Source organism: Pseudomonas sp. 22072, assembly GCF_052046095.1.
Taxonomy (GTDB): Bacteria; Pseudomonadota; Gammaproteobacteria; order Pseudomonadales; family Pseudomonadaceae; genus Aquipseudomonas; species Aquipseudomonas paracarnis.
In genome coordinates, this window is the sequence record NZ_JBQEQE010000004.1 from 115,344 (window position 1) to 170,243 (window position 54,900).

Genomic DNA, 54,900 nt, shown 5'->3' on the forward strand with positions numbered 1-54,900 from the left:
TCCAGCGGCTGGTCGGTGCGCAGCACCAGGCTGGAAATACGGTCGACCGAAGGCGCTGCACTGACCGGGCGCAGGCTCATGCCGGCGTTGAGGTTGAAGCCGCGCACATCCAGCAATTCCGCCAGGTCAATCTTGCCGTGATCCACCACACGAATCGGCGCACGACGGTTGATGCGGGTGAGGCGCTGGCTGAGGGCGTCGAAGCTGGCGTCGTCTACCAGGTCGCGCTTGCTCACCAGCAGGCGGTCGGCAAAGCCGATCTGGGCCTGGGCAATAGTCTGGGTCAGATGATGCTCGGCGTGGGCCGCATCCACCAGGGTGATGATGCCGTCGAGGATATAGCGTTCGCGCAGCTCTTCGTCGATGAAGAAGGTCTGGGCCACCGGCGCAGGGTCGGCCAGGCCGGTGCATTCGATCACCAGCCTGTCGAAGGCGATCTCGCCGCTGTCCAGGCGTTCCAGCAACAGGTACAGGGCTTTGGTCAGGTCGGTGTGGATGGTGCAGCACACACAGCCGTTGGACAGGGTCATCACTTGCACCGGCTCGTCGCCCAAGAGCTGGGTGTCGATACCGGCGTCACTGAATTCGTTTTCGATCACAGCGATTTTCAAGCCGTGCTCGGCTTTGAGCAGGTGGCGCAGCAAGGTGGTCTTGCCGGCACCGAGGAAGCCGCTGAGGATGGTGACGGGGATGGGAGAGGACAAGAGATTCTCCTGAAATATGAGGGCGCAAAAACAACTGTAGGAGCGAGCTTGCTCGCGAAGAACGTCAACGATAACGCGTGCTGTCTGGATGCACGTGGTGTCCTTGGGTTTTTCGCGAGCAAGCTCGCTCCTACAGGTACAGCCGTTTTACCAACTTAGCAGCACTTGGGCCCACCCTTGCCGCCGTAACGGGCTTCCTGGCGTTCCCGGAAGAACGCCTTGTAGTCCATCACCGGCTTGTCCGGGTGTTTGGTTTGCATATGCTCGACGTAGGTGTCGTAGTCGGGCATGCCGACCATCAGGCGGGCGGCCTGACCGAGGTATTTACCGAGGCGACTGATGTCATTGAACATGTCTGCAATCCTCGTTATGCGTCCGGTACAGCCTGGAACGGGGCTTCTTTATCCGTACGCTCTTTGTTGCCCCAGGCGGCGACGCCGACTTTGAGCGCATAGAACAGGATGCTGAACACCACGAACAGGAACAGCGCCGTCAGCGTTGCGTTGGTGTAGGCGTTCCAGATCACGTGTTGCATCTGGTCGATGCTCTTGGCCGGGGCGAGGATCTGGCCGTTAGCCAGGGCATCGCTGTATTTCTTGGCCAGCGACAGGAAGCCGATCGCCGGGTTGGCGTCGAACAGCTTGATGAAGCCTGCGGTGGTGGTGCAGATCAGCAGCCAGACAGCCGGCAACATGGTCACCCAAATGTAGCGCTGGCGCTTCATCTTGATCAGCACAACGGTCGCCAGCATCAGCGCGATACCGGCCAGCATCTGGTTGGAGATACCGAACAGCGGCCACAAGGTATTGATGCCACCCAGCGGGTCGATCACGCCCTGGTACAGCAAGTAACCCCACATCGCCACGCAGCCTGCGGTAGCAATCAGGTTGGCAGTCCACGACTCGGTGCGTTTGAGCGCAGGCACGAAGGAACCGAGCAGGTCTTGCAGCATGAAACGACCGGCGCGGGTACCGGCATCCACTGCCGTAAGGATGAACAGCGCTTCGAACAGGATCGCAAAGTGGTACCAGAACGCCATGGTGTTTTCACCCGGCAGCACGCTGTGCAGGATCTGCGCGATACCTACCGCCAACGTCGGCGCACCGCCGGCACGGGCCAGGATGGTGGTTTCGCCGATATCGTGGGCAACGGCCGACAACGCCTCAGGGGTAATTGCAAAGCCCCAGCTGCTGACGGTTTGCGCCACGGTGACCACGTCGGTACCGACAATGGCAGCCGGGCTGTTCATGGCGAAGTACACGCCAGGCTCGATCACCGAAGCGGCAACCATCGCCATGATGGCCACGAACGACTCCATCAGCATGCCGCCGTAACCGATGTAACGGGCGTGGCTTTCACTGGCCAGCAGCTTGGGCGTGGTGCCCGAGGAGATCAGCGCATGGAAGCCCGAGACCGCGCCACAGGCAATGGTGATGAACAGGAACGGGAACAGGCCGCCCTTCCACACCGGGCCGGTGCCGTCGATGAACTGGGTGAGTGCCGGCATTTTCAGGTCAGGCATGGTGACCAGGATGCCAATCGCCAGGGCGATGATGGTGCCGATTTTCAGGAACGTCGACAGGTAGTCGCGGGGCGCCAGGATGAGCCACACCGGCAGCACAGCAGCCACGAAGCCGTAGCCGATCAGCATCCAGGTGATCTGGATACCGGTGAAGGTGAACGCCTTGGCCCACTCTGGATCAGCGGCAATCTGCCCGCCCAGCCAGATCGAACCCAGCAGCAACAGCACGCCGATGATCGAGATTTCCCCGATGCGGCCCGGGCGGATGTAGCGCATATAGATGCCCATGAACATCGCGATCGGGATGGTCGCCATCACCGTGAAAATGCCCCATGGGCTCTCGGCCAGGGCCTTGACCACGATCAGCGCCAGCACCGCGAGGATGATGATCATGATCAGGAAGCAGCCGAACAGCGCGATGGTCCCGGGAATGCGGCCCATCTCTTCGCGAACCATGTCCCCCAGGGAACGGCCATTGCGACGGGTGGACAGGAACAGGACCATGAAGTCTTGCACCGCACCGGCCAGCACCACCCCGGCAATCAGCCAGAGGGTACCGGGCAGATAGCCCATTTGCGCCGCCAGCACCGGGCCGACCAACGGGCCTGCACCGGCAATCGCCGCAAAGTGGTGACCGAAAAGAATGTGTTTGTTGGTTGGTACGTAGTCCAGACCATCGTTGTTGACCACCGCAGGGGTTGCCCGCCGTGGATCGAGTTGCATCACGTTGTTGGCGATGAACAGACTGTAGTAACGGTACGCAACCAGGTAGATGGCCACAGCAGCGACCACAATCCACAAGGCGTTGATCGCCTCGCCGCGGCGCAAGGCCACTACGCCCAGGGCGCACGCTCCTACAATTGCCAGCACCAGCCAGGGTAAGTGGCGTAGCAGGCTATTATTATTTTTCATTTTTATATTCCAGCCAGGGTGGACAGAAAGGACAGCCAGCCCGAGTTTAGCGCTACTGGCCTCAAAGACCAGCCCCCTACGTTGGTCTAGAGCCTTCAACCGCTAAAAAAAGCCGAAATAAACGCCCCTTGATGGCCCCGGGCTACACTCCTCCCATTCACAGAGGGCTTTACCATGACCGAGCATGCGTCCGAACGTCGCCGTTTTCGCCGGATCGCCTTTGATGCCACGGCCGAACTTCGGCAAAACGGCAGCGAATGGCCGGTAAAACTGGTGGATTTATCACTCAAGGGATTGCTGGTGGAACGGCCTGACAACTGGAAGGGAAATAAAGCGCTGCCCTTTGACGTCGACATACGCCTGGACCAGAAGACGCATATAAAGATGCAAGCGCGGCTGACCCATGAAGAGCAGGGTCAATTGGGCTTTGTGTGCAAACACATTGATCTGGATTCGATCAGCCATTTGCGTAGGTTCGTTGAGTTGAACCTGGGTGATGAGCAAGAACTGGAGCGCGAGCTGGGCGCCCTGCTGGAGTTCTAGCCGCCAACATGAATCAAGGATGGGAGCTGGCTTGCCTGCGATGGCGGTGTATCAGACAAGGATGGGTGAGCTGACCCGCCGCTATCGCAGGCAAGCCAGCTCCCACAGGGGTTCAGCAGTGTTGCGGATTATTCGAACAGGGCATCCAGCGCCTGCTCCAGCCGCGTCACAGCAATGATCTGTAACCCCGGCGGCGCCTCCTTCGGCGCATTGCCCTTGGGCACAATCGCCCGTTTGAAGCCATGCTTGGCCGCCTCTTTCAAGCGCTCCTGCCCACTCGGCACCGGGCGCACTTCGCCCGACAAACCCACCTCGCCAAACACCAGCAAGTCATGGGGCAACGGCCGATTACGCAGGCTGGACATCACCGCCGCCATCAGCGCCAGGTCGGACGCAGTCTCCAGCACCTTGACCCCACCCACCACGTTAAGGAACACATCCTGATCGTGGGTCGGAATGCCGCCATGTCGGTGCAGCACCGCCAGCAACATCGCCAGGCGGTTCTGGTCCAGGCCCAATGTGACCCGTCGTGGGTTGGCCAAATGGCTGTCATCCACCAGCGCCTGGACTTCCACCAGCATCGGCCGGGTGCCTTCCCACGTGGCCATCACCACACTGCCCGGAACTTCTTCCTGAGCGCGGGTGAGAAAAATCGCCGAGGGGTTCGAGACTTCTTTCAGCCCCCGATCGGTCATGGCGAACACGCCCAGTTCGTTGACGGCGCCAAAACGGTTCTTCACCGCCCGCAGCAGGCGCAGGCGACCGTCGGATTCCCCTTCGAAATACAGCACGGTGTCGACCATGTGTTCCAACACCCGTGGCCCGGCCAGTGCGCCTTCTTTGGTCACGTGGCCGACCAGGAAGATCGCCGTGCCACTCTGCTTGGCGTAACGCACCAACAGCGCCGCGCTTTCGCGCACCTGTGACACGCCGCCGGGTGCCGATTGCAGTTGTTCGGTGAAAATCGTCTGGATCGAGTCAATGACCATGACTTTGGGCTTTTCGATGCGCGCCGTGGCGATGATACTTTCGATGCAGGTTTCGGTCATCACCCGCAACTGGTCCTGTGGCAAGCCCAGGCGCCGGGCGCGCATCGCTACCTGCTGCTGGGACTCTTCGCCGGTGACATACAGCGCTGGCATGCGGCTGGCGATGCTGCACAGGGTTTGCAGCAGGATCGTGGACTTGCCGATGCCCGGATCACCGCCGATCAGCACCACCGAGCCGTCCACCAGGCCACCGCCCAAGACCCGGTCCAGTTCGCCGGAGGCGGTGGAAAAGCGCGGAATCTCTTCGACGCTGACTTCGGCCAGGGTCTTGATCTGCGCCTGTTGCCCAGTCCAGCCGGCACGGCCGGTGGGGGCCGCGGCACCGCCACTCTCGATCATGGTTTCAGTCAGGGTGTTCCACGCGCCGCATTCGGAGCACTGGCCCGCCCATTTGGGAAAGGTCGCGCCGCACTCCGTGCAGCCGTACATGCGCTTGGCCTTTGCCATGTGAGAACCTCCAACCGAAAAACCGCGATGATAGCTCAGCGCGACGCTGGGGTCCGGATTTCGCCCTTGGCTAAACGTGAAGCACTGTTACCCACGGGGTCCTCGGCGTTCAGGTCTGCGCCTTTGGCTTGCAGCGCGCCCAACAATTCGACGCGCTTGAACAACCCGGCGTACATGGCGGCGGTCTGCCCTGCGCCGTTGCGCTGGTCAGGGTTGCAGTCGGTGGCCAACAGGCGCTGGGCGATTTTCAGCTCGCCTTTGAAGATGGCGCCCATCAACGCCGTGTTACCGCGTTTATCCTGGACGCAGGCGTCGGCACCGGCATCGAGCAGACGCTCCACATACGGGCCCTGGCCGTGATAAGCAGCCAGGATCAACGCGGTGTAGCCCTTGTCATCCTGGGCATTGAGGCCGTAGCCGGACTCTATGAAGGTGTTGAGCATGTCGAGGTCGCCACGACGGGCGGCGTCGAAATAGTAGTCCTGCAACTGTGCCTTGAGCGCCACCGGGTCGGTGGACTCGGCATGAGCGGTAAAGGCCAGCATGGCCATCAGTAAGCCGATAGAGATACGCATAGGGTGTTCTCCTGCCAAAGGTCGACGCCCGTGAAGGCGCCGACCGCAACCAACAAATCAGTCAGTCAGTTTTTCCGCCAGCGCCTTTACGCGAGCCAGATCGCCTTTGGCGACCTTGGCTACGCCGGTGCCGTATTCCGGATCCGCCTTGTAGAGAAACGACAGGATGATGTGCTTGCTCTCGTCATCGGTGGTGGCCAATGAGCCGCCGAAGTTGTTGATCAAGTCCTCGCGCTCTTTCTTGGTGTAGGAACGGTATAGATCACCGGCCTGCTTGAAGTTCTGCTCACGCTGGATCTTGGCCTGCTGGGTGCTGCCCGACAGCGGCGACTGGCTGTAGCGTGCGGCTTGCGGCTCTTCGCGGGGCAACAGGCGGCTTGGCTGGTAGTTGACGCCGGTGGTGGTCTTGCCGACGTTCATCGCGCCGTCCTGGTTGCCGTTGTTGACGGTGACCCGTGGAGCGTTGATCGGCAACTGCAAGGCGTTCGCGCCCAGGCGGTACATTTGCGTATCGGCGTAGGAGAACACGCGCCCCTGCAGCAGGCGGTCTTCCGACGGCTCGATACCCGGTACCAGGTTGGCCGGGGCCATCGCGACTTGCTCGGTTTCCTGGAACACATTGGCCGGGTTGCGGTTCAGCACCATTTGCCCGACTTTGCGCTCGGGCACATTCGGCCAGATCTTGGTGGCATCCAGTGGGTCGAAATCAAACTTGGCCAGGTCTTCAGGCTTGAGCACCTGCACATACAGGTCCCATTTAGGGAAGTCGCCTTTGTTGATGTGCGTGACCAGATCATGGGTCATATGGCTGTAGTCACGCCCCTGCACCTCGGTAACTTGCTTGGGATCAAGGTTCTTGATGCCCTGCTGGCTCTTCCAGTGGAACTTGACGTAGTGCACTTCGCCTTTGGCGTTAATCAACTTGTAGGCATGTACGCCGTTGCCGTCCATTTCGCGGTAACTGGCAGGGGTGCCGGAGTCCGAGTACAACTCGGTCAGTGTACGAGTGGACTCTGGAACATGGGAGAAGAAGTCGAAACGGCGCGAGTCATCGTCCAGGTTAGTGCGTGGGTCCGGTTTAAAGGCATGGACCATGTCCGGGAACTTGATGGCATCCCGAATAAAGAACGTGGGGAAGTTGTTACCGACCAGGTCCCAGTTACCTTCGGCGGTATAGAACTTGGTGGCGAAGCCCCGTGGGTCCCGCAGGGTTTCCGGGGAGTGGTTGCCATGCACCACGGCCGAGAAGCGTACGAACACTGGCGTGGTTTCACCGGCGGCGAACACTTTGGCCTTGGTCAGGTCGCTGAGGTTGTCGGTCACGGTGAAGGTGCCATGGGCGCCCGTGCCGCGTGCGTGCACCACGCGCTCTGGGATGCGTTCGCGGTCGAAGCGTTGCAGTTTCTGGATCAGTTGCACATCTTGCAGCAGCACCGGGCCATTGGCACCGGCGGTTTGGGAGTTCTGGTTATCACCGACGTTAGCCCCGTTATCGCGGGTCAGGTTGGCGGCTTGTACGGAGAGGGAAAGCAGGCTGGCGGTCACCAGTGCCAGCGCGTGGCGCGCCGACACGGGCCTGCGGCTGATTGGAGTATTCATCGAGGTTTCCTCTGGTTTTTTTAATGCACATTCAGTTGTGCTTGCCAGAGGCTAGTGACCTGCGAGTCAGAAGATAAATAGAAAAACACCACAGGCCCGATTAAGAAAAAAATCTGGTAACCCGCTGAAATAGCGGCTAATTCGCGCGCGACTAGTGGCACTTTGCAAACTATTTGCGATTTGATGTGTCGATAAAAACCGACAGTGTTAACAGTTGTTTCGAGCAAGCGCTGTTCGACTGAATTACACTGACCTCCACCCTCCTCAACTGTAACAAGGAATAACCTATGGGCGTGATCAGTGAGTTCAAGGCCTTCGCGGTCAAAGGTAATGTGGTCGACATGGCCGTCGGTATCATCATCGGTGCTGCCTTCGGCAAGATTGTTTCCTCATTTGTAGGCGACGTGATAATGCCTCCCATCGGCCTGCTGATCGGTGGCGTGGACTTTGCCGATCTGGCCGTCACGCTCAAGGCAGCACAGGGTGATGTACCCGCTGTTGTGCTGGCCTACGGCAAGTTCATCCAGAGCATCATCGACTTTATAATCGTCGCGTTTGCAATCTTCATGGGTGTGAAGGCGATCAACCGTCTGAAGCGCGAAGAAGCCGTGGCCCCAAGCTTGCCGCCGACGCCAAGCAAGGAAGAAGTGCTGCTGGGCGAGATCCGCGATCTGCTCAAGGCACAGAACAACAAGCCGCTTTAACCTGCGGATGCAAAAAAGGCGCCTCGCAAGGCGCCTTTTTTCTACCAATAATTTTCTACCGCCACCTGGCCAGGTCGTCGGCTCAGGCTCAGTTGCATGTCCCGCTGCTTGAGCAACTGGCGCGTGTCATCGACCATCTGCGGGTTGCCGCAAATCAGTACACGCGAATCCTGTGCCGTCAGCTCCACGCCGGCAGCCCGCTCCAATTCGCCATTTTCGATCAAGGCCGTAATACGCCCATTCAACGCGCCCGGATGCTGCTCGCGGGTGACGATGGGAATGTAGGTGAGCTTGTGGGCGTACTCGGCCAGGTACTCGCGCTCACCCAGCGTGTCGATCAGAGACTGGTAGGCCAGTTCCTTGGCTTCCCGGGCGCTGTACACCAGGATGATGCGCTCGAATTTTTCCCACACTTCGAAGTCCTGCAGGATCGACAGGAACGGCGCGACGCCCGTTCCGGTTCCCAGCAACCACAAGTCACGCCCGTCGACAAAGCGGTTGAGGGTCAGAAACCCGGTGGCCTGGCGCTCGACCAGCAAGGTATCGCCCACCTTCAGGCGGCTCAGTTCACTGGTGAACTCACCACCGGGGACCACGATGGAAAAGAAATCCAGATGCTCGTCAAACGGCGAAGACACGATGGAATAGGCACGCCAGACGGTGCTGCCATCCGCCTTGGTAACGCCCAGGCGCACGAACTGGCCGGCGGTAAAACGAAAACCGGCATCGCGGGTGGTGCGCAGGGTGAACAGGCTGGGGGTCAGCGATTGCACATCGAGCAGGGTCTGGCGGGTAAATTTCTCAGCACTGGCCGTCATGGGGGGCTCCGTTTTGCACAGGCCGTTAGTGTCCCTCAAAACAGACCGCGCAAACACTGATGATTGGTACTGGCTTTGCCGTCACTCAAGGTTCACGCGGGTGGCCTGCGCGTTTTTTAACCAGTCCAACAGGTCAGCCATGGCTCCACGCTGGCACTAATTATTTGGCTATTAACGCGCCCTGAATACCTCACTAGATGAAGCGGTACTTAAAGCGACATCACTTTGACACTACCTTCAAGACATTAAAAGTATTGAAAAAAAGATACCTGCCTAGCGCTCTTATACAAAGCTCCAAGTCTTGTACAAAACCGGCCAACTAGACAAACCCTGCAAGTAAAATATTTTTCAAGCTCAGTTGTAGGACTTACCCTACACTTGTTTTCGAGCTGCAATGGGGGATCAGGACGTACCCAGGTCACATATACACGCATGGAGAGTCACCGATGGTCAATTGGCATAATGCCCGGCTGCCCAAGCTGGACGGCGAGAGTGAAATCACCAGTGTGTTTGAGATGGTGATAAACCACACTTATGAACTAGGTTTCGAATATTGCTCCTTTACCATGAGTTCCCAATCACAAAGCACTCAAACAAAACCAATTTTGTTTAATGACTATCCAAATGAATGGCTTAGCATTTATAAACAAGCGCACTTCTTCGATGTAGACCCCGTTGTAACCCACTGTAAGACCTCGGTACTGCCCATTCTCTGGGAACAAAAAACCTTTGCCAACACCCCCAAGCTTTGGGAGTTGGCCCAGTCATGCGGGGTGCATTTAGGCTGGACCCAAGCCGTGCATGACTTCCAGGGTGTATTCAGCATGCTGACCCTGGTTCGCAGCAAGGGCGAGGTCAGCCCTGAAGAGCTTTACGAAAAAGCCGGCCAGGTGTTGTGGCTTTGCCATGCGATGCATGCGGTCGTCGCGCAGAAGTACGCCGACGCCCCCGACATTAAAGCGCCCAGCAAATTGACTGCCCGGGAAACAGAAATCCTCAAGTGGTCCGCGATGGGCAAGACCGCCTCCGAGATTGCCGCGATTCTTTGCCTGTCCGAGCGCACCGTGGGCTTTCATATCAGCAGTACCTTCAAGAAACTGGGCGTGCATAACAAGATCCAGGCGGTGCTGCGCGCCGCTAAAGCCGGGCTGTTTTAGCCCACGTAAAACACCGCATGTCATCGCGTTGAAAAAAACGTAACATTTACGGCCAATTCTGAGTGTTGAGGGTGCGCTTTCCACGGTTGCCCCGCCGTTCACTCAGACGGTCCGTCGATTACCCAGAGCCTCGCCCCGCCATGCCCCTGCTTGACAGCCCTTTCGCCCAGCTCGACCTGATTCGTCAGCCAGAGCAACACAATGATCCGCTGCAAGCCTTCGATGCCGCCGACGAATACCTGCTCAGCCACCTCGCCGCGCAACAGCCCACTGCCGCCACCCGCGTGCTGGTGCTCAATGACAGCTTCGGCGCCCTGGCAGCCAGCCTTCAAGGCCAGGTGCAAGTGACCTCCAGCGGTGACTCGTTCCTCGCCGCTCAGGGCCTGGAGAAAAACCTGGTGCGCAACGGCAAGCCCTTTGATGCCGTGCCCTTCATACCGGCCAGCCAGCTCGCGACCGGGCCGTTCGATCGCGTGTTGATCCGCGTGCCGAAAACCCTGGCGTTGCTGGAAGAACAACTGATCCGCCTGCAAGGGCAACTGGCGCCCGGCGCCGAGGTGATCGCAGGTGCAATGATCAAGCATTTGCCACGGGCTGCGGGCGAATTGCTGGAGCGTTACATCGGGCCCATGCACGCCTCATTGGCGGTCAAAAAGGCGCGGTTGCTGATTGCCAGCGTCGAGCCGCGCCCTGCCGCGGTCTCGCCCTACCCGACCCGCTATACCCTGGATGCGCCGGTCATCGAGTTGTGTAACCACGCCAACGTCTTTTGCCGCGAAGGCCTGGACATCGGCACCCGTGCCTTCCTGCCGCACCTGCCAAAAAACCTGGGCAGTGCACGCGTGGCGGACCTGGGCTGCGGCAACGGCGTACTGGCGATTGCCAGCGCCCTGCAGAACCCCGACGCGCACTACACCTTGGTGGATGAGTCGTATATGGCAGTGCAATCGGCCGCCGAAAACTGGCAAGCCGCCTTGGGAGAGCGGGACGTCAGCGTACGTGCCGACGATGGCCTGGCCGGCCAGGAGGCGCAATCGCTGGAAGTGGTGCTGTGCAACCCACCGTTCCACCAACAACAAGTGGTGGGCGACTTCCTCGCCTGGCGCATGTTCCAGCAGGCACGCGAAGCGCTGGTGGTCGGTGGCGCCTTGTACATCGTCGGGAATCGTCACCTGGGCTACCACAGCAAGCTGGCGCGGTTGTTCCGTGGTGTCGAGCAAGTAGCGGCCACGCCCAAGTTCGTCATCCTCAAGGCGCGTAAATAAAAAAGCCCTGCTTATTGTAGGAGCGAGCTTGCTCGCGAAAAACCTGAGAACACCGCGGGGCGTCAGGCACCCCGCGTTATNCGAGCAAGCTCGCTCCTACAGTGTCAATGCGTGCTCAGGCCTGCCGCATTCATGAACATGCGCATCAGGCTGGCCACCACGAACAGGGCCAGCACGCTGCCGGTCCAGATCATCGCCAGCCACCCCAGGCGCCGCCACAACGGCTGCTTCTCGGCCTGTTCAATCTCATGCAACGAAGGTTTTGACATGGTTCAACCCTCCTAGTGATAGCCGTCTTCGTGGGTGACCTTGCCGCGGAACACGTAGTAGCTCCAGAAGGTGTAGCCCAGGATAAACGGGATGATGAACAGCGTACCCACCAGCATGAAGCCCTGGCTTTGCGGCGGCGCGGCGGCATCCCAGATCGACACGGACGGCGGGATGATGTTCGGCCACAGGCTGATCCCCAAGCCACTGTAGCCGAGGAAAATCAGCACCAGCGTCAACAGGAACGGCGTGTAGTGCGCATTACGTGCCACGGCGCGGATCAGCCCGTACATGGTGACCAGCACCAGGATCGGCACCGGCAGGAACCAGAACAGGTTCGGCAAGGTGAACCAGCGCGACGCGATTTCCGGGTGGGTCAGCGGCGTCCAGATGCTGACGATGCCGATAACCGCCAACACTACAAACGCCAAAGGCCGCGCCAGGTTGTGCATCTGCTCCTGCAACTTGCCTTCGGTCTTCATGATCAGCCAGGTGCAGCCGAGCAAGGCATACGCCACGATCAGCGCCACTCCGCAGAACATCGTGAAGGGTGTGAGCCAATCCAGTGAACCGCCGGCGAACTGGCGATCCACCACCGGAATACCGTCGATAAAGGCGCCCAACGCCACCCCCTGGAAGAAAGTCGCCGCCAGCGAGCCGCCAATAAACGCCTTGTCCCACAGGTGACGCTTGTGGTCCTTGGCCTTGAAGCGGAACTCAAAGGCCACGCCGCGGAAGATCAGGCCGATCAGCATCAGGATCAGCGGCAGGTACAGCGCCGACAACACCACCGAATAGGCCAGCGGGAACGCGCCGAACAACGCCGCGCCCCCGAGTACCAGCCAGGTTTCGTTGCCGTCCCATACGGGCGCCACGGTGTTCATCATCACGTCACGGTCGACTTTGCCCGGAACAAACGGGAAAAGAATGCCGATCCCCAGGTCGAAGCCGTCCATGACCACGTACATCATGATGCCGAAGATGATGATCACGGCCCAGATCAGCGGAAGATCAATACCCATCTCAATTCCCCTTGTGCTGGATGTGGTCGTGGTCGTTATCACTGCCATCGTCGGCAGCAGACAACGGACGCGCGGGGGTGCGTTTCTGGCCGGGGCCACCGTGGGCGGGCTCGGTACTGTCGTGGGTCACGGGGCCTTTGCGCACCAGGCGCATCATGTAGCCCAGGCCCGCGCCGAACAGCGCGAAGTACACCACCACGAACAACACCAGGGTAATGGTCATCTGCGTCAGGCTATGCCCGGAGGAGGCATCTGCCGTGCGCATCAACCCGTAGACCACCCAGGGCTGGCGACCGATTTCGGTGGTGAACCAACCGGCAAGAATCGCAATCAGCCCAGACGGGCCCATCCACAGCGCCAGGTACAGGAACGGTTTGGACGTGTACATTTTGTCGCCCCGGCGCAGCCACAGGCTGAACAGACCGGTGAAGATCATCAGGAACCCCAGGCCGACCATGACCCGGAACGACCAGAACACAACGGTGGAGTTGGGGCGGTCTTCAGGTGGGAACTCCTTGAGCGCCGGCACCTGCTTGTCCAGGGAGTGGGTCAGGATCAGGCTGCCCAGATACGGAATCTCGACTGCGTATTTGGTTTTCTCGGCTTTCATGTCCGGCCAGCCAAACAGGATCAACGGCGTTGGCTCGTTGCCGATATTTTCCCAGTGGCCTTCAATCGCGGCGATCTTGGCCGGCTGATGCTTGAGGGTATTGAGGCCGTGGAAGTCGCCGATCACCGCCTGGATGGGCGCAACAATCAAGGCCATCCACATCGCCATCGAGAGCATTTTGCGGATCGCCGGGTTGTCCTTGCCGCGCAGCAAATGCCAGGCCGCCGACGAGCCGACGAAGAACGCCGTGGCAACGAAAGCAGCCGTGGCCATGTGCATCAGGCGGTAGGGGAACGACGGGTTGAAGATCACCGCCAGCCAGTCGGTCGGTATTACGCGGCCATCGATGATTTCAAAGCCCTGGGGCGTCTGCATCCAGCTGTTAGAGGCAAGAATCCAGAACGTGGAGATCAACGTACCCACGGCCACCATCACCGTGGCGAAGAAGTGCAGCTTGCGCCCCACCTTGTTCCAGCCGAACAACATCACGCCCAGGAAACCGGCCTCGAGGAAGAAGGCCGTGAGCACTTCGTACGTCAGCAACGGCCCGGTGACGGCACCGGCGAAGTCCGAGAAGCGGCTCCAGTTGGTACCGAACTGGTACGCCATGACCAGGCCCGATACCACACCCATGCCGAAGTTGACGGCAAAGATCTTCGACCAGAAGTGGTAGAGGTCACGGTAGGTGTCGTTGTGGGTCTTGAGCCACAAGCCCTCCAGCACCGCAAGGTAACTGGCCAGGCCGATGGTGATCGCCGGGAACAGGATGTGGAATGAGATGGTGAACGCGAATTGAATTCGGGCGAGATCTAGCGCCTCCAAACCGAACATAAGTCTTCCTCTGTCAGGTAATACCGGCTGCTGGCTGGGAGCCTGCACCCACTGCCCCCACGGATATGGAGTGTGGCGAATTTCAATTCGTTTCTTTTATTACCCATCGCGTGGGGAATCTGGCCTTGCGGCCGCCAGAACAATCCCGGGGCAGGTTTTGATCTGGATCAAGCATCGTTGAAAGAGTAGTCCCATTTTTGCTGTAGGACTGTGTGGTCTTTTGCCGCGTGACAGCTTGCCTCAGCTCAGTTCTTGCAACTATTTGTTACAGCTTGATGCTAATCTCGCCATTCTCCCGTTGCCGACCTGATTGCCGATGCCCAGTGAACCTGCGTTGCTGTTACGTCACCACCGCCCTTTCATCGCGTTCTGGCTGGCGCGGATCTTTACCGCCAGCGGCTTCCAGATGCTCACCGTGGCGATCGGCTGGAACCTGTACCAGCTGACCGGCAACGTCTTGGACCTGGGCCTGGTCGGCCTGGTGGAATTCGTGCCGCGCGTGCTGTTCATGCTGCACACCGGGCACGTGGCGGATCGCTATGAACGCCGCCGGGTCGCTGCCATCTGCCAGACCTTGCAGGCGCTGATCGCCTTGTCCCTGGCCATCGGCGGCCTGACCGGCAACGTGACTCGCGAGATGATCTTCATCCTCGCCTTCCTGCTCGGCGCTGCGCGCTCATTTGAAATGCCCACCACCCAGGCACTGTTGCCGAGCATCGTGCCCAGCGCGCTGTTCCCCCGGGCCGTGGCGGCATCGCAATCGGCCCAGCAACTGGCGACCATCGTCGCACCGGCCGTGGGCGGTTTGCTTTACGCGTTTGGCAGCGTGTGGGTGTACGGCCCCACCGTGGCGCTGTACCTGATCGCCTGCGTGCTGACACTTAACCTGCCCGCACGCCAGACTCCGCTGAACAAAGCCAAGGCCACCCTGGACTCGCTGCTGGCCGGCATACGCTTTATCCGCAGCCGCCCGGACATTCTTGGCGCCATCTCCCTGGACCTGTTTGCCGTGCTGCTGGGCGGCGCCACCGCGCTGTTACCGGTGTTCGCCAAGGACATCCTGCTGACCGGTGCCTGGGGCCTGGGCCTGCTGCGGTCGGCCCCGGCCGTGGGCGCATTGCTGATGTCACTGTGGCTGGCGCGGTTCTCAGTAGACCGCAAGGTGGGCCGCGTGATGTTCACCGCCGTCGGCGTGTTCGGGGTGGCAACCATCGCCTTCGGCCTGTCGACTTCGTTCTGGTTTTCACTGGCGGTGCTGGTGGTACTGGGCGCGGCAGACATGATCAGCATGGTGATCCGTGCATCGTTCGTGCAGTTGGAAACGCCAGATGAAATGCGCGGGCGAGTGAGTGCGGTCAATGGCCTGTTTATCGGTGCGTCCAATCAATTGGGCGAATTCGAATCCGGGATTACCGCCCACTGGTTTGGCACCGTGCCTGCGGTGGTGATGGGCGGGGTTGGCACCCTGGTGGTGACCGGGGTGTGGATCAAGCTGTTCCCGACCCTGGCCAACCGGGATCGCATGCATGTGCCGGTGGAAGAAACCAAGCCATAGGCTTCACCGCCATACCCTGTGGGAGCCGGGCTTGCCCGCGATAGCGGTGTATCAGGCAACTTTCTGGTGGCTGATACACCGCTATCGCAGGCAAGCCAGCTCCCACACTGGAACTTCATTGGTCTGACGGTTTGGGCTATAGCACCTTATCCAAGGTAATCGGAAACTCCCGAACCCGCTTGCCGGTGGCATGGTAAACCGCATTCGCCACCGCCGCCGCTACCCCGACAATGCCGATTTCCCCCACGCCCTTGGACCCGAGCGCATTGACGATCTCGTCGTGCTCTTCGACAAACAGCACGTCAATCTCGCCAATATCGGCGTTCACCGGGATGTGGTACTCGGCCAGGCTGTGGTTCATGTAACGCCCCAGCTCATGGTCGACCTGGGTCTCTTCATGCAGGGCCATGCCAATGCCCCACACCACGCCGCCAAGGATCTGGCTGCGGGCCATCTTGGGGTTGACCACGCGCCCCGCGGCAATGGCGCTGACCACACGGCTGACCCTGATGGTGCCCAGGTCTTCATCAACCCGCACCTCGACAAACACCGCCGAATGGGTCGCGCAGGCATAGCCCTGGCGCTTCTTGTCCGGCTCGCTGTCAACCTGTGCTTGCAGCACCTCCTCACCGCTGTCCTTGACCAGTTGCGCCAACGAAACACTCACATCACCGGCATGCAGTTGGCCCTCTTCAAACCGCACGGCTTCGGCGTCCTTGAACACCGGGTAGGTCTGCCGGGCGACCTGGAGCAACTTGGCATTCAGCGCTTCACAGGCTTGCTGCACCGCCGTACCCACCGAGGACACGGTAAACGAGCCGCCCTGCAACGGCGCCGTGGGCAACGACGAATCGCCCAGCACAAAACGCACGTCGGCCATGGCCACGCCGCTGGCCTGGGAGGCGATCTGGGTCATCACCGTGTAGGTGCCAGTGCCAATGTCGGTGGTGGCGCTGCTGACGGTGAGCTTGCCCTGCGCGTCGAGGCGCGCCTTGGCGCTGGCTTTCATCTGCATGGCCTCCCACACGCCGCCGGCCATGCCCCAGCCGATCAGTTGGCGGCCGTCACGCATGCTACGCGGTTCCGGGTTGCGTTGGTGCCAGCCGAAGCGTTCGGCGCCTTCGCTGTAGCACTCGCGCAGGGCCTTGCTCGACCAGGGTTTGTCTTCGTTCTGGTTACGTTCGGCGTAGTTGATCAGGCGCAATTGCACCGGGTCGATGGCCAGGGCACACGCCAGTTCGTCCATGGCGCACTCCAGGCCGAGCACGCCTAGTGCGGCGCCGGGGGCACGCATGTCCAGCGGGGTAAACACATCCAACGGCGCCAACTTGTACGTCAGTTGCACGTTGTCGCAGTGATAGAGCATGCCGCTCCACTCCACCACGTGCTCGCTGAAATCCTCAAAGCGCGACGTCTGGCCAATCGCGGTATGCCCCAACGCCAGCAAGCGACCATTGGCGGCGGCGCCCATCTGCAAACGCTGCAAGGTGCGCGGACGATAGCCGAAGGTGAACATCTGTTGGCGCGTCAGGGTGACGCGCACCGAGCGTTTGAGCGCCATGGCCGCCATCACCGCGAGCGGCAATTGGTATTGCGGGCGCAGGCCCGAACCGAAGGCGCCACCGACGAAAGCGGCGAAGATGCGCACCTGGCGCTTGTCCAAGCCGAAGACTTTTTGCACATAGGCCTGGCAGTTCTGCGGGCCCTGGGTCTTGTCGTGGATATGCAGAGTGCCATCGGACTGATACAGCACGGTGCTGGCGTGGGGTTCCATCGGGTTGTGATGCTCGATGGGCGTGCTGTAGTGCAGGTCCAGACTGATTGCGGCACCGGCCCATTCAGCTTCGAAGTTGCCTCGCGGTTCGGGCGGGGTCTGGGGCGACGGGTGCGCCGCCGCTTGCTGGGTGAGCAGGTCGGTTTCGAAGGTTTCGGGCGCGTAGTCGATCTGCACCAGCGAGCCGGCGTGCCGCGCCAGTTCGAGGTTATCGGCAATCACCAGGGCCAGGGGCTGGCCGCTGTAGAGCACGCGGTCGTTATACAGCGGACGAAAAGGCGAGCCATCGGCCGCATCGGCATCGGCGAACGCCTCGTCATAGCTGGCGATTTTCGGCCGGTTGAGGTGATGGATCACGTCCACTACACCGGGCAAGGCCAACGCCTTGGACGCATCGATGCTCAGCACCCGGCCTTTGGCGATAGTGCTCGACACCACGCTGCCATGCAGCAGGCCGTCCTCGGGAAACTCACCGGCATAGCGCGCTTGGCCGGTGACCTTGAGCAGACCGTCGACGCGGTCCAGGGGTTTGCCGATGGCGCTCATGGCTGTTCTCCTGCGACGGCGGCGTCGCTCAGGGCACGAATGATTGCTCGCCGCGCCAGCTTGACCTTGAAGCCGTTGTGTTCCAACGGTTCGGCGTCTTGCAGCAGGGCGTCGGCGGCGGCGCTGAAGGTTTCGCGGCTGACCGTGCGGCCAATCAGCAAGGCTTCCACTGCGCGGTCACGCCATGGTTTATGCGCCACACCGCCCAAGGCCAGGCGGGCGTCGATGATTTCATCGCCGTCCAGTTCCAAGGCGGCGGCCACCGAAACCAAGGCAAAGGCATAGGAGGCACGGTCACGGATTTTCAGGTAATGGCTGTGGCGGGCCAGGTGATCGGCGGGCAGCTCAATGGCCGTGATCAGCTCATCGTCGGCCAATTGGTTGTCACGTTGCGGCGCATCGCCTGGCAATCGATGGAAGTCGGCGAACTCGATCACCCGCGCACCGCCACGTCCCTCTACATGCACCCGCGCCGCAAGCGCCGCCAGGGCCACGCACATGTCCGATGGATGGGTGGCCACGCACTGTTCACTGGCGCCGAGGATCGCATGGATACGGTTCAAACCGTTGCGCGCCGGGCAGCCGCTGCCGGGCTGGCGCTTGTTGCACGGTACCGCGGCGTCGTAGAAGTAATAGCAACGGGTGCGCTGCAACAGGTTGCCGCCGGTACTGGCCATGTTGCGTAACTGCGGGGACGCCCCGGCGAGGATGGCCTGGGACAGCAACGGGTAACGCTGCTCAATGAGTGGGTGCCAGGCCAGGTCTGCGTTACTCACCAGCGCACCGATACGTAGGCCACCCTCGGCGGTCTCTTGAATGTCATGCAGCGGCAAGCCGGTGATGTCGATCAGGTGCTCGGGATGGCTGATGTTTTCCTTCATCAGGTCCAGCAGGTTGGTGCCACCGGCGATAAAGCGCGAGGCGGCGCTGCTCATCTGAACGGCCTGCTGCACATCGGTCGGCCTGCTGTAGTGGAAGGGATTCATGACTCACCTCCCTGGCGACGGCAGGCCGGCAGCGCGTCTTCGATGGCATCGCGGATGTTGTTGTAGGCGCCGCAGCGGCACAGGTTGCCGCTCATCAATTCCTGGATCTGCGCACGGTCGTGGGCGCGGCCTTCATTGGCCAGGCCCACGGCAGAACAGATCTGGCCGGGGGTGCAATAGCCGCACTGGAAAGCGTCGTGCTGGATAAAGGCCTGTTGCATGGGATGCAGTTGGTCGCCGTCGGCCAGGCCTTCGATGGTGGTCAATTCGGCGCCGTCGCACATCACGGCCAGGGTCAGGCAGGCATTCACGCGTTTGCCGTCACGCAATACAGTGCAGGCGCCGCACTGGCCGTGGTCGCAGCCTTTTTTGCTGCCCACCAGGTCCAACTGTTCACGCAGCAAGTCCAGCAAGGTGGTCCAGGGCAACACGTTCAGTTGGCGATCCTGGCCGTTGAGTGTCAGGCGTATCGGGTGGGCGACGAACGGCTGGGCCGCCGCGCCATTGGGGGTCGCGCTCATAAACACCTCACGGGTTGGTGTACGTCCGCGGCGTTCAGAAAAATCGCCGTCTTAGGGGTACGACTTCCCGGGGTTTTGAGCGTTCAAGATGATTGATCAGCGGATATTGAGCTGGGCTTTCAGGGTGTTTTGCGGCGGGTTGATCGAGGTATTGGTGAATTCGAACCAGCCCTGGGCCTGGACGTTCAGGTCGAACACATAGATGTAGCCCATCAAGGTGCCCACGCCGTTGCACGCCTCACTGATGTTGCCGACCTGGCACACCGCTGTGCGTTGCCCATTCAACTCTGCGCCGTTGAAGCGGCCCATGGGGCTGTTGCCCAGGCCCACTTCCATCACCGAGACCTGGGTGGGCCCGCGGTGCTCGCACATCTGGGTGGTGTTGACCCGCTCCGGGATCGCTTCGCTGCAGTTGGCCGATTCCACCTTGAACACCCGCACCTCGCTCAAGGCCGGTGCAGCCGCGCCCCATGCCGGTGCCGCGCCCAGCCACAGGCTGATACTGGCGATCAGAGCTAGACTCCACGGGTTGGCTTTTTTCATGCTGGCAATGACCCGGTATTGAACGTCGGCGCAGTATGCCTCAAGCCCATGCGCCACACAGCCTCGGCTGCTGGTATGATGCGCCGCTTTTTCCGATCCTCTCTGAAACCACAAGCGTTTGGCGCAGTTTGTGCTTTGACTTAGAGGTCAACAAATCACGACGCACACTAGCGTCACAGGGAGCCGGCATGCTGGAAAAGCTGTTTCAACTCAAAGCCCACAACACCAATGTGCGCACCGAGATTCTCGCGGGGATCACCACCTTCCTGGCCATGGCCTACATCCTGTTCGTGAACCCGAGCATCCTCGGCGAGACCGGCATGGACAAGGGCGCGGTGTTTGTCGCCACCTGCCTGGCGGCGGCCATCGGTTCGACCGTGATGGGCCTGATCGCCAACTACCCGATTGCCCTGGCACCGGGCATGGGCCTCAACGCCTTCTTCACCTACACCGTGGTCCTGCACATGGGCCACACCTGGCAGGTGGCGCTGGGCGCGGTATTCATTTCGGCGGTGCTGTTTTTCCTGCTGTCGATCTTCCGCATTCGTGAGTGGATCATCAACGCCATCCCCCTGCCTCTGCGCTCGGCGATTGCCGCCGGCATCGGCCTGTTCCTGGCGCTGATCGCCCTGCATAACGCCGGTATCGTGGTGAGCAACCCGGCCACCATGGTGGGCCTGGGCGACCTGAAACAACCGGCGCCGATCCTGGCCACCCTGGGTTTCGTGCTGATCGTCGCGCTGGAAGCCCTGGCCGTACGCGGCGCAGTGCTGATCGGCATCCTGGCGGTGACCGTCGCCTCCATCGTCCTGGGCTTCACGCCGTTCATCGGTGTGACCTCGGTACCGCCGTCCCTGGCGCCGACCTTCCTGCAGCTGGATATCAAGGGCGCGCTGGACATCGGCCTGGTCAGCGTGATCTTCGCCTTCCTGTTCGTTGACCTGTTCGACAACTCCGGCACCCTGATCGGCGTGGCCAAGCGCGCCGGCCTGATGGGCAAGGACGGCCATATGCCGAAAATGGGCCGCGCACTGATCGCCGACAGTACCGCCGCCATGGCCGGTTCCCTGCTGGGCACCTCGACCACCACCAGCTACATCGAATCGGCCGCAGGCGTGAGCGCCGGTGGCCGTACCGGCTTGACCGCCATCGTGGTCGCGATCCTGTTTTTGCTGGCGCTGTTCTTCTCGCCATTGGCCGCCAGCGTACCGGCCTATGCCACCGCGCCAGCCTTGCTGTTTGTGGCGGTGCTGATGAGCCAAGGCCTGGCCGAAATCGACTGGGACGACATTACGGTGGCAGCGCCGGTGGTGATCACCGCCCTGGCGATGCCCTTCACTTACTCCATCGCCAACGGCATCGCCTTCGGTTTCATCGCCTGGACCGCCATCAAGCTGCTTTCGGGCCGCTACCGTGAGCTGAACCCGGCACTGGTGATCCTGTCGATCCTGTTTGTGATCAAGCTGGGCTGGTTCAACGCATGACTTTTGACGCCGCAAGCTACACCGCTCAACTGCAAGACAAGGTCACGCGCCTGCGTGACCTGCTGGCACCGTTCGACGCGCCTGAGCCGCAGGTCTTCGACTCGCCGCTGCAGCACTTCCGCCTGCGTGCGGAGTTCCGCCTGTGGCGCGAAGGCGGCGAGCGCCACTACGCGATGTTCTCCCAGGAGGACAAGCGCACGCCGATCCTCATCGAAGACTTCCCCATCGCCAGCCAGCGCATCAACCAGTTGATGCCGCAACTCAAGGCCGCCTGGCAAGCCAGCGCTGCCCTGAGCCACAAGCTGTTCCAGGTGGAGTTCCTCACCACCCTGGCCGGCGACGCGATGATCACCCTGTGCTATCACCGCCCGCTGGACGAACATTGGCACACCGCCGCGAACAAATTGGCCGCTGAGCTGAATGTGAGCATCATCGGCCGCTCCAAGGGCAAGCGCGATGTGATCGGCCACGACTACGTGGTGGAGAAACTCGACATCGGTGGGCGCACCTTCAGCTATCGCCAACCCGAAGGCGCGTTCACCCAGCCCAACGGCACGGTGAACCAGAAGATGCTCAACTGGGCCTACGAAGCGCTGGGCGATCGCCCGGACGATTTGTTGGAGCTGTACTGCGGCAACGGCAACTTCACCCTGCCGCTGGCGACCCGCGTGCGCAAGGTGCTGGCCACCGAGATCAGCAAGACCTCAGTGAATGCGGCCCTGAGCAACCTGGATGAAAATGGCGTGGATAACGTCAACCTGGTGCGCCTCTCTGCCGAAGAACTCACCCAAGCCCTGAACGAAGTGCGCCCGTTCCGCCGCCTGCACGGCATCGACCTGAAAAGCTACGAGTTCGGTAGCGTCTTCGTCGACCCGCCCCGCGCTGGCATGGACCCGGACACCTGCGAGCTGACCCGGCGCTTCGACAACATCCTGTACATCTCCTGCAACCCGGAGACGCTGGCGGCGAATATCGCGCAACTGCACGACACGCACCGGATCACCCAGTGTGCAATGTTTGACCAGTTCCCGTGGACGCACCATATGGAGTCGGGTGTGTTGCTGACCCGCCGATAAACCTGTGGGTTGTAGGAGCGAGCTTGCTCGCGAAAAACGTCAACGATAACGCGTGCTTCCTGGATGAACGCGGTGCCTGTGGGGTTTTCGCGAGCAAGCTCGCTCCTACTGTTTATTCAAGTGTCTGTTGTCTCTGGGGGCTGCGGTACTTCCTTGCGTGGCCGGCCACCCTTCTTGCCATTGGCCCGGGCCGCTGCGGTCTTGGCCGCGCTGCTTTTGCGACCATTGCGCGATGCCACCAGGCTGGTTGCCAGGTCCATCAGCGGCTGGCTTGTAGCGATCAACCCTGTGATCGAAACATCCAGGTCCTGCGCTTCACAGCTAATCGCCTTGCCACCGAACGTCACTTCCAGTTGCTGGAAATCCTTCTCTGAAAACCCTTCGAACTCCGGCAGGCCAGCCACCGGCAACACAACGCGGCTGCCATCGCTGAAACCAATGGAGAGGCAATCGTTTTCATAACGTACGTTACTGGCGTTGGCGTACAGGCGTTTCAACCTGCGTCCTCGGGCGATTGCCTTGTCAACGTCGGCTTCAGTGAGAGGTACATAAGGTGTGACTTTGGCTTTTATGATTTTCATAAATTAATCCCCACGCAATCTGGCGCTCTTACCAGATTCAAAATAGTCCGTTGCGCTATGACATCGTGCCTGGCGCTGGCGATGACATAGACGCCGTGTCGAATGACCAATCCTGGAACCAACTCACCAGCGTCCCAATTCCAGGAATGATTCTCCAGGCAAACCGTCTGCAGTTTTTCCCACCAAATCCTGCGTGCCCGCGCCAAGTAGTGCCGCTGCATGATCGCCCCGCGTATCTCCTTCAGAAGTGCTGCGGGTGGCCGCCTCCGTTCAGGCTCTACATCCCACAACTCAACTTCCCCATCCAGGAAACTGAAACGAAACCGCGCATCCCATCCCTTGCCCCTGACATGCACATGGGGCGGGCAATGCTCATCCCTGATAAACACCGAAATGACATAGCCTTTGTAAGCACCTACTCTCATCGTAACCCATCCGTTAGGTTATTTTCCGTCAGGTAACAATTTCCCTCTGCCACCCGACAACCGGCTCCTATTCCCGAAGCTGTTTCACAGATTAGTAACCACAAAAAACCCGGCGAATGCCGGGTTGTAACCAGTGATGCCAACGACTGGAACGACCCGGCCAATGCTCGAAAGTCCTCCTCGTTCAGCAACCTCGCGCAATACTTCAACCGAATGCACGTCAGCCGGTGATCCAGCAATTGCATTGATTAAACGTTCGATCACCGAACAGATCCGCAGCCATCCATTGACCAAATTAACCAACCAGTACATTTTGACTCCACAACCAATAAGAACTGTGGAGAAGCCTCTATGCCGCCCATCGTGCTGGTGCTCAACGGCCCCAATCTCAACCTGCTCGGCACTCGCGAGCCTGCCACTTATGGCCATGAAACCCTGGCCGACATTGCCGCCTTGTGTGGTCGCAGCGCCGACAAGCTCGCGCTGAAGATCGAGTTTCGCCAGACCAACCACGAGGGCGAATTGCTCGACTGGATCCACGGCGCCCGCAACCGCTGCGCGGGTATTGTGATCAACCCGGCGGCCTGGACTCACACTTCGGTCGCGATCCGCGATGCCCTGGTGGCCAGTGAAGTGCCGGTGATCGAAGTGCATTTATCCAACGTGCATGCCCGTGAAGCCTTTCGTCATCACTCGTTTGTGTCACCGATCGCCCAGGCCGTGCTGGCCGGGTTTGGCAGCCATGGCTACCACCTGGCACTGGAACATTTCAGCCTGACGCTGAAGGGACGCACCTGATGAAACCACGCATTCTCGCCGGCCTGATCGGCGCCGGCATCCAGGCCTCACGCACCCCGGCACTGCATGAGCAGGAAGGCGACGCCCAGGGCTTGCGCTACCTGTATCGCCTGATCGACCTGGAGCCGCTGCACCTGGACCTCAACGCCCTGCCGGAATTACTACGGGCCGCCGAGCTGATGCACTTCACCGGGCTGAACATTACCTACCCGTGCAAGCAGGCGATCCTGCCTTTGCTCGATGAGCTCTCCGATGAAGCCAGGGGCATTGGTGCGGTCAACACCGTAGTGTTCAAGGGTGGCAAACGCATCGGTCATAACACCGACTGCCTGGGGTTCGCCGAAGGCTTTCGGCGCAACTTGCACAACGTACCGCGCCAACGCGTGGTGCAGATGGGCGCCGGTGGTGCGGGCGCGGCAGTGGCCCATGCACTGTTGGCAGAAGGCGTGGAGTACTTGAGCATCTTCGATGTCGACCGCACTCGCGCCCAGGACCTTGTGGATAACCTTGCCCAGCAGTTCGGCATCGGTCGCGCTCAAGTCGGCAGCCACTTGGAAAACGCCATGGCCGAAGCCGATGGCCTGGTGAACACCACGCCGATGGGCATGGCCAAGCTGCCCGGCACGCCTGTGCCTGCGGCGTTGTTGCGGGCTGAATTGTGGGTGGCGGAAATTGTGTACTTCCCGCTGGAAACCCAACTGCTGCGCGACGCACGCGCATTGGGTTGCCGTACCCTGGATGGCGGCAATATGGCGGTGTTTCAGGCGGTGAAGGCGTTTGAGTTGTTCAGCGGCGAAGTGGCGGATGCAGACAGGATGCTGGCGCACTTCCAGAGCATGAATATCTAGGGATGCAACCCCATCATGATCGTTCCCACGCTCTGCGTGGGAACGATCAGTTCTCAGGCTTGCAGGTAGCGCAACACCGACTCGCAAATCATTTCCCGATGGCGCTGCTTGATCGCCTCATCCGACAGCTCGATCTGGAAAATCTCGCTGAAGGTGTGCCGGTTGGACACCCGGTAGAAACTGAACGAGTTGATCAGCAAGTGCACATCCAGCGGCTCCAGCCCTTCGCGAAACAGCCCCAACTCAGCCCCGCGGCGCAAGGTCTCCCCCAACCCTTCCAGGATTTTGCTGTTCATCGCCTTGATGGTGTCGGTGCGCTTGACGTACTCGGCGTTGTGGATATTTTCGATGCTGACGATGCGCACGAAATCCACATTCTGGTCGTGGTGATCGAAGGTGAATTCCACCAGCCGGCGAATCGCCTCACGCGGCTCCAGGGCGGTGAGGTTCATGCGCGTTTCAGTGTTGCGGATATCGCCGTAGAGCTTCTCCAATACCTCGACGTATAACTGCTCCTTACTGCCGAAGTAGTAATAGATCATGCGCTTGGAGGTATGGATGCGCTCAGCGATGGCGTCTACGCGAGCGCCGGCCAGGCCCTGTTGAACAAACTCGACAATGGCTTCCTGGAGAATATTCTCCCGGGTCTTTTCCGGATTGTTCTTGCGACTCTTGCGCGGTGCGTCAGCTACCGCGGGGAGATCGGGACTCGAGGTCATGGTGCGCTCACGGCCATTGTTGTGCAGGCGCTGATTATGGGCCGCGGCGCTCCCCGAAGGAAGCACCTGCCTTGCGGTTATAGCCGAGCCTGGCGTACCGCCCCACTGCGCGACTTGGCCATCGCCGCCAGACGCACCGCCACGTTGGCCGCGCCGTAGCCGGCATAGCCATTCTTGCGCTGGATGATCTCGAAGAAAAACCGCCCCTCGAACGCCTCGGTGTACACATGAAACAACTCACCGCCCTGGGCGTCGCGATCGTAGAGCACGTTGTAATACGCCAACTCACTGAGGAACTCATCGTCGAAATCGAAGCGTGCCGCCAGGTCGTCGTAATAGTTGAGCGGAATATCCAGCAACGGCACACCGGCCTCTTTGGCCCGGCGTACCTCGGCAAAAATATCCGCGCAATCGAAGGCAATGTGGTGCACGCCCGAACCGCGATAGCTGGAGAGCGCGTGGGAAATCGCCGTGTTGCGGTTTTCGGAGATATTCAACGGCAGGCGAATCGAACTGCAACGGCTGCGCAATGCGCGGCTTTTCACCAGGCCGTAGGGGTCGGGCAGGACCACTTCGTCATCGGCTTCGAAATCCAGCAGGCTTTTGTAGAACAACACCCAACTGTCGAGGCTGTCGGCCGGCAGCGCCATGGCCATATGGTCGATGCGCAGCAAGCCGCCACTGGCGGGTGCAGCCGTTTGCAGGTTGAAATCGGTGTCGTACAGCCCGCCTTCGCTGGGGTCGACCAGGTAAATCAGGCTGCCATCCGGTGCACGCACGGCGGCCAATTCCAGCTCGTTGGGGCCGACCAGGCCGCGATAAGGCTGGCCCTTGTAGGCCACCGCCCGCTCCAGGGCCTTGGCACTGTCCTTGACCCGAATTGCCGTGGCGCACAGCGACGGGCCGTGGGCCTCGAAAAAGTTGTGGGCGAAGGAATAGGGTTCGCAGTTGAGGATCAGGTTGATGTCACCCTGGCGCAACAGGCTCACATTCTTGGAGCGATGCTGGCCGGCCCTGGCGAAACCCAGGCGCTCCAACCAGTGGGTCAGTTTGGCGCCGAGGCTTTCGTCCACGGCAAATTCAAGAAACTCGATACCGTCGTATTCGCTGGCCGCCGGAGTTTCAAACAGGATATCCACGGGCGCAGCGGGGGCTTCTTCAGCCAGGCGCTGGCGGGTTTTTTCTTCCAGGTACAACAGTGACCGCAAGCCATCCGCCGCATTCGCGCGGGTCGGCGCAGCGCGGAAACCGTCATTGAAAATTTCCAGGGACAACGGCCCGGTGTAGCCACTCTGGATGATCGGCGCGAGAAAGCCCGCCAGGTCAAATTCGCCCTGGCCTGGGAAGCAGCGGAAATGCCGGCTCCACTCCAGCACATCCATGGCCAGGATCGGCGCGTCGGCCATTTGCACAAAGAAAATTTTGTCGCCGGGGATCTGCGCGATGCCACTCGGGTCGCCCTTGAGCGACAAGGTGTGAAAGCTGTCGAGCAACACGCCCAGGCTTGGGTGATCGACCTGGCGCACCAGGTTCCACACCTGTTGCCAGGTGTTCACATGCTTGCCCCAGGCCAACGCTTCATAGCCGATGCGCAGGCCGCGCTTGCCCGCATGTTCGGCCAGCAGGCTCAGGTCATCGAGCAGAATGCGTTCGTCGCCCACGCTGTCGGCCGAGGCGTTGCTGCACACCAATACCAGATCGGTGCCCAGCTCCTGCATCAAGTCAAACTTGCGTTCGGCACGCTCCAGATTGCGTGCCAGGCGATCACGGCGGCAGCCTTCGAAGTCGCGAAACGGCTGGAACAGGGTGATGGCGATGCCGAGGTCGGCGCACATCTGCCGGACTTCCCGAGGGCTGCCGTCGTAATACAACAAGTCGTTCTCAAAGATCTCCACCCCATCAAACCCGGCGGCGGCGATGGCTTCGAGTTTTTCCGGCAGGGTGCCGCTCAAGGACACAGTGGCAATAGAACGTTGCATGGAAGACTCCCGGCAATTGTTGTTTGTGGCAAATTATTCGCCCCCAGCCTACAGGCAGCAATTAAAATGTACGAACCGGTTAGTTTTTGGTGCGATTATCGAACACTAAGCCTCTTTGGCGAATTGACGACTTTTTAACCACTGCGCACCATCGACCGGGCAATTCGCTCACGCAACAAAGACCCAGAACACACCATAAGAATTTCAAAAAACGGGTACAAACCTCATGCCTCTGCAAAATTCAGCCCTGGCCGCGCGCCCGGGCAACCCGCACGCCGGCATCGGCGACAAGATCCGCGGTGCCCTGGCCGTGGGTAAAACGCGCTGGGGCATGCTGGCCCTGGTGTTCTTCGCCACCACCTTGAACTACATCGACCGCGCCGCCCTGGGCGTGATGCAACCGATCCTCGCCAAGGAAATGAGCTGGACGGCGATGGACTACGCCAACATCAACTTCTGGTTCCAGGTCGGCTACGCCATCGGCTTTGTGCTGCAAGGCCGCTTGATCGACCGGGTCGGCGTCAAGCGCGTGTTCTTCTGCGCCGTGCTGCTATGGAGCCTGGCCACCGGCGCCCATGGCCTGGCCACCTCGGCGGTCGGCTTTATGGTCTGCCGGTTTGTCCTCGGGCTGACCGAAGCCGCCAACTACCCGGCCTGCGTCAAGACCACACGCTTGTGGTTCCCTGCGGGTGAACGGGCAGTGGCCACCGGCATCTTCAACGCCGGCACCAACGTCGGCGCGATGATGACGCCCATGCTGCTGCCGTTGATCCTGCACGTGTGGGGCTGGCAGGCAGCGTTCCTGTGCATGTCGGCACTCGGCGGTATCTGGCTGGTGCTCTGGGGCTTGAAGTACTACAACCCGGAAGACCACCCCACCGTTAAACAATCCGAACTGGACTACGTGCAACAGGAAGTCGAGCCGGAACAACCCCGCGTGCCGTTCAGCCGCATCCTGCGCATGCGCGGCACCTGGGCCTTCGCCCTTGCCTACTCGCTCACTGCGCCGGTGTTCTGGTTCTACCTGTATTGGCTGCCGCCGTTCTTGAACCAGCAATACAACCTGGGCATCAACGTGACCCAGATGGGCATTCCGCTGATCATCATTTACCTCACCGCCGACTTTGGCAGCGTGGGCGGCGGGATCCTGTCGTCATTCCTGATCGGCCGTGGGATGAACTCGATCAAGGCGCGGCTGTTGTCGATGTTGCTGTTCGCCTGCTGCATCGTCGGCGTAATCATGGCGGCCGGCTCCAGCCAGCTGTGGGTCGCGGTGTTCGCCATCTCCCTGGCCATCGGCGCGCATCAGGCCTGGACCGCCAACATCTGGAGCCTGGTGATGGACTACACGCCCAAGCACATGATGAGCACGGTGTTCGGTTTCGGCGGCATGTGCGCGGCCATCGGCGGCATGTTCATGACCCAGATCGTCGGCCATATCCTCACGGTGACCAACAACAACTACACGGTGTTGTTCACCCTGATCCCGGCGATGTACTTCATCGCACTGGTGTGGATGTACTTCATGGCGCCGCGCAAGATCCCCACGGTAGACGTTTAACTAACGCCGCCGCTGCTGCCAGGCAGCGGCCAACCCGCTCATGCAGATCACCCCGATACCCACCACCGTGGTCATATCGGGGGTATGGCTGAACACCAGCCAGCCCAACAACCCCGCAAACACGATCTGGCAATAGCCAAACGGCGCCAGCAAGGCCGGCGCCGCGAAGCGGAACGCCTGGGTGAGCATCAGGTGCGCGGTCATCCCGCAGGTGCCCAGCGCCAGCATCATCACCGCGTGCCACAACGTCGGCACTTGCCAGAAGAACGGCACCATCGCACTCATCACCAAGGTGTTGCACAGGCCGGCGAAGAAGTTGCTGGTAGTCGGGCTGTCGTATTGGCTGAGGATGCGCGTGAGCAACTGGTAGAAGCAGAAGAACAGCGCCGAGCACAGCGGCAGCAGTACCGCCGGGGTAAACAGCTCGCCGCCGGGGTGGATAATGATCACCACGCCGATAAACCCGCAGATCACCGCCAGCCACTGGCCACGGGTCACGTGCTCACCGAGCAACGGCACCGACAGCGCCGTCACCAGGATCGGCGCAAGGAAGTTAACCGCTGTAGCTTCGGCCAACGGGATGTAATGCAGCGCTGTGGTGAAGAACAGGCTGGTGCCCAACAGGCATAACGCCCGCACCACCTGCATGCCCGGCCGCTTGCTGCGCAACACGCGCAAGCCCGATTGCGGCAGGAAGATCCCGGCCATCAGCAAGGTGTGCACCATATACCGCGCCCACACCACCATCACGATCGGGTAAAACCCGGCCAGGTATTTGGACAAGGCGTCGTGGCTGGAGAACAGGAACGTCGCCAGCACAATCAGCAGGATGCCTTTGAACGGATGGTTGACGCCGGAGAGCGGGGTACTGACAGTCATTGAATTCTCTTGTGTGGCGAGCGGGACGCTGAGCGCTGAACCAAGTCGCGCTCAACCCGGTAATCTAGCAGCCGGGCCGGAGTCTGCCCCAAGAGCATAACCAAACACCGGGCGAACAGCGCACTAAATCGATGGATCCGAGTCCAACGCTGCACGCTCGCCCCGGCGTTGCACACTTTTTAACCAAGGCCTTGCCGCTATGAAAAAAATCCTCTTTGCCCTGTCTGCCCTCGCCCTGCTCGCCGCCTGCGATAAAACCCCGAAAGAAGCCCCCAAGCCCGCGCCCGCCTCCGTGCAAGCGACCCTGGTGCCCGAAACCCCGCCCACCGATAAATGGGTCGGCAAGTGGGTCGGCGTCGAAGGCTTGCACCTGACCATCGCCAAGGACGACAGCATTGGCCGCGGCCACTACCTTCTCACCATGCAATATGGCCTGGACGCCGATGACGCCGGCACCTTCAAAGGTGAGGCCGCTGAAGACGGCATCGCCTTCACCCGCCCCGACGGCCCGCAGTTGTTGCGCGCTGGCGATGGCGCTGCCACCGGCTTGAAGTGGCTGGCAGATAAAAAAGACTGCCTGATCGTCGCCACTGGCGAAGGCTATTGCCGTTAATACCGACCATAATCAATCACGGTTAGCACACAGAGGATTGCTCCCATGCTATGGAAAAAAGGCCGACGCAGCGACAACGTGGTGGATGCCCGTAACGACAGTGGCGGCGGCGGTGGCGGTGGCGGTATGCGCTTCGGCGGCGGCAAGGGCCTGAGCCTCACGGCCATCGTGCTGATCGTCGGCGTTGGCTGGCTGACCGGCCAGGACCCGATGCAGATTCTTGGCCAATTGACCGGCCAGATGGAACAGGCGCCGTCGGTCAGCACCCAGCCGCGTCACGCGCCGCCAGCCAACGATGAGCAAGCCGACTTTGTGCGCGCTGTGCTGGGCGATACCGAAGACACCTGGGGCCAGGTGTTCCAGGAAAATGGGCTGGCCTATAAGAACCCGAAACTGATCCTGTTCCGTGGCCGGGTGAACTCAGCCTGTGGTGGCGCCACCTCGGCCAGCGGCCCGTTCTACTGCCCGGCTGACCAGCAGGTGTACCTGGACCTGGATTTTTTCCGGGAAATGTCGCAACGCTTCCAGGCCGCCGGTGATTTCGCCCAGGCCTACGTGATCGCCCACGAAATCGGGCACCACGTACAAACGTTGCTGGGCATCTCGTCCAAGATCCAGGCAGCGCGCCAACAGGGTCGGCAGATGGAAGGCGACGGTGGCCTGCTGGTTCGCCAGGAACTGCAAGCCGATTGCTTTGCCGGCGTGTGGGCCAACCATGCGCAAAAACGCCTGAACTGGCTGGAACCCGGTGATATCGAAGAGGCCCTGAACGCAGCCAATGCCATCGGCGATGACCGCTTGCAGCAACAGGGGCAAGGACGCGTGGTGCCGGACTCGTTTACCCACGGCACCTCGGCGCAACGGGTACGCTGGTTCAAGACCGGCTTCGCCCAGGGCCAGATCACTCAATGCGATACCTTCGCGGCCAAGAGTCTCTAAATGATCAAACGGTTGGGGTTACTGCTGGGTGTGCTCGTGTCCTGTTGCACCTTCGCGGCTGAACACGGCGTCAAGGTGGTCAGCCCCGATCGTTTTCATCTGGAGGCCGGCGACCTCAGCCTGGGCCTGAGCCAAAACTGGGGCCAGCCGCTGCCCAAGGTCACGCGCGCATTGATCATCGTGCATGGCCGCCTGCGCAATGCACAAACCTACCTGCAAAGCGGGATCGACGCCGCCGAGCATGCCGGGGTGGGCGGCAGTACACTGGTGATCGCGCCGCAGTTTCTCAATCAAGCCGACGTGAAACGCAACCACCTGGGCGACGAGGTAGTGCGTTGGAAGGGTAACGACTGGATGGCCGGCGAAGCGTCCACCGGCCCAGGGCAGATCAGCTCTTATGGCGCTCTGGACCAGATCATCAAGCACTTGGGCAACCGCAAACTGTTCCCGGCACTGAAAGAAATCGTGGTCGCCGGGCATTCCGGTGGCGGCCAAGTGGTGCAGCGCTTCGCCCTCACCGGCCACGACCACCCATTGCTCAATTCCGAGGGCATCCGCCTGCGGTATGTGGTGGCTAACCCGTCGTCCTATGCGTACTTCAGTCCGCAACGCCCGGTGACGTTCGACATTGCCAATTGCCCAGGCTTCAACGACTGGAAGTACGGCATGCAAAACCTGCCGGATTACGTGGGGGGCCGAGGTGCCCAGCAGCTGGAACAAGACTACGTCTCACGCGACATCACTTACCTGTTGGGCCAGCAGGACACCGACCCCAACCACCCGGCATTGGATAAAAGCTGCGAAGCCGAAACCCAGGGTGCGTATCGACTGCTTCGTGGCCACAACTACTTTGACTACCTCAAGCAGCGGCATCCGCAGTTGGGCCACCGGCTGGTAGAAGTGCCGGGGGTGGGGCATGACGGGGATAAGATGTTTACCTCGCCAGAGGGAGAAAAGGTACTGTTCGCTCAGTAGCACCTGAAGGAACCCCATCAAAATGTGGGAGCTGGCTTGCCTGCGATGACGGACTGTCAGTTGATAAAGTGTCAGCTGACCCACCGCTATCGCAGGCAAGCCAGCTCCCACATTTGCTCTCTGTCGCCCGGGTTAGATCATTCGGCGCAACGCCGCACAATCCTCGGCATGCCAATCCGCCAACTCCGGCCAAGGGTTCTCCGGCAAGTTCACCAACACCGTCCTGGTGCCCGCTGCCCGGCCACAATCCAGGTCAAAGCGATAATCCCCCACCATCACCATTTCGCGGGGTGCTACGTCCCAAGCCGCCGCCAGTTTCAGCAACCCACCGGGATCCGGCTTGTGCGGCGCATCATCGCGCCCCAGCACGTCCTCAATGGCAAAGCAGTCCGCCAGGCCTATCGCCTCCAGGGTGATATGGGCCAGCTCCCGCGCATTACGGGTCAGGATCCCCAAGCGATAACCGCGCCCGGCCAATTCGCGTACCAGCTCAACGGCACCTTCGGCCGCAATGGAACCCAGCGCCAGCTCGCGCTCATGCTCCAGCAACCAGGCATGTTTGGCCTGCGCGACATCTGCCGGCAATGTCGCGAGGTGCGTGAGAATGTCGTCTTCAGGCGGGATCTGCAGCGCCACGCGGATCGCCGCAAAATCATGCACCGCCACCGTGAGGGTGCCGTCCATGTCGAACACCCAGTGCTTCACGTCGCAGAGGCTCATGCCCAATCCTTGCGATGGCGAATCAAACCTTCCTGGGTCACCGACGCCACCAGTTGCCCGGCGCGGTTGTACACGCTGCCCCGGGAGAAACCCCGGGAGTTGCCGGCCCACGGGCTGTCCATGGCGTACAGCAACCAGTCATCGGCACGCAGGTCGGCGTGGAACCACAGCGCGTGATCGAGGCTGGCGACCTGCATGTCTTTCTGCCACACGGTCTTGCCATGGGGCAGCAGCGAGGTGGTCAGCAGGCCGAAGTCCGAGGCGTAGGCCAACAGGTACTTATGCAGCGCCGGCGTGTCCGCCAAGGCACCGTCGGCACGAAACCACACGTACTTGACCGGGTCGGACGGCTGCGGGTTGAACGGGTCTTTTTCGGTGACCGGGCGCACTTCAATGGGCTTGGGGCACAGCAACTTGTCGCGCATGTGCTCGGGGATCAGGTGCGCACGTTGCTGGGTCAGCTCCAGCTCCGACGGCAGGTTTTCCGGGCCCACTACCACCGGCATGGTGGTCTGGTGCTTGAAGCCTTGTTCGTCGTACTGGAACGAGGTCGTGCAGGTGAAGATCGGATTGCCCTTTTGAATTGCGGTGACACGACGCGTGCTGAAACTGCCACCGTCGCGCACGCGGTCCACCGAATACACCACCGGCAACGCGGCATCGCCAGGGCGCAGGAAATAACCGTGCAGGGAATGCACATGCCGCGCTTCTTCTACGGTCTGGCTGGCCGCCGACAGCGACTGGCCGAGCACTTGGCCGCCGAACAGTTGGCGAAAGCCCAGGTCCTGGCTGCGGCCGCGAAAGAGGTTTTCCTCGATCGGCTCCAGGGTCAGCAAGTCCACCAGATCTTCCAATACTTGGCTCATTCAAACTCTCCTCAAAGCAAAACGGTATCCACCTGTAGGAGCGAGCTTGCTCGCGAAGGTCGTTAACGATGACGCAGCGCTTCTGGTTTACCGCAGCGCTCTTGCGTTCTTCGCGAGCAAGCTCGCTCCTACGGGTTTCTGTTGAGCATGACCGCCTGCTTATCCGTGCAGCGTGTCCAACCATTGGGCGCGGGTGATGCGGTACAACACGTGAGGGCGCAGCGGGTCACCGGCTGCGACTTTCGGGTGTTCAAAATCTGCCTGCGGATCGTAATGCATACCGATGGCCTGCATGACTTTTTGTGAGGGCAGATTGGCTTCAGTGGTGAAGGCCAGGATTTCGTCCAGTTGCAAGCGGTCAAAACCACAGCGCAACGCTGTCCAGGCGGCCTCACTGGCATAACCCAGGCCCCAATGTTCGCGGGCCAGGCGCCAGCCGATCTCCACCGCTGGGGTAAAGCCGGCTTCGAAGCTGACATTCGCAAGGCCCGTCAGGCCGATAAATTCACCAGTATCCTTGCGCTGCAAAGCCCAAAACCCAAACCCATATTCAGCAAAATGCCCGCGAATCCGGCCGATCAACGCTGCGCTCTCCAAGTGGCTCAATTGAGCCGGGAAGTAACGCATTACCTGCGGGTCGGCGCACATGCGCGCAAAGTCCGGCAGGTCGCTGTCGCGCCATTGGCGCAGCACCAAGCGTGCACTTTCCAATTCCAGTATCGGCTCCATGGGTCCCCCCTGCCTTGCCATGTGCGTGAGTGTACAGCGCTGTTAAGATCCGTCGCAGGTTCCCGTCAGAAAATCCCATGCCCTTGCCATTGATCTACCACGAAGACTACAGCCCTGAGTTCCCGGCGGACCACCGGTTCCCCATGGACAAGTTTCGCCTGTTGCGTGACCACCTGGTGGACAGCGGCCTCACCGAAGACAGCCAATTGCTGCGCCCGCCGCTGTGCCCGGCAGACATTTTGGCCCTGGCCCATGAACCTGGGTATATCGAACGCTACATGAGCGGCGAACTGTCCCGCGAGGACCAACGCCGCCTTGGCCTGCCGTGGAGCGAAGCCCTGGCCCGGCGCACGGTGCGTGCGGTGGGCGGCTCGATCCTGGCCGCCGAACAAGCCCTGGAACATGGCCTGGCCTGCCATTTGGCCGGTGGCACCCACCATGCCCATTACGATTATCCGGCGGGTTTCTGCATTTTTAATGACCTGGCGGTGATCAGCCATTACCTGTTGGCCAACGGCCGGGTCAATCGCGTGCTGATCTTCGATTGCGACGTACACCAGGGTGACGGCACCGCACGCATCCTGCACGACACGCCGGACGCCATCACCGTGTCGCTGCACTGCGAAAAGAACTTCCCGGCACGCAAGGCCCAGAGCGACTGGGACATCCCGCTGCCCATGGGCATGGGCGATGCCGACTACCTCAAGGTGGTGGATGACGCGCTCAACTACCTGCTGCCGCTCTACCAGCCGGATCTGGTGCTGTACGACGCCGGCGTGGATGTGCACAAGGACGACGCCCTTGGTTACCTCAAGCTGACAGATGCAGGCGTCGCCGCCCGTGATGAAAGCGTGATGCGCCACTGCCTGGGCCGCGACATACCGGTGATGGGCGTGATCGGTGGCGGCTATAGCAAGGACCGCCCTGCCCTCGCCCGCCGCCACGGCATCCTGCACCACAGCGCGCAGCGGGTATGGACGTCATCAGGCTGTCATTGAAGTGTGAGCGTTACCCACAATGCCTGTGGAACGGCCTGTGGATAACTTGAGCGTAAGCGGCTACAAGCGTTTGACCGCATGGCCTGTAGGAAAGTGTACGTTTTTTGATCAGGCAGCGGCGTCGTGGTCGGGTAGAATGCTCGGCCTATTCACATCACCGTAGCCCTGCCCATGCCTCAGACTTCTGCCCACCACGTCTCCATTATCGGCGGCGGCCCCGCCGGGCTGATGGCCGCCGAAGTCTTGAGCCAGGCTGGCGTGCGCGTGGACCTGTACGACGGCATGCCGTCGGTGGGGCGCAAGTTCCTGCTGGCAGGCGTGGGCGGCATGAACATCACCCACTCCGAGGCGTACCCGGCGTTCCTGTCGCGCTACGCCGAACGCGCCCCGCACATGGCGCCGCTGCTGCGCAGCTTTGGCGCCGAGGCGTTGTGCGAATGGATCCATGGCCTGGGTATCCAGACCTTTGTCGGCACCTCCGGTCGCGTATTTCCTACCGATATGAAAGCCGCGCCACTTTTGCGCGCTTGGCTCAAGCGTCTGCGGGAGCAAGGTGTGGTTATCCACACCCGGCATCGTTGGACGGGTTGGAATGACGAGGGCGATTTACTTATCCACAGCCCGGACGGCGAAAAAGTTGTCCACAGCGACGCCGTGCTGCTGGCCCTGGGCGGCGGCAGCTGGTCGCGATTGGGCTCCGACGGCGCATGGCTCAACCTGTTTGAAGGCAGAGGCCTGCCCTATGTGAGGCTACAACCGAGCAACTGCGGGTTTGATGTGTCGGCATGGAGCGAGTTGATGGTCAGCAAATTCGCTGGCGCGCCGTTGAAAAACGTCGCCATTGGCCTGGGGGATGACAAACCTCGGCTGGGCGAATGCGTGATCACTGCCACCGGTATCGAAGGCAGCTTGATTTACGCCTTATCGGCGCCGATTCGCGAAGCGATCAACCGCGACGGTGCGGCCACGGTGCATATCGATTTGCTGCCCAGCAAGCCGCTGGACAAGGTGCAGGCCGCATTGGCCAAGCCCCGTGGCTCGCGGTCGATGAGCAAGCATTTGCACAGTCAGCTGGGGTTGGATGGCGTGAAAGCGGCGTTGTTGCGCGAGCTGACGCCTGCTGAACACTTCACCGACCCGGCGCAATTGGCGGTGGATATCAAGGCGTTGCCGCTGACGTTGGTGAAAACGCGGCCGATGGATGAGGCGATCAGCACGGCGGGTGGTGTGCCGTTTGAAGCGCTGGATGAGCGGTTGATGCTCAAGCCGTTGCCTGGGGTGTTTTGTGCGGGGGAAATGCTCGATTGGGAAGCGCCGACCGGTGGGTATTTGCTGACCGGGTGTTTTGCCAGTGGCCGGGCGGCTGGGCTGGGGATGTTGGAGTGGCTCCACCGCTGATCGTTCCCACGCTCTGCGTGGGGATGCCGCCAGGGACGCTCTGCGTCCCACTTTAGGTTCGTGACGCAGAGCGTCACAGGATGCGTTCCCACGCGCGTGGGAATGATCAATCACTTCTTCTTACGCGGCCCAGTATTAAACACCGGCACCTTGCGCACCGGCTTGATCGACGGCTCAGCCGGGGCTACTTCCCCACTGTCCACCCACTTGCCCAGGTTGCGCTTGCCGCCACCGCCGGACGCCTTCGGCTTCTTCGGCTTTTTCGGTTTCTTCACCACCTGCCCGCTGGCATCGGTGTCCGGCACGCGGTGCTCCGGCTCGAAATCCGGTTCCATCTTGCGGGTGAGGGTCTGACGGGTCAGCATCTCGATGGCCGAGAGCATGTTCACCTCATCGGCACACACCAGGGAAATCGCCTCACCGGTGTTGCCCGCACGCCCGGTACGGCCGATACGGTGGATGTAGTCCTCGGCCACGATCGGCAGGTCGAAGTTGACCACCAGCGGCAGGTCTTCGATATCCAGGCCACGGGCCGCCACATCGGTGGCCACCAGGATTTGCACTTCGCTGGCCTTGAAGCGGTCCAGTGCGCGTTGGCGGGTGGCTTGGGGTTTGTCGCCATGAATACCGTCGGCGTTGATGCCCAGGCCCTGCAACTTGTCCACCAGGGCGTCTACGCCGTTGCGGGTCTTGGCGAACACCAGCACTTGCTTCCAACGGCCTTTGCGCATGAGGTGCACAAACAGCTCCGGCTTGCGCTTCTTGTCCACCGGCACCACCCACTGCTTGACGGTGTTGGCGGCAACGTTGCGTGGGCTGACTTCGATGCTCAGCGGGTCGTTGAGCATTTGCCCGGCGAGCAGGCGGATGTCATCGGAGAAGGTCGCGGAGAACAGCAGGGTCTGGCGCTTTTTCGGCAGCATGCGATAAATGTTGGCAAGCTCTTCGGAGAAGCCCAGGTCGAGCATGCGGTCGGCTTCATCCAGCACCAGGGTTTGCAGCTGGTTGAGCTTCAGCGCGTTCTGGCGGAACAGGTCGATCAGGCGGCCAGGGGTGGCGACCAGAATGTCGACGCCTTTGCGCAGCTTCATCATCTGCGGGTTGATGCTCACGCCGCCGTACACCGCGTAAGTGGTCAGCGGCAGGTGTTGGGCGTACTCGGCAACGCTGGCATGAACCTGCTCGGCCAGTTCACGGGTGGGGCACAGGATCAGCGCACGCGCCGAGTTGGCGGCGACTTTCGGCCCTTCCATGGTCAGCAGTTGCAGCAGCGGCAAAGCGAAACCTGCGGTCTTGCCGGTGCCGGTCTGGGCCGCGGCCATCAGGTCGCGACCGGCCAGCACTGCCGGAATGGCTTGCGCCTGCACCGGCGTCGGGGTCTGGTAGCCAAGCGTCTCAAGGGCGCGCAGCAAGGGTTCGATCAGGCCAAGGGTGGCGAAAGTCATGTAGTTACCGTAGGAAAAATTCAGCGCAAGGGCGTAATGCGCGGCAGTTTACCTTATTTCGGGTTTGGGCTTGCGCCATTGGGGCAGGCTGATCAGCAACACCGCGCTGATGATCACCAGCATTGCCAAGGCTTCTTCCAGGCCGATGCTCTCACCCACGAACACAATCCCCAGCAACACGGCGACGGCCGGGTTCACATAGGCGTAGCTGGTCGCCGCCGCCGGGCGTACGTGCTTGAGCAGGTACATATAAGCGTTGAAGGCGATGATCGAGCCGAACACCGTGAGGTACGCCAGGGCCAGCCAGCCTTCCAGCGGCGGCATGGCCTGCAGGTGCTCGCCGGACAGCGCGCTGACGATCAGCAGCGCCACACCGGCCACGAGCATTTCCGCGGCGCTGGCCATGGCGCCTTGGGGCAGCGGCAAGTGGCGGCTCCACACCGAGCCGAAGGCCCAGGACGCCGCCGCCATCAACAGCAGCACCGCGCCCAGTGGGCTCGACTGCAAGGTACTGCCCATGTTGAGCATGGCGATGCCGATGATCCCCAGCAGCACGCCTGCCCATTCCAACCGCGTATTACGCGCGCCCCAGAAAAAACCACACAGCAAGGTAAACAGCGGCACCGTCGCCACCGCGAGCGCAGCCACGCCGGACGACACGCCCATATGTTCCGCCACGCTGACGCCACCATTGCCCACGGTGAGCAACAAAATGCCGATCATCCCGGCCGCCTTCCACTGCGGCCAGGTCGGCGCCGGCACCCCGCGCCATCTGAGGAAGCCATACATCAATACCCCCGCCGTGCAAAACCGAATCCCCGCCAGCAACAGCGGCGGCCAGTACTCCACGCCGATACGGATCACCAGGTAGGTGGAACCCCAGATCACATACAACGCAAAAAAGGCGGCGATCAACGGTAAGGGAAAGCGACGTGGGCCAGGCATTGGGCGGCTCTATGGCAGGAAATGGGAGACTTATTCTAGAAACGAAGGTGGATAAACTTAAGTTACAAAACCTGTTTAAAACGCCAATACACTTCTCAAACCATGGTTATCAAGGCTATAAACCGTGCTTTCGAAAGCCACGCGCAACCGGAGCCTTATCATGGACAAATACGACCGCATGCTCCTCAGCGCCCTGCTTGAAGATGGCCGTGCTTCCTACGCGCAACTGGCGCGCACCGTGAACCTTTCCGCCCCCGCCGTGGCCGAACGCGTGGCCAAGCTTGAGGCCAGCGGCGTGATCACCGGCTACCAGGCCAAGGTGGATTTATCCAAAGTGGGCTTGCCGATTCAATGCGTGATTGAGTTGCGGCTGACCAACCATGGCAGCCAAAAGGTGTACGACGCCCTGGCGGAGATACCCGAACTCACCGAATGCCACCGGGTCACGGGCGACCCATGCGTGATCATGCAAGCGGCGGTGGGCTCGATGCCCGAGTTGGAAAACCTGATTAATCGGGTAGCGAAGTTCGGCTTCAGCAAGACCTCGATTATTCTGTCCAGCGCCATAGAGCGGCGGGTGCCGTTGGGGCAGTTGGACACCAATGGCAAAAATGCTGGCTGAGCGATCGTTCCCACAGGGATCGCGTACTGCCCGAGCGACGCGGTCAACTGTGGGAGCTGGCTTGCCTGCGATGGCGTCAGTGGCCTCACCGAAGAGTCGAACGCTGGACGATCAAATCGACTATCTGCTCGATGGTCGTGATGTGATCCCAATCCTCCTGCGTCGCTTGCAGCTTGAACTGCCACTTGATCTACATGACAAAGCAGGTCACGTCGTCATCAATGATGTCGAAGTCATGGATGAAATCGGTTTGCTCCGTCACTTCGCTTCGGTCGATAAAACCGATGATATCGACGAATAGCTGGATCACTTTTTCGCTGATGTCGGCTCTTGCCAAGCTACCTTCCATTTCTCGCCTCATAGGCACACTTACCAATACTGACCAGGTCAAAGACTGCAAGCCCGGCAGCGACGAAGGGCATGCCCCGCCCGATGATGCCGAATACCCGCACCGTGCCAAACGTTGCCTTTGCCATTCTGTCCATGGTGGGTTGCCTGATCAACGTACGAGGGAAAAAGCGCATTCCGATCAGGCTAGCCAGGTTCGTGGTTTTGCTGGAGCCGACGTGAACCCAAGCACCCACCACAATTTTGCTTATGGGTATGCCCGCCGCGTCAGTGATCACTGTGGCTGCCGTGAGGCCGTAGTGTTGCTGTGTACATTTCCAGAGTTCATCAAACGTCGTATCGGGCGCAACGGGGTCAGCGTGAATCGGCTTGAGTAACTGGTAATGAGGGCCATGACTCCAACCTGGCAAACTCGGCAACACCATGACTGCCGGGCAGCTTGTCATCGTGTTGCCCACATGAAACGCCATGCTTGAACTGGAACCCAGATCAATGCCATTTGATTCAAGTTCCAACTTGCTTCGCATGATCGCTGTATGAAGGTCGCTTTCCTGCATGTTCTTTGTCCCTGTGCGTGAATGACACACAGAATGGTAGGTCGCAGTAAAACGTGATGGATGAGTAAAGAAGAAAACCAGAAAGGTCCTAACTCATAGCCGGATTTGACCTACCGACCATTCAGCGCTCAGGTGCCTTGTTTGCGTCGGATTCGGTAGCCAGTCTCGCCCTGTCATCGAATGCTTGGTGACCGGACGTGCAAGTCCGACGCCCAGGCCCACGCATCGGACGGAGTGATGAGATGCGTTGGGTGGAGATGGCGAAGGGGATGGTGGGCCAGGCGTTGGAGTGCCCACAGCCTCGATAAACGACGCATAACCCAAGTGTGAGCCGGGCTTGCCCGCGATAGCGGAGGGTCAGGCAACAAATGGCTGGCTGATACGCCGCTATCGCAGGCAAGCCAGCGCCCACATGGGAACTCCAGTGTTCTTGAGGCAGTAGCCGGATCAGAACCCGCGCTGTTTGCTGATCGTTCCCACGCTCTGCGTGGGAATGCCGCCCTGGGCGCTCTGCGTCCGCTCTTAAAGTCGTGACGCGGAGCGTCTCCAGATGCATGCCCACGCGGAGCGTGGGGACGATCAAACGACGCATAACCCCTGTGGGAGCCGGGCTTGCCCGCGATAGCGGAGGGTCAGGCAATAAATGGCTGGCTGATACACCGCTATCGCAGGCAAGCCAGCTCCCACATGGGAACTCCAGTGTTCTTGAGGCAGTAGCCGGATCAGAACCCGCGCTGTTTGCTGATCGTTCCCACGCTCTGCGTGGGAATGCCGCCCTGGGCGCTCTGCGTCCACTCTTAAAGTCGTGACGCGGAGCGTCTCCAGATGCATGCCCACGCGGAGCGTGGGGACGATCAGCGCCAGGCCTTAAAACCCGCGATGTTTCTTCAGGTGCTCATTGATCTTCGCGGCCGGCACTTTCTGCAAGGTGCACAGCAAGTCATGGGACAGCTCCCGCAAGCCATGAGTCTGGCGCAGTTCCTGGGCCAGGTGCGCTGTGAGGTTGGCGGCCATTTCCGCATCCGCCAGCGCCCGGTGAGCCTGGCCGGTGTGGGGCAGTTTGGCGTAGGCGTTGAGGGTGCCGAGCTTGTGGTTGGGCGCCGCCGGCATCAGGCGGCGGGCCAGCAGCAGGGAGCAGGCGAATTTCTGCAGGCGGGTGCGGCGGATCAGGCCCAGCTCAAAGTCCCAGAACTTCTGGTCGAACGCGGCGTTGTGCGCCATCAAGGGCGTGGTGCCGACGAACTCATTGACTTCGTTCATCACCCGTTCAGCCGGTGGCGCGCTGCGCAGCATGGCGTTGCTGATGCCGGTGAGCTGTTCGATAAACGCCGGTACGCGCACACCGGCGTTCATCAGGCTCTGGTAGCGGTCCACGATCTGCCCACGCTCGAGGATGACCACGCCAATCTCCGTGGCCCGGCAGTGGCTGCTGGGGGTGATGCCAGTGGTTTCAAAGTCGATGACCGCTATACGTTCCAAACCTGTTCCAACTCCGTTCTACGATCTATTTGAGCAACAACGCGCCTTCGATCGGCACGTAGTGGCTGGCGGCGCGTATCAATGAGTTGGCCGTCAGCCCCGGCACGCCGTAGGCCACGGCCCGCACGCCATGCTTGTGGATGATGCGTTCGAGCAACATGTCGAAATCACCGTCACCGGAGGCCAGCACGACTTCGTCGACATGGTCGGCGGCGTCCATGATGTCCAGCGTGATGCCCACGTCCCAGTCGCCCTTGGCGGAGCCGTCGCTGCGCTGGATATACGGCTTGAGTTTTACCGTGAAGCCCAGGTTGCGCAGGATCTGCTGGAACTGTTGCTGCTTGCTGTCGCCGCGGTCAATGGCATAGGCGTACGCCTCGACAATCTGCCCGCGCGCGCTGATGTCAGCCCACAGGGCGGCGTAGTTGAAGTGGCAACCATAGGCCTGGCGCACGGTGTAGTAGAGGTTTTGCACATCGGCGAACACTGCAATTTTTTTCACCGCACTTCCTCATGGACAGCCAGGCGCCAGCGCCCGGAAAGGGCGCCAGTATGCCAGCCAAGGGAGCGTTTCCGGGAAAAAATCAGACCGGAGCGCAGCAGCGCCCCGGGCCTGGTGTGTCAGACGAAGGAATCGTCGTCGCCAAAGGAAGAGGAATCGTCGGAATAATCGCTGTCGGCGAAGCTATCGGCGTTATTGCTGCCCCAGCTGTCATTGCCGGCAAACGTCTGGTCATCGTTGCCCCAGTTACCTGAATCACTGGCCGGTGCCGGTTGTTCGATGATCTCTTCCACCACCTGCGGCTGCTGGTTGTGATGGAACAGGCTGCTGATCCCTTCGGCCAGCAACACTCCACCGGCCACGCCGGCGGCGGTCTTCATGGCACCACCGAGGAAGCCACTGCCGGCTGGCGCGGCTGCCGGTGCTTGCGCCGGCTGATAGTTCTGCTGGGGCGCTGGCTGGTTGAACGATGGCCGCGCCGGTTCACGCCAGCCGCCACCTGAGTTGCTCGGCGCAGGCTGTGGCTCACGGGAGCCGCCGCCAAAGATGCTCGACAGGAACCCACCACCGCTGGTCGGCGCAGGTTGCGTGGCCTTGGCCCGTTGCAGCTCGTCCTGCAATTGCTGAATCTGCTGGGCCTGTTGCTTGTTCTGCGCGTCAAGACTCTGCAGCGCATGTTCCTGTACCAGAATCGACTGGGTCATGTAGTAGCCGACGGCAGGTTGGCGAGCCATATGCTCCTTGATCCGCGCTTCGGCCTGGGCGTCGCGGGGGGCTGAGTCCGTTTCGGCTTGCTGCAACCGTGAAAACAGTCCATCGATCAGGGTTTGCTCTTCGCTGTTCATGGCGACCTCGTTAGATTGCCGATAAAAAATTCCGGTCCCGCCTGTGATCAGGCTGGGGGCTTTCCAGTTATGGGGATGTTACGAGTTGTTTCAATGGTCTTTACTCAAGGTTTACGTTTGCGCCCCTTGGACCCTGATCGGTTAAAGTGTGGCCCTCTGCTTCCAGGCCTGTGATGACCCTGATGAATCCGTTAGACGTTTTGCGCGACTCCTTCCGCTTTACCCAGCGCAACCTGGGCGCCATCGTCCAGCTGTGCCTGCCATTGGTGATCCTCGAAGCCTTGCTGCAACAGGTGCTGGACCACACGCTGGGCCCGGATGCGTTTCCCGGCTACAGCGTGGTCGTAGGTTTGTTGGTGTACCCGCTGTACACCGGCGCCCTGATCCTGTTTCTCGACGCCCGCACCCGGGGCGAGTCGCCGCGCACCAAGGACGTGTGGGCCATGGCCTTGAGCCTGTGGCCGCGTTTTGCCCTGCTGACAGCCATGAGCACCTTGCTGATTCTGTTGGGGCTGTCGCTGTATTTCCTGCCGGGCTTGTGGCTGATGGTGGTGCTGGCGTTTGCCGAATACCTGCTGGTGCTGCGCGGCATGCCCGCCCTGGAGGCGATGAAGGAAAGCTTTCGCCTGACCCGCGGGCATTTCTGGCGCATCCTGGTGTGCCTGCTGTGCGTGATGACGCCGTTGTGGCTGCTCAAGGGCGCCAGCGTGGCGGCCTATCCCGAGCCCGCGCCGCTGCTGGGGCTGTTGATGGACAGTGCCCATAGCTTCCTGCAACTGTTCACCAGCGTGGTGCTGTTCCGTTTATTCATGCTGATCGGTGGCGACGCCGACGTGCGGTGATATGCTCCGTGGCTCTTCTGACACGCATATAAGCCGAGCCGATGACCCGTTTATTGCGCATCACCCTGTTGAGCCTGTTGATCATCGCCGGCCTGCTGGCCGCGCTGATCTACAGCCTGACCTGGCGCCCTGCCGACAAAGAGACCCTGCCCGTCAGCTGCGTGGCACCCCGCGCCCCGACACTGCTGCCGGGGCAGGCGCTCAAGGTCATGACCTGGAATGTGCAATACCTGGCCGGCAAGAACTACGTGTTCTGGTACGACACCCCGGACGGCAGCGGCCCGGACGATCGCCCCACCGTCGAAGACATGGCCTTTAGCCTCGACGAAGTGGCGCGGGTGATTCGCGACGAACAGCCCGACATCCTGCTGTTGCAGGAAGTCGACGAAGGCGCCAAGCCTTCCCATTATCAGGACCAGCTTGCGCTGTTACAGGAGCGTCTGGTCGACCTCTACCCGTGCAGCGCCCAGGCCTTCGACTGGAAAGCCGACTTTGTGCCCAGCCTGCATATCTTCGGCAGCGTCGGGCGCAAGCTCGCTACGCTCAGCCGCTACCAGATCGAACATGCCGAACGCCTGCAACTGCCAACCGCCGATGCCAACTTCGTCAGCCGGCAGTTCCAACCTAAACCTGCGTTGCTACTGACTTACCTGCCCTTGAGCGATGGCGGCCAACTGGCGGTGCTCAATACACGCCTGGACGGCGGCGCACCTGGCCGCTCGGCAGCGCAACAACAAGTGCAAGCCGCGGCCAAGCTGCTGGACAAGTTCGAAGGCCGGGGCACGCCCTGGTTGATCGGCGGGGATTTCAACCTGCTGCCACTGGGCCAATACCTGCGCCTGGACGCGGCTAAGCGTGGGCAGTATGCGCCGGACAGCGAGTTGCACCTGCTGTGGGACAAGTACCCGATGATCCCGCGTAACAGCGAGTCCAGCGGGATTGATCGTGAGAAATGGCTGACGCACTTCCCCAATGACCCGAGCCTGGACGGGCCGGATCGCACCTTGGATTATCTGTTCTACAGCCCGCGCATCAAGCGGGTGGAGGCGAAGGTGAGGCAGGAGGACACATTGCGCATTTCCAACCATCTACCGGTTATCGCCCGCTTCCTGCTGCCTGCCGCGCAATAACCCACATCCTTAATCTTTTGTGGGAGCTGGCTTGCCTGCGATGCCGCCGATGCGGTCTTTCAGTGACACCGCAGCGATGCGATCGCAGGCAAGCCAGCTCCCACATTTGAACTGCATAGTGCCTACTTACGCGGCTTGATTCGGGCCGTCGCTTCGGCCACCAACGGGTCATCCGGCCAATAATGCTTGGGGTATCGCCCCTTGAGATCCTTCTTCACCTCGGCATAGGTACTGCGCCAGAAGTTCGCCAGGTCCTGCGTGACCTGCACCGGCCGGCGCGCCGGGGACAGCAAGTGCAACTTCACGGCCAGGCGCCCGCCGGCAATGCGCGGGGTGTCTGCCAACCCGAACAATTCCTGCAAGCGCACCGCCAGGATCGGCGGCTGCTCGCTGTAGTCCAGGCGTACCGATGACCCCGACGGCACTTTCACATGCTGCGGCGCCAGCTCTTCCAGGCGTTGGGGCAAGGGCCAGGGCAGCAGGTTGTGCAGGTAGCTGGAGATATCCAGGTTGGCGAAATGGCTGAGGCGCGAGACCTTGCCCAGGTAAGGCATCAGCCAGTGTTCGAGGCTGGCGAGCAGGGCCTTGTCGCTGAGGTCGGGCCACTCGCTGGTGTTGCCGGCATCCAGTTGGCGCAGCAGCATCACACGGGCTTGCCACTGACGCAGTTCCGGGGTCCAGGGCAGCAGTTCCAGGCCTTTGCGGCGCACCAGGTTGACCAGCGCCTGGCTGCGGGCGGATTCGTCGAGGCCGGTCAGGGGTTCGCGGCTGAGCACCAGTTCACCGACTTTGCGTTGGCGCTCGGCACGCAAGACGCCTTCGCGCTCGTCCCAGTCGAGTTGGTCGACGTTGCGCACTTGCTCGGCCAGCACCGTGTCGAACAGTGCCGGATCAAAATCCGCCGCCAGGTAGATGCGTTCTTCGCGCTGGCCCTGGCGGCTGCCCAGGTCGGCGATCACCAGCCAGGGTTGTTTCATCAGGCTGTCGGCTTCGGCAAACAGCGCCGCTCGGCCATTGGCCAGGCGGTATTCAGCGCCACCGGGGCGGCGTTGCTGGGCGACGCGGTCCGGGTAGGCCAGTGCCAGCAAGGCGCCGAGCCAGCGCGGGTGGTCGGGGTTGTCCACCGGCTGGGTCGCCTTGCCGCGCAGGTAGCCACGGTATTGCCGGGCCAGTTGCTTGGCGCGCTGCACGCCACCCTGCGTACCTCGCGCGCGCTCCTCGCCGGACATCAGCGCCAGGCGGCTGTGCAAGTCGGCACCGCCGCCGCGCAGGATATCGCGCTCGCCCAACAGGGCTGCCACGTCACAGGCGGTGGCGGCGAGCCCCAGGTCTTGGCCACGCAATAACAGGTGGGCAATACGCGGGTGGGCGGGCAACTCGGCCATCTTCTGGCCATGGGCGGTGAGGTTTTCGTCGTTCAATGCACCGAGGCGTTGCAACAGGTCCTGGGCCTGGGCATACGCGGCTGTGGGTGGCGCATCCAGCCACACCAACTGGCTGGGCGTCACGCCCCAACGGGCCAGTTGCAAGGCCAGCCCCGCCAGGTCGGCGGCGAGGATTTCCGCGCTGCCATAAGCGGCCAGACCGTCGTGCTGGTCTTCGGACCACAATCGGTAACACACCCCTGGCTCCAACCGACCTGCCCGACCGGCGCGCTGGGTGGCGCTGGCGCGGGAGATGCGCTGGGTGTCGAGGCGGGTCATGCCGCTGCCGGGGTCGAAACGCGGCACCCGAGCCAACCCGGCGTCGATCACCACGCGTACGCCGTTGATGGTCAGGCTGGTCTCGGCGATGTTGGTAGCCAACACCACTTTGCGCTTGCCGGCCGGCGCCGGGTCGATGGCGGCGCGCTGTGCATTGAGGTCCAGCTCGCCATGTAGAGGGCATAACAGCACGTCAGGGCGATCACCCAGGGCCTCGGCCAGTTGCTGGTTGACCCGGCGAATCTCCGCCTGCCCCGGCAGAAATACCAGCACACTGCCGGGCTCGTCATGCAGGGCTTCGAGGATAGTTTGCACCACGCGCGGCTCGATAAACTCTCCGGCCTGAAAGGGCCGCCCCCAGCGCATCTGCACCGGGAACATGCGCCCTTCACTGCGCAGGATCGGCGCGTCATCCAGCAAGCCCGCCAGGCGCTCCCCTTCGAGGGTGGCGGACATCAGCAGGATCTTCAGCGGCTGCTCGTCGCGAAACAGCTCGCGGCCGTTAAGGCTCAGGGCCAGCGCCAGGTCGGCGTCGAGGCTGCGCTCGTGGAATTCGTCGAAGATCAACAAGCCCACGCCGTCCAGCGCCGGGTCGTCCTGCAGGCGGCGGGTGAGGATGCCTTCGGTGACCACCTCGATACGCGTATTGGGGCCGACTTTGCTGTCCAGGCGAATGCGGTAGCCCACGGTCTCACCGACCTTTTCACCCAGTTCACTGGCCAACCGCTCGGCAGCAGCACGAGCAGCCAGGCGCCGGGGTTCGAGCATCAGGATGGTTTGCCCGGCGAGCCACGGCTCATGCAACAAGGCCAAGGGCACGCGGGTGGTTTTACCGGCGCCGGGGGGCGCTTCCAGCACGGCTTCATGGCGATGCGCCAAGGCGTCACGCAGGGCGGGTAAAACATCATCGATCGGCAACGAATTCATACTGGCTCCAAAGCAGAGCGGCGAGTATAACGGCGAACTGCCAGATGCCGATGCGGGTCTTAAAAGCACCCACGCTTTGGGCTGTGAATGCAGTCGAAGGTGGGAGCTGGCTTGCCTGCGATAGCGGTGTGACAGTTGCCGCTGTATTTCCTGAACCGTCGCAATCGCAGGCAAGCCAGCTCCCACATTGGTTCATCGGCGCCTGGCCGATCTGGCTTATAGTCACCCTTAAATCTGTTCAGGAGACTTTTTCATGCGTATCGCTTCCCGTGTCATCGGCGGTGTACTCGCCGTTACCCTGCTGAGCCAACTTACCGCCTGCGGGTCGATTTTCTACCCCGACCGTCGTGGCCAGATCGATGGCAAGATCGACCCGACCATCGCGGTACTCGATGCCCTCGGCCTGTTGTTTTATGTGATCCCCGGCCTGATCGCCTTCGGTGTCGACTTCGCCACGGGCGCCATTTACTTCGAACCGGGCAAGACCGCCCAGGTCGCCCCCGAGAAACTGCACGAAGCCATCGGCGCTGACGGCAAGGTCGATAACGCCAAGCTGCAGAGCATCATCCAGAAAGAAACCGGCCGCACCTTGCCGCTGGACGACCCACGCCTGATCCAGTTCAAGGGCAGCGTGCAGCAACTGGCGGCCCTGGGCCTGCAGCCTGCCGCGTAAGGACAGCTCATGACCAGCAGCCCCGAACACGCAAGGCTCTTGCGCCTGGCCACCCGCGCCTCGGTGGGCGTGGCCTGTGTGTTGATTGTGACCAAGGCCATCGCCTGGTGGCTCAGCGGCTCGGTGAGCATGCTCGCCGGGCTGACCGACTCACTGCTCGACGGCGTCACTTCGCTGTTGAATTTGCTGGCAGTGCATTACGCCCTGCGCCCGGCCGATGACGATCACCGTTATGGGCATGGCAAGGCGGAGTCGCTGGCGGGGATGGCGCAGGCCTTGTTTATCGCCGGCAGTGCGGTGCTGATTGCGCTCCAGGCCTATGAACGGCTCAAGCACCCAGAGCCGGTTGGCGCACCGTGGTTGAGTATCGGCGTGATTATCTTGTCCCTGGCGCTGACCGTGGCCCTGCTGGTGCTGCAACACCGCGTGGTGCGCGAGACCGGCTCCAATGCGGTGCGCGCCGACTCGCTGCATTACCGCTCGGACTTGCTGCTCAATGGCAGCATCCTGATTGCGCTGGTGTTGGCAGGTTTTGGCTTTCATCAGGTCGACGCCTGGTTTGGCCTGGGGATCGCCGCCTACATTCTGTGGAGCGCGATCCAGATCGCCCGGGAAAGCTTTGCGGTGCTGATGGATGAAGAGTTACCGCCAGACGTCAGCCAGCACATGCTGGAACTGGCCCGGGGCGTACCCGGCGTGCTGGGTGCCCACGACTTGCGTACGCGGGTTTCCGGCAACCACTGGTTTGTGCAGTTGCACCTGGAGTTGCCGGGCGAGTTAACGCTGTCGGTGGCCCACGGCATCAGCGACCAGGCCGCCGATGCCATCCACCGGGAATATCCGAAGGCCGAAGTGCTGGTGCATGCCGACCCGCGGGAAGTGGTCACCGGCAACAAAACCTAGTACTGCACCTGATATCCACGACTGCCCAGGCAGTTGCCCTGGGCCTGGCGGTAAGTTTGTACCACCGCAGGGTCCGGGGCATAGGTAACGGTGCGCGGGTCGAAGCCACTTTGTTGCACCGCCCAGCGATAACAGTCGTAGCCGTCCTGCTGTACCTGGGCTGGCGATTGGCCGTTGGCCGGGTAAGCCACCACGTCATAGCCGTTGCCTTGAGGCGTCGGCGGAGGTGATGGCACCTGCGTCGGTGGTTGTACCACCACGTATTGCTGGGTGCTTTGCTCGTAGGCGTAATAGGCGCCTGCGGCGAGGAACAACAGCGAGCCGCCTACCCACACTTCACGTGCGTAGTCCGGCAGGTAATGCACGCGAATGCCATAGGGCGGCGTCACCACTACGTAGCGTGGGCCTTGGGGGCGATACCAGTAGCCGCCGGAGAAAAAGTAGTCCTGGCCACGGTAAGGCACGCGGTAATTGCGATCGGGGAAACGGTCGATGACATATCCAGGGCGATGCTGCGGGCCTGGACCCCAGCCATTGCCATGCCCGTCGGGGCGGCCTGGCCAGCGGTTATCACCGGGGCGATCGTTACTCGGACGCGAACCGGGGCCGCCGGCCTCCCAATGCCGGTTGTCATCGGGGCGTCTGGGAATATCACGGTAATAACCCTGGCGCGGCTCCTGGGTCTGGCGCACGGTATCGGGCCGGCCCTGGATCGGCAGGTTATTGGAGGGTTGCGGTTGCGGTGCTGGTCGCCCCGGCTCATGACCTTGAGGCCGACCTTGCCATTGGCCACCCTCGTGCTCGCCGCCACGATCACCCTGCGGGTTTTGTGGGCGTGGCTGATTGTGCTCAGGCCGTTGCCCCTGGCCCGGTGAGTTATCGCGTTCGTCGGCCATCGCCTGGGAGCCGACGCTGACCACCAGCAAACCAACACCTGCCATACGCCAGATGCGCTTCATGCTTTTCCTCACTGCGGATTGGGGCTTGATCATGAGACTGGAAAAGCCTCGCCCGGTTCTGAGACAGGTTATCAGTCACGAGAACTATTTTCTGAAGGCAAAACGCGCACAAAGAAAAAGGGGTGACCCGTCGGCCACCCCTTGAGAATTTCGTCCGTGCTCAACGCTTTTGACGTTGGCTCACCTCACGCCGTCTTGTGGACAGTGTGCAGCCTGGAGGCCGGCTCAACCCTGCTGGGGCGGCGGCCGCAACGGGCCTGATTGGGCGCGCTGCTGTGGACTGTTGTCCAGGCGGTGATTCTGTTGGTAATCATAGGCGTGCCAGGCGGGCAGAGGATTGCGAAGATTGCGTCAATAAACAGTGCTTGCGCAATTTTTAACCCTTCATGGATAATTAACCGCAATAGTTACGACAAAGGCCAACCCAATGAGCAAGCTTGACCGATACGACCTGAGTATTCTGGCGGAATTGCAGCGCGACGCGAGGATCTCCAACCAGGAGCTGGCCGAACGCATCGGCCTGTCGCCTTCGCCCTGCTCGCGCCGGGTCAAGCAATTGGAGGACGACGGCTACATCGCCCGCCAGGTCGCCCTGCTCGACCGCAAGATGCTCGGCCTGAGCCTTACGGCCTACGTACTGATCGGCATGGACCGTCACACGCCGGAACGCTTCGAGAATTTCGAAGCCGCCATCCGCACCCTGCCGCAAGTGCTGGAGTGCAGTTTGGTGACCGGGATGGATGCGGACTACCAGTTGAAGGTGGTAGTGCCGGACATGGATCACTATCAGAAATTGCTTCTGGGGCATCTGACCCGGATTGAAGGGGTGACCAGCGTGCGGTCCAGCTTTGTGCTCAACCAGGTATTGAACAGCACCGAACTGCCCCTGACCCACCTGCGCACCTGAGAACAACGATGCTCAGCTGTAGGAGCGAGCTTGCTCGCGAAAAACGTTAACGATAACCCGTGCCTNAGCAAGCTCGCTCCTACAATGACATCAGGCCCCCCACAGTTTGACCGTGCAGGACTCAGGTCAATGTTGCGTTTGTGACGCTGCCGTATACTGCTCGCTTGTCTTGTCGGAAGAGCCCCATGAACAACATCGACCCCGCCCTGTTTGAAGAATGGATGATGACCGGCCTGGTCACTATCCTCATCATTTTCATGGGCTTCATCGTCTGGGACCTGGCGAAGAAATCCAAGGCCGGGCGCTTTGGTTCGTTCATCCTGTTTTTCGTGCTGGGCCTGGGCGTGGCGGCGTTCATCATCAAGAGCGTGGTGATCGGCCTGATTGAATCCGGCGCCTTATAAGCGCGCCGGCACTGCCTTCCAGTGGCCTTGATCCAGGCCATCGATCGACCACTCACCAATACGCACGCGCACCAGGCGCAGCGTCGGCAAGCCCACTGCTGCGGTCATGCGCCGTACCTGACGGTTGCGCCCTTCACGAATCACCAACTCCAGCCAATACGTCGGCACGCTTTTGCGAAAGCGTACCGGCGGGTTGCGCGGCCATAATGCCGGCTCATCCAGTTGCCGCGCCTCGGCCGGCAAGGTCATGCCGTCGTTGAGTTCCACGCCTTCACGCAGGCGTTGCAGCTGCTCTTCAGTCGGCTCGCCTTCCACCTGCACCCAGTAAGTTTTCGCCAGCTTGTGCTTGGGGTCAGCGATGCGCGCCTGGAGCTGACCGTCGTTGGTCAACAGCAGCAGGCCCTCGCTGTCACGGTCCAGGCGCCCTGCCGGGTAAATGCCGGGGATATCAATAAAATCCTTGAGGGTCGCGCGCCCACCTTCGTCGCTGAACTGGGTCAGCACATCGAAGGGTTTATTGAACAGGATCAACTTGGGCTCGGCCGGTGGCGCCTTGGCAACGCGGCGAGCGGCAGAGTACGGTGGTTTCACGCCAGGGCGGCGCGAATCGGGACGGCTGGGACGGGACATGGCAAAGGAACATCTAACGGTCAGGACCGACAATGCTAGTGGCCTGACCGCTAAATGACCATCCCAACCGCTTAGCGGAACGGCGGCTCGTCGAAGCTGCGCAGTTTGCGCGAGTGCAGGGAGTTGAGTTCGGTGCGCAACAGGTCGACCGCCTCGATGCCGATCTTCAAGTGCTGGCTGACCGCGCGCTCATAGAACGCGTTGGCCGAACCCGGCAGCTTGATCTCGCTGTGCAAGGGTTTGTCCGATACGCACAACAAGGTGCCGTAAGGCACGCGCAAACGGTAACCCTGGGCGGCGATGGTGCCGCTTTCCATGTCCACGGCCACGGCGCGGGACAGGTTGATCAGCGGCCGCTCCTGGGCCCAGCGCAGTTCCCAGTTCCGGTCGTCATAGGTCAGCACGGTACCGGTGCGCAGGCGTTTTTTCAGCTCTTCGCCTTTTTCGCCAGTGACTTTCGCCGCAGCTTGCTGAAGCGCCAGCTGCACTTCGGCCAGGGCCGGGATGGGGATGTTCGGCGGTACCACGCGGTCGAGAATCCCGTCGCGGCGCATATAGGCGTGGGCCAGTACGTAGTCGCCGATGGTCTGGGATTGGCGCAGGCCGCCGCAGTGGCCGATCATCAGCCAGCAATGCGGGCGTAGTACGGCCAGGTGGTCGGTGATGTTCTTGGCGTTGGACGGGCCTACGCCGATGTTCACCAAGGTCACGCCGTGGCCGTCAGTGGCCTGCAGGTGATACGCCGGCATCTGGTAGCGGTGCCAGACCACGCCGGCGGCAATGGCCGAGGCTTCGCCGTGGTCCATGCTCTTGTCGATCACCACGTTGCCGGGCAGCACCATACGGATAAACCGCGGGTCGCTGCGCAGTTGCTCCAGGCCATGCAGGATGAACTGGTCCACGTAGCGGTGGTAGTTGGTCAGCAAGATCCACGGCTGCACATGGCGCCAGTCGCTGCCGGTGTAATGCACAAGGCGACGCAGGGAAAAGTCCACGCGGGCGGCATCAAACAGGGCCAGGGGCAGCGGGTCGGTGTTTTCCCAGTCGTACAGGCCATCGGCAATGCCGTCGGTGGCGGCGGACAGGTCGGTACTGGGGAATACACGAGCCAGGGTCGCGGCGGTGACGCCGGAGCCGGCCAGTTCATCACCCTGCTCCACCACATAGGGGTACGGGATGTTCTGCTGGCTGACGCCCACTTCCACGGTCACGGTGAAGTCGTGCATCAGCGGCACCAGTTGCTCCAGCAGGTACTTACGGAACGCGGCCGGGTGGGTCACGGTGACGCTGTAGGTACCCGGCAGTTGCACCTTGGCATACGCCCGAGTGGTCTGTGGGACTTCGCCGTGGCAGTGGTAGGTCAGGCGCAGTTCCGGGTAGCGAAACAGTGCGCGTTGAGCGGCGTCGGGTTCGACGCGGTCCTTGAGGTATTGCTTGAGCGCTTGGTTGAGCGCGCCAGTCGCACGCTCATGCAGCGCCGCCAGCCGGTCCACGGCTTCTTCGGCGGTTTTAACGACAACAAAAGCTTCGGTCACGGTAAG

Annotated in this window: 55 protein-coding genes and 1 pseudogene (2 of these 56 running past the window's edge); 22 read left to right on the forward strand and 34 right to left on the reverse strand. The window is 61.2% G+C overall.

Features of this window, described 5'->3' with window-relative positions; genetic code table 11:
• The 3 genes from yjiA to ACTJLA_RS05640 form a co-directional block, all read right to left on the reverse strand.
• Positions 1-704: the 5' portion of a GTPase gene (yjiA, locus tag ACTJLA_RS05630; RefSeq protein ID WP_014720013.1), read on the reverse strand. The gene continues 253 nt to the left of window position 1, outside the view; the window shows 704 of its 957 coding nt (coding positions 1-704); the start codon lies at positions 702-704; its stop codon lies off the left edge, out of view.
• Positions 705-859: 155 nt separating this feature from the next.
• Positions 860-1,057, reverse strand: coding sequence for a YbdD/YjiX family protein (locus ACTJLA_RS05635; protein WP_003194308.1), 198 nt, complete (start codon positions 1,055-1,057; stop codon positions 860-862).
• A gap of 14 nt (positions 1,058-1,071) precedes the next feature.
• Positions 1,072-3,138: a carbon starvation CstA family protein gene (locus ACTJLA_RS05640; protein ID WP_054896154.1), complete on the reverse strand. Its 2,067-nt coding sequence runs from the start codon at positions 3,136-3,138 to the stop codon at positions 1,072-1,074.
• 174 nt (positions 3,139-3,312) lie between these two features.
• On the opposite strand from ACTJLA_RS05640, the gene ACTJLA_RS05645 reads away from it, so the two are divergent.
• Complete coding sequence (locus tag ACTJLA_RS05645) at positions 3,313-3,681, forward strand: PilZ domain-containing protein (protein ID WP_072448303.1); 369 nt, start codon at positions 3,313-3,315, stop codon at positions 3,679-3,681.
• Between the two features lie 128 nt (positions 3,682-3,809).
• Here ACTJLA_RS05645 and radA read toward each other — a convergent pair whose 3' ends face one another.
• The 3 genes from radA to katB are packed head-to-tail and all read right to left on the reverse strand — an operon-like array spanning position 3,810 to position 7,351.
• Positions 3,810-5,177, reverse strand: a complete 1,368-nt coding sequence (gene radA / locus ACTJLA_RS05650) for a DNA repair protein RadA (RefSeq protein ID WP_003194313.1) — start codon at positions 5,175-5,177, stop codon at positions 3,810-3,812.
• A 35-nt stretch (positions 5,178-5,212) separates the two neighbouring features.
• Entirely contained in the window at positions 5,213-5,752 is a 540-nt protein-coding gene (locus ACTJLA_RS05655; protein ID WP_440840787.1) for an ankyrin repeat domain-containing protein, read from the reverse strand.
• A 57-nt stretch (positions 5,753-5,809) separates the two neighbouring features.
• Positions 5,810-7,351 carry a catalase KatB gene (gene katB / locus ACTJLA_RS05660; RefSeq protein ID WP_127881438.1) on the reverse strand — a complete coding sequence of 514 codons (1,542 nt, stop codon included), beginning with the start codon at positions 7,349-7,351 and terminating at the stop codon, positions 5,810-5,812.
• 287 nt (positions 7,352-7,638) lie between these two features.
• On the opposite strand from katB, the gene mscL reads away from it, so the two are divergent.
• Positions 7,639-8,055, forward strand: coding sequence for a large-conductance mechanosensitive channel protein MscL (mscL, locus tag ACTJLA_RS05665; protein WP_014720019.1), 417 nt, complete (start codon positions 7,639-7,641; stop codon positions 8,053-8,055).
• Between the two features lie 41 nt (positions 8,056-8,096).
• Here the strand turns inward: mscL and ACTJLA_RS05670 are convergent, their stop codons facing one another.
• Positions 8,097-8,873 (reverse strand): ferredoxin--NADP reductase, encoded by a 777-nt coding sequence (locus tag ACTJLA_RS05670; protein ID WP_019818025.1) that lies wholly within the window; start codon positions 8,871-8,873, stop codon positions 8,097-8,099.
• A 446-nt stretch (positions 8,874-9,319) separates the two neighbouring features.
• On the opposite strand from ACTJLA_RS05670, the gene ACTJLA_RS05675 reads away from it, so the two are divergent.
• Together ACTJLA_RS05675 and ACTJLA_RS05680 are read left to right on the forward strand one after the other, a co-directional pair.
• Positions 9,320-10,030 carry a helix-turn-helix transcriptional regulator gene (locus ACTJLA_RS05675; RefSeq protein ID WP_440840790.1) on the forward strand — a complete coding sequence of 237 codons (711 nt, stop codon included), beginning with the start codon at positions 9,320-9,322 and terminating at the stop codon, positions 10,028-10,030.
• 140 nt (positions 10,031-10,170) lie between these two features.
• Positions 10,171-11,295 carry a methyltransferase gene (locus ACTJLA_RS05680; protein WP_057975522.1) on the forward strand — a complete coding sequence of 375 codons (1,125 nt, stop codon included), beginning with the start codon at positions 10,171-10,173 and terminating at the stop codon, positions 11,293-11,295.
• A gap of 104 nt (positions 11,296-11,399) precedes the next feature.
• Here ACTJLA_RS05680 and ACTJLA_RS05685 read toward each other — a convergent pair whose 3' ends face one another.
• Genes ACTJLA_RS05685 through ACTJLA_RS05695 form a run of 3 tightly spaced genes read right to left on the reverse strand, consistent with a single transcriptional unit; the run spans position 11,400 to position 14,025 of the window.
• The gene (locus tag ACTJLA_RS05685) at positions 11,400-11,564 is read right to left on the reverse strand and encodes a DUF2474 domain-containing protein (protein ID WP_003194328.1); all 165 of its coding nucleotides are present in this window, start codon (positions 11,562-11,564) and stop codon (positions 11,400-11,402) included.
• A gap of 12 nt (positions 11,565-11,576) precedes the next feature.
• A complete protein-coding gene (gene cydB / locus ACTJLA_RS05690; RefSeq protein ID WP_034126946.1) occupies positions 11,577-12,584 on the reverse strand; it encodes a cytochrome d ubiquinol oxidase subunit II in 1,008 nt (335 codons plus the stop codon).
• A 1-nt stretch (position 12,585) separates the two neighbouring features.
• Positions 12,586-14,025 (reverse strand): cytochrome ubiquinol oxidase subunit I, encoded by a 1,440-nt coding sequence (locus ACTJLA_RS05695; RefSeq protein WP_014720025.1) that lies wholly within the window; start codon positions 14,023-14,025, stop codon positions 12,586-12,588.
• 316 nt (positions 14,026-14,341) lie between these two features.
• Here ACTJLA_RS05695 and ACTJLA_RS05700 point away from each other — a divergent pair, with 316 nt between their 5' ends.
• Positions 14,342-15,580 carry an MFS transporter gene (locus ACTJLA_RS05700; protein WP_057975523.1) on the forward strand — a complete coding sequence of 413 codons (1,239 nt, stop codon included), beginning with the start codon at positions 14,342-14,344 and terminating at the stop codon, positions 15,578-15,580.
• Positions 15,581-15,716: 136 nt separating this feature from the next.
• Here ACTJLA_RS05700 and ACTJLA_RS05705 read toward each other — a convergent pair whose 3' ends face one another.
• The 4 genes from ACTJLA_RS05705 to ACTJLA_RS05720 form a co-directional block, all read right to left on the reverse strand.
• On the reverse strand, positions 15,717-17,900 hold the full coding sequence (locus tag ACTJLA_RS05705; RefSeq protein ID WP_072448293.1) for a xanthine dehydrogenase family protein molybdopterin-binding subunit: 2,184 nt from the start codon (positions 17,898-17,900) through the stop codon (positions 15,717-15,719).
• Positions 17,897-18,886, reverse strand: a complete 990-nt coding sequence (locus ACTJLA_RS05710) for an FAD binding domain-containing protein (RefSeq protein ID WP_020301733.1) — start codon at positions 18,884-18,886, stop codon at positions 17,897-17,899. Before ACTJLA_RS05710 ends, ACTJLA_RS05705 begins: the two co-directional genes overlap by 4 nt.
• Positions 18,883-19,407 carry a (2Fe-2S)-binding protein gene (locus tag ACTJLA_RS05715; protein ID WP_034126942.1) on the reverse strand — a complete coding sequence of 175 codons (525 nt, stop codon included), beginning with the start codon at positions 19,405-19,407 and terminating at the stop codon, positions 18,883-18,885. The genes ACTJLA_RS05710 and ACTJLA_RS05715 overlap by 4 nt, the downstream gene beginning before the upstream one ends.
• Before the next feature lie 96 nt (positions 19,408-19,503).
• Complete coding sequence (locus ACTJLA_RS05720) at positions 19,504-19,950, reverse strand: DUF4879 domain-containing protein (RefSeq protein WP_034127050.1); 447 nt, start codon at positions 19,948-19,950, stop codon at positions 19,504-19,506.
• A 188-nt stretch (positions 19,951-20,138) separates the two neighbouring features.
• Here ACTJLA_RS05720 and ACTJLA_RS05725 point away from each other — a divergent pair, with 188 nt between their 5' ends.
• Both ACTJLA_RS05725 and trmA read left to right on the forward strand, forming a co-directional pair.
• The gene (locus ACTJLA_RS05725; protein WP_003194342.1) at positions 20,139-21,434 is read left to right on the forward strand and encodes an NCS2 family permease; all 1,296 of its coding nucleotides are present in this window, start codon (positions 20,139-20,141) and stop codon (positions 21,432-21,434) included.
• Positions 21,431-22,510 (forward strand): tRNA (uridine(54)-C5)-methyltransferase TrmA, encoded by a 1,080-nt coding sequence (trmA, locus tag ACTJLA_RS05730; RefSeq protein ID WP_034126940.1) that lies wholly within the window; start codon positions 21,431-21,433, stop codon positions 22,508-22,510. The genes ACTJLA_RS05725 and trmA overlap by 4 nt, the downstream gene beginning before the upstream one ends.
• Positions 22,511-22,626: 116 nt before the next feature.
• Here trmA and ACTJLA_RS05735 read toward each other — a convergent pair whose 3' ends face one another.
• From ACTJLA_RS05735 to ACTJLA_RS05745, 3 genes are all read right to left on the reverse strand, one after another.
• Positions 22,627-23,091 (reverse strand): DUF2442 domain-containing protein, encoded by a 465-nt coding sequence (locus ACTJLA_RS05735; protein WP_034126939.1) that lies wholly within the window; start codon positions 23,089-23,091, stop codon positions 22,627-22,629.
• Complete coding sequence (locus ACTJLA_RS05740; RefSeq protein ID WP_181124032.1) at positions 23,088-23,516, reverse strand: DUF4160 domain-containing protein; 429 nt, start codon at positions 23,514-23,516, stop codon at positions 23,088-23,090. The genes ACTJLA_RS05735 and ACTJLA_RS05740 overlap by 4 nt, the downstream gene beginning before the upstream one ends.
• Positions 23,517-23,600: 84 nt before the next feature.
• Complete coding sequence (locus tag ACTJLA_RS05745) at positions 23,601-23,828, reverse strand: hypothetical protein (protein ID WP_127881444.1); 228 nt, start codon at positions 23,826-23,828, stop codon at positions 23,601-23,603.
• A 39-nt stretch (positions 23,829-23,867) separates the two neighbouring features.
• Here ACTJLA_RS05745 and aroQ point away from each other — a divergent pair, with 39 nt between their 5' ends.
• A complete protein-coding gene (aroQ, locus tag ACTJLA_RS05750) occupies positions 23,868-24,314 on the forward strand; it encodes a type II 3-dehydroquinate dehydratase (protein WP_060764077.1) in 447 nt (148 codons plus the stop codon).
• Positions 24,314-25,162 carry a shikimate dehydrogenase gene (locus ACTJLA_RS05755; protein WP_060764076.1) on the forward strand — a complete coding sequence of 283 codons (849 nt, stop codon included), beginning with the start codon at positions 24,314-24,316 and terminating at the stop codon, positions 25,160-25,162. The genes aroQ and ACTJLA_RS05755 overlap by 1 nt, the downstream gene beginning before the upstream one ends.
• Positions 25,163-25,215: 53 nt before the next feature.
• Here the strand turns inward: ACTJLA_RS05755 and ACTJLA_RS05760 are convergent, their stop codons facing one another.
• Both ACTJLA_RS05760 and quiC read right to left on the reverse strand, forming a co-directional pair.
• Positions 25,216-25,881, reverse strand: a complete 666-nt coding sequence (locus ACTJLA_RS05760) for a TetR/AcrR family transcriptional regulator (RefSeq protein WP_054896166.1) — start codon at positions 25,879-25,881, stop codon at positions 25,216-25,218.
• Positions 25,882-25,958: 77 nt separating this feature from the next.
• Entirely contained in the window at positions 25,959-27,860 is a 1,902-nt protein-coding gene (gene quiC / locus ACTJLA_RS05765; RefSeq protein WP_034126936.1) for a 3-dehydroshikimate dehydratase QuiC, read from the reverse strand.
• A 226-nt stretch (positions 27,861-28,086) separates the two neighbouring features.
• Between quiC and ACTJLA_RS05770 the strand changes: the two genes are divergently transcribed.
• Entirely contained in the window at positions 28,087-29,421 is a 1,335-nt protein-coding gene (locus ACTJLA_RS05770; protein WP_014720038.1) for an MFS transporter, read from the forward strand.
• On the opposite strand, the gene ACTJLA_RS05775 is transcribed toward ACTJLA_RS05770, so the two are convergent.
• Positions 29,422-30,300 (reverse strand): DMT family transporter, encoded by an 879-nt coding sequence (locus tag ACTJLA_RS05775; protein WP_003194370.1) that lies wholly within the window; start codon positions 30,298-30,300, stop codon positions 29,422-29,424.
• A gap of 199 nt (positions 30,301-30,499) precedes the next feature.
• Here ACTJLA_RS05775 and ACTJLA_RS05780 point away from each other — a divergent pair, with 199 nt between their 5' ends.
• The 3 genes from ACTJLA_RS05780 to ACTJLA_RS05790 are packed head-to-tail and all read left to right on the forward strand — an operon-like array spanning position 30,500 to position 32,827.
• Positions 30,500-30,913 (forward strand): lipoprotein, encoded by a 414-nt coding sequence (locus ACTJLA_RS05780; RefSeq protein WP_034126935.1) that lies wholly within the window; start codon positions 30,500-30,502, stop codon positions 30,911-30,913.
• 45 nt (positions 30,914-30,958) lie between these two features.
• Positions 30,959-31,852: a KPN_02809 family neutral zinc metallopeptidase gene (ypfJ, locus tag ACTJLA_RS05785; RefSeq protein ID WP_314551358.1), complete on the forward strand. Its 894-nt coding sequence runs from the start codon at positions 30,959-30,961 to the stop codon at positions 31,850-31,852.
• Positions 31,853-32,827: a hypothetical protein gene (locus ACTJLA_RS05790; protein ID WP_089042496.1), complete on the forward strand. Its 975-nt coding sequence runs from the start codon at positions 31,853-31,855 to the stop codon at positions 32,825-32,827. It begins immediately after the preceding gene.
• Positions 32,828-32,959: 132 nt separating this feature from the next.
• On the opposite strand, the gene ACTJLA_RS05795 is transcribed toward ACTJLA_RS05790, so the two are convergent.
• The 3 genes from ACTJLA_RS05795 to ACTJLA_RS05805 form a co-directional block, all read right to left on the reverse strand.
• The gene (locus tag ACTJLA_RS05795) at positions 32,960-33,547 is read right to left on the reverse strand and encodes an HAD family hydrolase (protein ID WP_198863060.1); all 588 of its coding nucleotides are present in this window, start codon (positions 33,545-33,547) and stop codon (positions 32,960-32,962) included.
• Positions 33,544-34,413, reverse strand: a complete 870-nt coding sequence (gene tesB / locus ACTJLA_RS05800) for an acyl-CoA thioesterase II (protein WP_314551351.1) — start codon at positions 34,411-34,413, stop codon at positions 33,544-33,546. The genes ACTJLA_RS05795 and tesB overlap by 4 nt, the downstream gene beginning before the upstream one ends.
• A 159-nt stretch (positions 34,414-34,572) precedes the next feature.
• Positions 34,573-35,142, reverse strand: coding sequence for a GNAT family N-acetyltransferase (locus tag ACTJLA_RS05805; protein ID WP_054896171.1), 570 nt, complete (start codon positions 35,140-35,142; stop codon positions 34,573-34,575).
• Positions 35,143-35,219: 77 nt separating this feature from the next.
• On the opposite strand from ACTJLA_RS05805, the gene ACTJLA_RS05810 reads away from it, so the two are divergent.
• Positions 35,220-36,140: a histone deacetylase family protein gene (locus tag ACTJLA_RS05810; RefSeq protein WP_032904157.1), complete on the forward strand. Its 921-nt coding sequence runs from the start codon at positions 35,220-35,222 to the stop codon at positions 36,138-36,140.
• 171 nt (positions 36,141-36,311) lie between these two features.
• Complete coding sequence (locus ACTJLA_RS05815) at positions 36,312-37,538, forward strand: TIGR03862 family flavoprotein (protein WP_314551344.1); 1,227 nt, start codon at positions 36,312-36,314, stop codon at positions 37,536-37,538.
• 110 nt (positions 37,539-37,648) lie between these two features.
• Here the strand turns inward: ACTJLA_RS05815 and ACTJLA_RS05820 are convergent, their stop codons facing one another.
• Positions 37,649-38,983, reverse strand: coding sequence for a DEAD/DEAH box helicase (locus ACTJLA_RS05820; protein WP_034126931.1), 1,335 nt, complete (start codon positions 38,981-38,983; stop codon positions 37,649-37,651).
• A gap of 48 nt (positions 38,984-39,031) precedes the next feature.
• Positions 39,032-39,928, reverse strand: coding sequence for a drug/metabolite exporter YedA (gene yedA / locus ACTJLA_RS05825; RefSeq protein WP_034126930.1), 897 nt, complete (start codon positions 39,926-39,928; stop codon positions 39,032-39,034).
• A 160-nt stretch (positions 39,929-40,088) separates the two neighbouring features.
• Between yedA and ACTJLA_RS05830 the strand changes: the two genes are divergently transcribed.
• The gene (locus ACTJLA_RS05830) at positions 40,089-40,550 is read left to right on the forward strand and encodes an Lrp/AsnC family transcriptional regulator (RefSeq protein ID WP_044268904.1); all 462 of its coding nucleotides are present in this window, start codon (positions 40,089-40,091) and stop codon (positions 40,548-40,550) included.
• Between the two features lie 85 nt (positions 40,551-40,635).
• Here ACTJLA_RS05830 and ACTJLA_RS05835 read toward each other — a convergent pair.
• From ACTJLA_RS05835 to ACTJLA_RS05855, 5 genes and pseudogenes are all read right to left on the reverse strand, one after another.
• A pseudogene (locus ACTJLA_RS05835) lies at positions 40,636-40,899 on the reverse strand (acyl carrier protein).
• Positions 40,889-41,455 (reverse strand): hypothetical protein, encoded by a 567-nt coding sequence (locus tag ACTJLA_RS05840; protein WP_252950810.1) that lies wholly within the window; start codon positions 41,453-41,455, stop codon positions 40,889-40,891. Before ACTJLA_RS05840 ends, ACTJLA_RS05835 begins: the two are co-directional and overlap by 11 nt.
• 867 nt (positions 41,456-42,322) lie before the next feature.
• On the reverse strand, positions 42,323-42,934 hold the full coding sequence (locus ACTJLA_RS05845; protein WP_054896175.1) for a 3'-5' exonuclease: 612 nt from the start codon (positions 42,932-42,934) through the stop codon (positions 42,323-42,325).
• Between the two features lie 25 nt (positions 42,935-42,959).
• A complete protein-coding gene (locus ACTJLA_RS05850; protein WP_003194396.1) occupies positions 42,960-43,436 on the reverse strand; it encodes a LabA-like NYN domain-containing protein in 477 nt (158 codons plus the stop codon).
• A gap of 119 nt (positions 43,437-43,555) precedes the next feature.
• Positions 43,556-44,281 (reverse strand): DUF2076 domain-containing protein, encoded by a 726-nt coding sequence (locus tag ACTJLA_RS05855; RefSeq protein ID WP_236281944.1) that lies wholly within the window; start codon positions 44,279-44,281, stop codon positions 43,556-43,558.
• 182 nt (positions 44,282-44,463) lie between these two features.
• Between ACTJLA_RS05855 and ACTJLA_RS05860 the strand changes: the two genes are divergently transcribed.
• Positions 44,464-45,123 (forward strand): YciC family protein, encoded by a 660-nt coding sequence (locus ACTJLA_RS05860; RefSeq protein WP_032873246.1) that lies wholly within the window; start codon positions 44,464-44,466, stop codon positions 45,121-45,123.
• Between the two features lie 41 nt (positions 45,124-45,164).
• Positions 45,165-46,253: an endonuclease/exonuclease/phosphatase family protein gene (locus ACTJLA_RS05865; RefSeq protein WP_089042501.1), complete on the forward strand. Its 1,089-nt coding sequence runs from the start codon at positions 45,165-45,167 to the stop codon at positions 46,251-46,253.
• Between the two features lie 122 nt (positions 46,254-46,375).
• Here ACTJLA_RS05865 and hrpB read toward each other — a convergent pair whose 3' ends face one another.
• Entirely contained in the window at positions 46,376-48,883 is a 2,508-nt protein-coding gene (gene hrpB / locus ACTJLA_RS05870) for an ATP-dependent helicase HrpB (protein ID WP_314550265.1), read from the reverse strand.
• 253 nt (positions 48,884-49,136) lie between these two features.
• Between hrpB and ACTJLA_RS05875 the strand changes: the two genes are divergently transcribed.
• Positions 49,137-49,556: a hypothetical protein gene (locus ACTJLA_RS05875; protein WP_014720057.1), complete on the forward strand. Its 420-nt coding sequence runs from the start codon at positions 49,137-49,139 to the stop codon at positions 49,554-49,556.
• A 9-nt stretch (positions 49,557-49,565) separates the two neighbouring features.
• Positions 49,566-50,459, forward strand: coding sequence for a cation diffusion facilitator family transporter (locus ACTJLA_RS05880; protein ID WP_054896180.1), 894 nt, complete (start codon positions 49,566-49,568; stop codon positions 50,457-50,459).
• On the opposite strand, the gene ACTJLA_RS05885 is transcribed toward ACTJLA_RS05880, so the two are convergent.
• Positions 50,456-51,418 carry a DUF6515 family protein gene (locus ACTJLA_RS05885; protein WP_054896181.1) on the reverse strand — a complete coding sequence of 321 codons (963 nt, stop codon included), beginning with the start codon at positions 51,416-51,418 and terminating at the stop codon, positions 50,456-50,458. The genes ACTJLA_RS05880 and ACTJLA_RS05885 overlap by 4 nt on opposite strands.
• 427 nt (positions 51,419-51,845) lie before the next feature.
• Here ACTJLA_RS05885 and ACTJLA_RS05890 point away from each other — a divergent pair, with 427 nt between their 5' ends.
• Both ACTJLA_RS05890 and ACTJLA_RS05895 read left to right on the forward strand, forming a co-directional pair.
• Positions 51,846-52,325 (forward strand): Lrp/AsnC family transcriptional regulator, encoded by a 480-nt coding sequence (locus ACTJLA_RS05890; RefSeq protein ID WP_003194418.1) that lies wholly within the window; start codon positions 51,846-51,848, stop codon positions 52,323-52,325.
• A gap of 194 nt (positions 52,326-52,519) precedes the next feature.
• Positions 52,520-52,729 carry a DUF2788 domain-containing protein gene (locus ACTJLA_RS05895; RefSeq protein ID WP_025999909.1) on the forward strand — a complete coding sequence of 70 codons (210 nt, stop codon included), beginning with the start codon at positions 52,520-52,522 and terminating at the stop codon, positions 52,727-52,729.
• On the opposite strand, the gene ACTJLA_RS05900 is transcribed toward ACTJLA_RS05895, so the two are convergent.
• Positions 52,724-53,359: a pseudouridine synthase gene (locus ACTJLA_RS05900; RefSeq protein ID WP_072448267.1), complete on the reverse strand. Its 636-nt coding sequence runs from the start codon at positions 53,357-53,359 to the stop codon at positions 52,724-52,726. The genes ACTJLA_RS05895 and ACTJLA_RS05900 overlap by 6 nt on opposite strands.
• A gap of 71 nt (positions 53,360-53,430) precedes the next feature.
• Positions 53,431-54,900, reverse strand: the 3' portion of a protein-coding gene (amn, locus tag ACTJLA_RS05905) for an AMP nucleosidase (protein ID WP_153475217.1). It continues 3 nt past the right edge of the window; 1,470 of the gene's 1,473 nt are visible here — the last part of the coding sequence; the start codon falls outside the window, past its right edge — the gene reads right to left on this strand; the stop codon is at positions 53,431-53,433.

What these genes read in the sequence shown, in the direction of transcription:
- ACTJLA_RS05635 (WP_003194308.1), bottom strand. Translation starts at nt 1,057, where the DNA reads ATGTTCAATGACATCAGTCGCCTCGGTAAATACCTCGGTCAGGCCGCC.
- ACTJLA_RS05640 (WP_054896154.1), bottom strand. Translation starts at nt 3,138, where the DNA reads ATGAAAAATAATAATAGCCTGCTACGCCACTTACCCTGGCTGGTGCTG.
- ACTJLA_RS05645 (WP_072448303.1), top strand. Translation starts at nt 3,313, where the DNA reads ATGACCGAGCATGCGTCCGAACGTCGCCGTTTTCGCCGGATCGCCTTT.
- radA (WP_003194313.1), bottom strand. Translation starts at nt 5,177, where the DNA reads ATGGCAAAGGCCAAGCGCATGTACGGCTGCACGGAGTGCGGCGCGACC.
- ACTJLA_RS05655 (WP_440840787.1), bottom strand. Translation starts at nt 5,752, where the DNA reads ATGCGTATCTCTATCGGCTTACTGATGGCCATGCTGGCCTTTACCGCT.
- katB (WP_127881438.1), bottom strand. Translation starts at nt 7,351, where the DNA reads ATGAATACTCCAATCAGCCGCAGGCCCGTGTCGGCGCGCCACGCGCTG.
- mscL (WP_014720019.1), top strand. Translation starts at nt 7,639, where the DNA reads ATGGGCGTGATCAGTGAGTTCAAGGCCTTCGCGGTCAAAGGTAATGTG.
- ACTJLA_RS05670 (WP_019818025.1), bottom strand. Translation starts at nt 8,873, where the DNA reads ATGACGGCCAGTGCTGAGAAATTTACCCGCCAGACCCTGCTCGATGTG.
- ACTJLA_RS05675 (WP_440840790.1), top strand. Translation starts at nt 9,320, where the DNA reads ATGGTCAATTGGCATAATGCCCGGCTGCCCAAGCTGGACGGCGAGAGT.
- ACTJLA_RS05680 (WP_057975522.1), top strand. Translation starts at nt 10,171, where the DNA reads ATGCCCCTGCTTGACAGCCCTTTCGCCCAGCTCGACCTGATTCGTCAG.
- ACTJLA_RS05685 (WP_003194328.1), bottom strand. Translation starts at nt 11,564, where the DNA reads ATGTCAAAACCTTCGTTGCATGAGATTGAACAGGCCGAGAAGCAGCCG.
- cydB (WP_034126946.1), bottom strand. Translation starts at nt 12,584, where the DNA reads ATGGGTATTGATCTTCCGCTGATCTGGGCCGTGATCATCATCTTCGGC.
- ACTJLA_RS05695 (WP_014720025.1), bottom strand. Translation starts at nt 14,025, where the DNA reads ATGTTCGGTTTGGAGGCGCTAGATCTCGCCCGAATTCAATTCGCGTTC.
- ACTJLA_RS05700 (WP_057975523.1), top strand. Translation starts at nt 14,342, where the DNA reads ATGCCCAGTGAACCTGCGTTGCTGTTACGTCACCACCGCCCTTTCATC.
- ACTJLA_RS05705 (WP_072448293.1), bottom strand. Translation starts at nt 17,900, where the DNA reads ATGAGCGCCATCGGCAAACCCCTGGACCGCGTCGACGGTCTGCTCAAG.
- ACTJLA_RS05710 (WP_020301733.1), bottom strand. Translation starts at nt 18,886, where the DNA reads ATGAATCCCTTCCACTACAGCAGGCCGACCGATGTGCAGCAGGCCGTT.
- ACTJLA_RS05715 (WP_034126942.1), bottom strand. Translation starts at nt 19,407, where the DNA reads ATGAGCGCGACCCCCAATGGCGCGGCGGCCCAGCCGTTCGTCGCCCAC.
- ACTJLA_RS05720 (WP_034127050.1), bottom strand. Translation starts at nt 19,950, where the DNA reads ATGAAAAAAGCCAACCCGTGGAGTCTAGCTCTGATCGCCAGTATCAGC.
- ACTJLA_RS05725 (WP_003194342.1), top strand. Translation starts at nt 20,139, where the DNA reads ATGCTGGAAAAGCTGTTTCAACTCAAAGCCCACAACACCAATGTGCGC.
- trmA (WP_034126940.1), top strand. Translation starts at nt 21,431, where the DNA reads ATGACTTTTGACGCCGCAAGCTACACCGCTCAACTGCAAGACAAGGTC.
- ACTJLA_RS05735 (WP_034126939.1), bottom strand. Translation starts at nt 23,091, where the DNA reads ATGAAAATCATAAAAGCCAAAGTCACACCTTATGTACCTCTCACTGAA.
- ACTJLA_RS05740 (WP_181124032.1), bottom strand. Translation starts at nt 23,516, where the DNA reads ATGAGAGTAGGTGCTTACAAAGGCTATGTCATTTCGGTGTTTATCAGG.
- ACTJLA_RS05745 (WP_127881444.1), bottom strand. Translation starts at nt 23,828, where the DNA reads ATGTACTGGTTGGTTAATTTGGTCAATGGATGGCTGCGGATCTGTTCG.
- aroQ (WP_060764077.1), top strand. Translation starts at nt 23,868, where the DNA reads ATGCCGCCCATCGTGCTGGTGCTCAACGGCCCCAATCTCAACCTGCTC.
- ACTJLA_RS05755 (WP_060764076.1), top strand. Translation starts at nt 24,314, where the DNA reads ATGAAACCACGCATTCTCGCCGGCCTGATCGGCGCCGGCATCCAGGCC.
- ACTJLA_RS05760 (WP_054896166.1), bottom strand. Translation starts at nt 25,881, where the DNA reads ATGACCTCGAGTCCCGATCTCCCCGCGGTAGCTGACGCACCGCGCAAG.
- quiC (WP_034126936.1), bottom strand. Translation starts at nt 27,860, where the DNA reads ATGCAACGTTCTATTGCCACTGTGTCCTTGAGCGGCACCCTGCCGGAA.
- ACTJLA_RS05770 (WP_014720038.1), top strand. Translation starts at nt 28,087, where the DNA reads ATGCCTCTGCAAAATTCAGCCCTGGCCGCGCGCCCGGGCAACCCGCAC.
- ACTJLA_RS05775 (WP_003194370.1), bottom strand. Translation starts at nt 30,300, where the DNA reads ATGACTGTCAGTACCCCGCTCTCCGGCGTCAACCATCCGTTCAAAGGC.
- ACTJLA_RS05780 (WP_034126935.1), top strand. Translation starts at nt 30,500, where the DNA reads ATGAAAAAAATCCTCTTTGCCCTGTCTGCCCTCGCCCTGCTCGCCGCC.
- ypfJ (WP_314551358.1), top strand. Translation starts at nt 30,959, where the DNA reads ATGCTATGGAAAAAAGGCCGACGCAGCGACAACGTGGTGGATGCCCGT.
- ACTJLA_RS05790 (WP_089042496.1), top strand. Translation starts at nt 31,853, where the DNA reads ATGATCAAACGGTTGGGGTTACTGCTGGGTGTGCTCGTGTCCTGTTGC.
- ACTJLA_RS05795 (WP_198863060.1), bottom strand. Translation starts at nt 33,547, where the DNA reads ATGAGCCTCTGCGACGTGAAGCACTGGGTGTTCGACATGGACGGCACC.
- tesB (WP_314551351.1), bottom strand. Translation starts at nt 34,413, where the DNA reads ATGAGCCAAGTATTGGAAGATCTGGTGGACTTGCTGACCCTGGAGCCG.
- ACTJLA_RS05805 (WP_054896171.1), bottom strand. Translation starts at nt 35,142, where the DNA reads ATGGAGCCGATACTGGAATTGGAAAGTGCACGCTTGGTGCTGCGCCAA.
- ACTJLA_RS05810 (WP_032904157.1), top strand. Translation starts at nt 35,220, where the DNA reads ATGCCCTTGCCATTGATCTACCACGAAGACTACAGCCCTGAGTTCCCG.
- ACTJLA_RS05815 (WP_314551344.1), top strand. Translation starts at nt 36,312, where the DNA reads ATGCCTCAGACTTCTGCCCACCACGTCTCCATTATCGGCGGCGGCCCC.
- ACTJLA_RS05820 (WP_034126931.1), bottom strand. Translation starts at nt 38,983, where the DNA reads ATGACTTTCGCCACCCTTGGCCTGATCGAACCCTTGCTGCGCGCCCTT.
- yedA (WP_034126930.1), bottom strand. Translation starts at nt 39,928, where the DNA reads ATGCCTGGCCCACGTCGCTTTCCCTTACCGTTGATCGCCGCCTTTTTT.
- ACTJLA_RS05830 (WP_044268904.1), top strand. Translation starts at nt 40,089, where the DNA reads ATGGACAAATACGACCGCATGCTCCTCAGCGCCCTGCTTGAAGATGGC.
- ACTJLA_RS05840 (WP_252950810.1), bottom strand. Translation starts at nt 41,455, where the DNA reads ATGCAGGAAAGCGACCTTCATACAGCGATCATGCGAAGCAAGTTGGAA.
- ACTJLA_RS05855 (WP_236281944.1), bottom strand. Translation starts at nt 44,281, where the DNA reads ATGAACAGCGAAGAGCAAACCCTGATCGATGGACTGTTTTCACGGTTG.
- ACTJLA_RS05860 (WP_032873246.1), top strand. Translation starts at nt 44,464, where the DNA reads ATGAATCCGTTAGACGTTTTGCGCGACTCCTTCCGCTTTACCCAGCGC.
- ACTJLA_RS05865 (WP_089042501.1), top strand. Translation starts at nt 45,165, where the DNA reads ATGACCCGTTTATTGCGCATCACCCTGTTGAGCCTGTTGATCATCGCC.
- hrpB (WP_314550265.1), bottom strand. Translation starts at nt 48,883, where the DNA reads ATGAATTCGTTGCCGATCGATGATGTTTTACCCGCCCTGCGTGACGCC.
- ACTJLA_RS05875 (WP_014720057.1), top strand. Translation starts at nt 49,137, where the DNA reads ATGCGTATCGCTTCCCGTGTCATCGGCGGTGTACTCGCCGTTACCCTG.
- ACTJLA_RS05880 (WP_054896180.1), top strand. Translation starts at nt 49,566, where the DNA reads ATGACCAGCAGCCCCGAACACGCAAGGCTCTTGCGCCTGGCCACCCGC.
- ACTJLA_RS05885 (WP_054896181.1), bottom strand. Translation starts at nt 51,418, where the DNA reads ATGAAGCGCATCTGGCGTATGGCAGGTGTTGGTTTGCTGGTGGTCAGC.
- ACTJLA_RS05890 (WP_003194418.1), top strand. Translation starts at nt 51,846, where the DNA reads ATGAGCAAGCTTGACCGATACGACCTGAGTATTCTGGCGGAATTGCAG.
- ACTJLA_RS05900 (WP_072448267.1), bottom strand. Translation starts at nt 53,359, where the DNA reads ATGTCCCGTCCCAGCCGTCCCGATTCGCGCCGCCCTGGCGTGAAACCA.